The sequence below is a fragment of the Streptomyces spongiae genome (assembly GCF_009377185.1).
GTDB classification, from domain to species: Bacteria; Actinomycetota; Actinomycetes; order Streptomycetales; family Streptomycetaceae; genus Streptomyces; species Streptomyces spongiae.
In genome coordinates this window covers 1-47,066 of sequence record NZ_VJZC01000020.1, presented here as the reverse complement: position 1 = coordinate 47,066, position 47,066 = coordinate 1, and the positions used below count along the sequence as shown (strand labels likewise).

The window sequence follows — 47,066 nt, the reverse complement described above, 5'->3', positions numbered from 1 at the left end:
ACCCCAGCCAGCCCCCGCCCCGGAGCCTGGGCGTAGCCCAGGGACTCACTCTCCAGGGGCCGGTGAAAACTTTCGGACACAACCTTGACACGTGACTGAATCCAAGTCTTAGCTTGCCTCCGATTATTTAGATTCATGAAGCGAGTTCATGTACGTGAACGGAGGTACTCGCTCATGGGTGCTAGCCACCGGCGCCACCGGCGCCGACGCCTGGCCGCCGCGCTCACCACCGCAGGGCTCCTGTTCGGAACGGCCGCCTGCGGCTCCGGCTCCGACGCCGCCGACAGCGGCAACCCGAACACGCTCGAGGTCTGGACCCGAAGTGGTCCGGACTCCGCCGCCACATACGAGCGCGTGTTCGCCGCCTTCACCAAGAAGACCGGCATAAAGATCGACTATCAGCCGGTCCCCAACTTCGACCAGCAGCTCCAGAGCCGGGCGTCCACCAAGGACCTGCCCGACGTCATGATCAACGACACCGCGCTGATGGGCAGTTACCAGCGTCAGGGGCTGCTGAAGCCGATCGCCCCCGACTCGATCGCCGGTCACGGACAGATCACCGACAAGAGCTGGTCCTCCACGGTCGGCCTCGACGGCAAGCACTACGGCATCCCGTACTCCCGCCAGGCCTTCACCCTGATGGTCCGCAAGGACTGGCGCGAGAAGCTGGGCCTGCCGCAGCCGAAGACCTGGCAGGACATGCTGACCCTCGCCAAGGCCTTCGCCACCCGTGACCCGGACGGCGACGGCAAGAAGGACACGTACGGCATGGTCGTCCCCGGCAGCGCCCAGAACGGCTACGTCACCTGGTGGGGCGCCAGCTACCTGTGGCAGGGCGGCGCGCAGATCATCAAGCCCGACGGCGACGGCGGGTACAAGCCGGCCATGGACTCGGCGGCAGCCGTCCGCACCGTCACCTGGCTGAAGAAGAACCTCTTCTGCGGTGACAACGGTGTCATACAGCCCGGCGGACTCACCTCCGTCACAGCCACCGCCACCAACTTCCAGGACGGCAACGCCGGCATGTACCTCACCGGCCCCTACAACATCGTCACCTTCGACGACGCGCTCGGAAAGGACAAGTACGAGGTCCTCCCCGCCCCCGCGGGCCCGGCCGGCTCCACCGTGCTGGCCGACGGCGAGAACATCTACTTCGGCGCCCGGACGGGGAAGGCGAGGCAGGAGAAGACGCTCGCCGCGTTCCTCATATCCCCTGAAGGGCAGCGGCTCGCCATGACCGGCAAGAACCAGCCCGTCGTCCGCATCCCCGTCAACTCCACGCTCGACGCCGCGAAGGTCCGCGACGACGCCCGCTGGAGCGTGGTGCAGAAGGCGTACGAGAACGCCTCCCAGCAGTTCCCCAACGCCCCGGACTTCGCCCCGGTCAAACAGGACACGGCCGACAGCCTCAACGCGCTGTTCACGTACTGCGGCAGCGACGTCCGCTCCGGTCTGAAGGAGCTGAACGACACCCTCGCCGGTGACCTCAAGGACCAGGACCTGTTGAAATGACCGCTACCGTGACCACGCCGGGCGCCCCGACCCGGCAGCGCAGAGCGCTTTCCCAGCGGGCCTTCGGGAAGATCGCCCTCAGCAGGAAGGCCGTACTCCCCTGGCTGTTCCTCGCGCCCGGCCTGCTGCTCGCCCTCGTCTTCAAGTTCGTCCCCATGGGCAAGGGCATCTGGCTCAGTCTCTTCGAGGTGCGCCCGTTCCTCGGCGACAAGTGGGTCGGCCTCGACAACTACACCCGGGTCCTGTCCGACCACCGCTTCCAGGACGCCATCGGCCACACCCTGGTCCTCGGCATCGGCCAGTCGCTGGGCGCCATCGCCCTCGGCTTCCTCCTCGCCCTGCTGCTGGAGGGCCAGGCCCGCTCGCTGAGGATCGTCCGCACCGCTGTCTTCCTGCCCGTCGTCACCGCGACCGCGGTGGTCGGCGAGTTGTGGCGGCTGATGTACTACCCGACGTCCGACGGCCTCATCAACAGCGGCCTCGGGTTCCTGGGCCTCGGGCCCGTGCCGTTCCTCGACAACCCGGACACGGCTCTGTGGGCGACGATGGCCATGGGCATCTGGATCTGGGCGCCCTACAACATGGTGATCCTCCTCGCCGGGCTCGCCGGCGTCGACCGCCACCTCTACGAGGCCGCCGCGATGGACGGCGTCTCGCTCTGGCAGCGCCTGCGCTACGTCACGCTGCCCGCGATCCGCCCGGCCCTCGGCATCGTCCTCGTCCTCGCCGCCATCCGCGGACTACGCGTCTTCACCGAGGTGTACGTCCTCACCGGCGGCGGCCCGGCCGGCTCGACCGACGTGTGGATGACCCGCGCCTACACCCTGGGCTTCACCCGCAACGACATCGGCAGCGCCTCGGCGGCCTCCGTGGTGCTGCTCTGTGTGACGCTGCTGCTCACCGTCACGGTCAACTACTTCCGCAAGAGGGGAGACGTGCGATGAGCGCCCCCGCCATCGACCCCGTTCAGACGCCGTCCGGGAAGCCCGGGAAGTCCGCGAAGCTCTCGGTCTCCCTCACCGGACGGAGTGGCGGGCAGCGCCGTACCACCCCCGCCCGTTTCGACACCGCCCTCGGCTGGAGCGACCGTCCCGGACCTGCCTGGGCCCTGCGGATCCTGCTCTGCGCGATCGCGCTGGGAGTCTTCGCGGCACCGTTCCTGACGATCCTCTCCGGTGCCCTCAGCACCCACCCCAGCGGCTCGTCGCTGTCCTTCTTCCCGCACGACGCCACCCTGCTGAACATGCGGGTGGCGGGCGAGCGCGGCATCTGGGACTACTTCTCCAACTCCCTCGTCATCGCGGGCGGCGGACTGCTCCTCCAGCTCGTCGTCTGCACGCTCGCCGCGTACGCGCTGGCCCGGCACAGATTCCGCGGGCAGGCCCTCGTCCTGACGCTCTTCATGCTGACGATGATGCTCCCCGAGGAGGTCATCGCCATCCCCCTGTCCCTGGTCCTCGGCCATGTGCCGGTCCTCGGCCTGGACCTCAAGGGCACTGTCTGGGGCGTGATCCTGCCGCTCGGCGCCTGGGGCTTCTCGGTGATGCTGCTGACCGAGTTCATGAAGGACATCCCCGACGAGATCGAGGAGGCCGCCCGCCTCGACGGCGTAGGCGAGCTGCGGATGCTGTGGCAGGTCGTCCTGCCGCTGTGCAAGCCCGCGCTCGGCGTGGCCGGCGTGCTCGGCTTCATCATGATCTGGGACCAGTACCTGCTGCCCCTGATCGCCGCGAAGGACCCCACCGACTACACGGTCACCGTCGCCCTGGCCGTCCTGCGCACCGACCCCGAGGTCGGCTCCGGGGTGGTGCTGGCCGGTGCGGTCATCGCGCTCGTACCCAGTCTCGTCGTCTATCTGCTCCTCCAGCGCTCGCTCGTCACCGGCATCGCCGCCGGTGCCACGAAGGGCTGACCCACCCCGCCACCTTTGAGGGAGACATGAAGTTCCAAGGAGTGCTGTTCTTTCCGGTCACGCCGTTCGCCCCGGACGGCTCGCTGGACGAGGAGCGGCTCGCCCAGCACATCGAGTCCGGTGTCGCGGCCGGTGCGGGCGGCGTCTTCGTCGCCTGCGGCACCGGTGAGTTCCACGCGCTGTCGAGCGAGGAGATCGAGCGGGCCACGCGCGTCGCGGTGACCACCACCGCGGGGCGCGCGCCCGTCCTCGCCGCGGCGGGAGGCCCCGTGCCGGTCGCGCGCGACCAGGCCGCCCGGATCGAACGCGCGGGCGCCGACGGCATCCTGCTGCTGCCGCCGTACCTGGTGAGCGCACCGCAGCAGGGCCTCGTGCGGTACGTGAGAGAGGTGACGGCGGCCACCGGCCTGCCGGTGATCTTCTACCAGCGCGGCACGGCCCGGCTCACCGAGGCCACGGCCGCCGAGATCGCCGCGCTGCCGTCGGTCGTCGGCCTCAAGGACGGTCTCGGTGACATCGAGCGTATGCACCGCATCGTGCGGGCGGTGCGTGCCGTGCCGGGCACCGAGGACTTCCAGTTCTTCAACGGCCTGCCCACCGCCGAGATGACCGCGCCCGCCTACCGCGGGATCGGCGTCGAGCTGTACTCCTCGGCGGTGTTCGCGTTCGCCCCGGAGATCGCGACAGCCTTCCACCGCGCCCTGACCGAGGGCGACGAGGCGCTGGTCGCCACGCTCCTCGACGACTTCTACGAGCCGCTCGTCGAGCTGCGTGACGAGGTCCCCGGATACGCCGTCTCGCTGATCAAGGCCGGAGTGACCCTCCGCGGCCTGGACGTGGGCGGCGTACGGGCACCATTGCTGGACCCCGCGCCTGAGCACGTGGCCCGGCTGACGACACTGATCGACCGCGGACTGGAGGCGATTCACGCATGAGCAGCACCCCGGGCACCCGTATTCGCGAGCTGATCGTCACCCCGATCGCCTTCCGCGACCCGCCCCTGCTCAACTCCAACGGCGTCCACGAGCCGCTCGCGCTCCGCAACATCCTCCAACTCGTCCTGGAGGACGGCACGGTGGGCCTCGGCGAGTCGACGGGCGGCGCCGTACGCCTTGAACGGCTCATGGCCGCGGCGAAGGCGGTCGTCGGCATGGACGTCTTCGACACGACCGCCGTCTCCGCCGCGATCGACGCCGCCCTCCTCGCCACCGTGCCCAGCTCCCACGAGCGCGGCTGGACCACCTCGGCCGTCGAGGTGGCCTGCCTCGACGCGCAGGGCAAGCTGCTCGGGCGTCCGGTCAGCGACCTGCTGGGCGGCAGGGTCCGTGACGCGGTGCCGTTCGCGGCGTACCTGTTCTACAAGTGGGCCGAGCACCCGGCGCTGGACGGCCGCCCGGCCGTGGGCGACGACTGGGGCGAGGCCCTCGACCCGGCGGGCGTCGTCGAGCAGGCCCGCCTGATGCGGGAGCGGTACGGCTTCAGCTCGTTCAAGCTGAAGGGCGGGGTGTTCCCGCCGGACGAGGAGATCGCGGCCATGCGGGCCCTCGCGGAGGCGTTCCCCGGACAGCCGCTGCGTCTGGACCCGAACACGGCGTGGACGGTGGAGACGTCGAAGTACGTCGCCCGCGAACTCGCCGACGTCCTCGAGTACTTGGAGGACCCGACCGCGACGATCCCCGGTATGGCGGAGGTGGCCAAGGACTCCTCGCTCCCCCTGGCCACCAACATGTGCGTGGTCGCGTGGGAGCACCTGAAGCCCGGGATCGAGCAGAACGCGATCCAGGTGCTCCTCACCGACCACCACTACTGGGGCGGGCTGCGCCGTACCCGCGAACTGGCCGCGGTCTGCGAGGCGTTCGGCATCGCGCTGTCGATGCACTCCAACTCACACCTCGGCATCAGCCTCGCCGCCATGACGCATGTCGCCGCGGCCATCCCCAACCTCGACCACTCCTGCGACACGCACTACCCGTGGAACTCGGCCGACGACGTGATCGTCCCGGGCACCCTGGAACTGCGCGACGGAGCGGTCAGGGTCCCGACGGGCCCCGGCCTCGGTGTGGAGCTCGACCACGAGGCCCTCGACCGCCTCCACCGCGTCTACCTGGACTCCGGGAGGCGGGGCCGCGACGATACCGGCTACATGCGCCGTTTCCAGCCGGACTACGAGCTCAGGCTCCCCCGCTGGTGACCCATGGTCGTACGGCCAGCAGGTGGAACTTCGTGGTGCCGCCGTTGAAGCCGAAGTTGTCGTCGGAGACGAGGACGAGGGAGCGGGAGCCGTCGGGCAGGACGGGGCCCCAGGTGATGCCCTCGACGTTGTCGGCGTCTGTGCCGGAGGTGGTGAAGTCGAAGAGCAGCTTCTTTCGCATGGGCGTCTCGGTGCCGGACAGGGCATGCTCGCCGCTCACCTCGGTCGCGCCGCGCGTCGTGGTCCAGTAGAGGCGGATGGCGAAGCCGACACCGGAGGCGAAGGACCGTTCCACGGTGATGAAGTCGGTGCGGCTGATCGCGAGGATCTCGGAGACGCCCCGGTCGGAGGAGAAGGTGTTCACCGGCGGGGGCAGCGGGGCGGTCGCGGCGTCCGAGACCGGGTCGACCTCGTAGACGTACTGGGCCTCGGGTCGTCCCGTCCGGCGGTCCGAGACCAGCAGCCGGGAGGGGCTCCCGCTCGTCAGGCTCGCGGCGGGGCCGTCCTGGACGAGGGCGTTCTCGGTCACGGTGACGGCTTTCCTGCCGTCCGGGGTGAGGGTGAGGCCCTCCAGCGCCTGGTTGTTGCGGACGCCGGCGACGAGCTTGCCGGCGCCGTCCCGGACCGGGGCGTAGGCGTCGGGCAGGGGCAGCTCGCGGCGGTACGCGCCCTCGGGGCCGGCCTCGCGCAGGAACGCCGGCCGGCCGGAGCTGGAAGCGCCCTCGCTGGTCCACAGCAGGCTCCGGCCGCCCGGCGTCCAGCGGATCGACTCGGGGTCGACGGCCTTCGTCGCGAACGGCTCGCCGTCGGTGTCGTCGAGAACCGTCAGGCCCTCCACCACGGGCTTCGTGAACGCGCCGCCGCGCAGGGGCAGACGCAGGGTGTAGAAGCGGGCCTTGCCGTTCTCCGAGCGGTCGTCGCTGATCGCCACGTACTCGCCGGACCGCCGGTCGTAGTCGATACCGGAGAGCCCGCCGAACGGCATGCCGTCCTCGGTGGTTCCGGCCGGGACGGTGAGCGTGTCCAGGAGCCGTACGGCCGGGGGGCGTTCGTGCGGAGCCGCCATCGCGCTCGCGGGGAGGACCGCGCTGAGGAAGGTGGCCGCCGCGAGGCCGCCGAGGAGGGTGCGATGTCCGTGTCGCATGGTTCTTCTTTCCGGGAAGGGTGGGCAGGGCGGAACCACCGCGTGGCGGCACGGTGCGGGTGTGGAGTGGATGTCACATGGAGGCGGCCGTGACCTCCCCGGCGCCCCTGCGCTTACGGCGCCAGGCGTACACGGCGAGCGCCACCAGCGTCAGCGCGTAGGGGATCGTCGAGACCAGCTGCGGCGGCACGTCCAGGGTGCCGAGTTGTACGGCCAGCGCCTCCGCCGCGCCGAAGCCGAGCGCCGCCAGGAAGACACCCCAGGGCCTCAGGCCGCCGAGGAACACGGCGGCGAGGGCGATGAAGCCGCGCCCCGCGGTCATGTCCCGTACGAAGAAGGACACGTAGCCCATGCTGAGGAAGACCCCGGCGAGTCCGGCGAGGGCACCGCTCAGCGCGAGGCCCGCGTACTGGACGCGCCGTACCGCGATGCCCACGGAGGCGGCGGCCTCGGGCATCTCGCCGACGGCGCGCAGGTGGAACCCGAAGCGGGTGCGGTAGAACAGCCAGGCGACGGCCGGGGCGGCCAGGAAGGCCAGCCAGGTGACCGTGTTCTGGCCGCTCAGCACGTCCCCGAGCACGGGGATGCTCTCGATGCCCGGCAGGGCGACGGTCGGCAGGGTGCCGCTCTTCAGACCGGACGTGCCGCCCTTGTCGTCGAGGAAGGTGAAGACCGTGTAGGCGGTGGCGCCCGAGGCGAGCAGGTTGAGGCCGATGCCCGCGATGATCGCGTCGGCGCCCAGCTCCAGGCGCAGCGCGGCGAGCAGCAGACCGAGGAGCGCGGCGACCGCGATCCCGCACACCGCTCCGGCCGTCACCGAGCCGCTGTACCCGGCGACCAGCGCCCCGGTGCAGGCGGCGGAGAGCATCTGGCCCTCCAGGCCGATGTTGCTGATCCCGGCGCGCTCGGCGACGAGTCCGCCGAACGCGGCGAGCAGGTAGGGGGTGGCGACCCGCAGCACCGCCGCGAGGAAGGCGCTGCTGAGGACGACGTCGAGGACGGAACTCATCGGACACCCGCCTGTCTGCGCGCGATGCGGCGCTTGAGGAGGTCCGGCAGGGCCTGGGCGGTGACCAGCAGCACGATGACCGCCTGGATGACCACGACGATCTCGGTACCGACGTCCGTCTGCTGTTCCATGATGTCTCCGCCGGAGCGCAGGTACGAGTAGAAGAGCCCGGCGACCACGACGACCAGCGGGTTGTTGCGGGCCAGAAGGGCCACGACGATCCCCTCGAAGGCGAGGCTTCCGGCGAGGCCCGGTTCGAGGCGCCCGTACACGCCCTGCACGAGGTGCGCCCCGGCCAGACCCGCCACGGCGCCGCCGATGACGAAGCTCCACTCGATGGCGCGGGGCACGCGGATGCCGCCGTACTCGGCGAAGTCGGGGTTGGAGCCGGTCATCCGGATGCGGTAGCCGAGCGGGGTGCGGGTGATCAGCAGCCACAGCGCGACGGCCGTGAGCAGCATCAGCACGAAGCCCGTGTTGGCGCGGCCCAGGGGCACACCGAACCACTCCTGGAGCGGGGTGAGCGCGGAGTCCGGCCGGATGGGGTCCGAGTGCACGGCGGTGCTGCCGGGCTGCTTCAGCGGGCCATTGACCAGGTAGTCGTAGACGCGGACGGCGATGGCGTTGAGCATCAGCGTGGCCACGATCTCGTTGGCGCCGAGCCGTGCCTTCATCGCGCCCGGCACCAGGCCCATCCCGGCGCCCGCGGCGGCAGCGGCGACGAGCGGCACGATCACCGCGACGACGGGCGGCAGCGGCACGAAGATCGCCACCATGGCCGCCGCCAGTGCCCCGGCGTACAGCTGGCTCTCGGCACCCAGGCTGATCTGCCGGGCCCGGAACGGGATGGCCACCGACAGCCCGAGCAGCGTGAGCGTGGTCGCGTCCTCCAGCCAGCGGCCCACCCGGAAGGAGCGCTCCAGTGGCCCGGTGAGCATCGCCTCGTACGCCCGTACCGGGTCCTTGCCGGTGGCGAGCATGACGACGAAGCCGATCGCGAGGGCGGCGAGGATGGTGGCCAGGGTCATGCTGAGGTCGACGGCGAGGTCACGGCGCCGGGTGGCCCGGTAGGCGCGGCGGTCCTCGGTCTCCACGAGGGTGGCGGTCATGCCCTGGCCCCCTCGCCGGCCGAGTCCTGCCCGGCCGTCAGCCGCTCCCTGTCGTGCCGCTCCACGCCCAGCATGCAGAGCCCGACCCGCTTCTCGGTGAGCCCGGTGGTGTCGTCGAAGCGGGCGACCAGGCCGCCGTCCTTGATCACGAGCAACCGGTCGGAGAGGGCGAGCAGTTCGGTGAGGTCGGCGGAGATCAGCAGCACGGCGGCGCCCTGGTCACGGGCCTCGACGAGCCGCTCGTACATGAACCGCATGGCGCCGACGTCCACTCCGCGCGTGACCTGCGAGGCGATCAACAGGCGTGGCCCGGCGGAGAGTTCGCGGGCGACGATCACCTTCTGCATGTTGCCGCCGGACAGGGAGCGCACGGGGACCGACGGGTCGGGCGTGCGGATCGCGTAGTCGGAGATCAGCTGTTCGGCGTGGGCGCGCACGGCCTTCGGCCGCAGGATGCCCCGGCGGGCGAGGGGCGGACGGTCGTGGCGGTCCACCACGAGGTTGTCCGCGATGGACTCGTCGAGGGCGGCGCCGTCGTGCAGCCGGTCCTCGGGGACGTAGCCGACGCCCGCACCGCGGTGCCCGGCTACGTCGAGTCCGGCGGTGTCGGTGCCGTCGACGTGGACCGTGCCCGCGGTGGGGCGGCGCAACCCGGCGAGGATCTCGGCGAGTTCGGTCTGCCCGTTGCCCTCGATGCCGGCCACGCCGACGATCTCCCCGGCGGCCACGTCGAAGTCGAGGCCGTGCAGGGACTGGCCGGTCACGGCGCGGTACTCCAGGTTCCGTACGCGCAGGGTCGTTCCGGCCGGGCGGGCGGGGGCGCGCTCGACGTCGAGGGACAGGTCCCGTCCGACCATCATCGCGGCCAGTGAGCGCTCGGTGGCGTCGGCGGTCGCGACGGTCGCGACCAGGGAACCCGCCCGCATCACACTCACCTTGTCGCTGATCTCCCGTACCTCGCGCAGTTTGTGGGAGATGAACAGCACCGTCATGCCGCCGTCGCGCAGCCGGCGCACCGCGGCGAACAGGTCCTCGGTCTCCTGCGGGGTGAGCACGGCGGTCGGCTCGTCGAGGATCAGGACGCGGGCCTTGCGGTGCAGCGCCTTGAGGATCTCGGTGCGTTGCCGCATGCCCACGGACACCTCGTCGACGCGCGCCACGGGGTCGACGGCGAGGCCGGACTCCTGGGCGAGCCGCGCGGTGGTCTCGATGGCCGCCTTCACGTCGACGAGGCCGCGGCGGCCGGGTTCGACGCCGAGGACGACGTTCTGGGCGACGGTGAAGGACGGCACCAGCATGAGGTTCTGGTGGACCATGCCCACGCCGAGGGCGATGGCCGCGCCGGGGCCGCGCAGCACCCGTGGCCGGCCGCCGATCAGGATCTCGCCGGAACTGGGCTGTTCCAGGCCGTAGAACAGCTTCATCAGGGTGGACTTGCCGGCGCCGTTCTCCCCGACGACCGCGCGGATCTCGCCCGGTGGGACCTGGAGGTCCACTCCGCGTACGGCGCGCACGCCGTTGCCGTAGGTCTTGGTGACCGCGCGGGCGGCGACGGCCGCTCCGGCGTCACCCCATGACTCGTTCATCTCGCGAGGCGCTTCCGGCTAGAGGGCGCTGGGGACCGTGACGGAGCCGGACTTGACCTTGTCAGCGGCTTGCTGGAGTGCGGTGCGGGTCTTCTGCGGGACCAGCTCCTTGAAGTGGTCGTCGTTCACGTAGCCCACGGCGTCGTCGGCGAGGCCGACCGTGTCGACGGCGCCGTACTTCAGGGAGTCCTTCTTGTCGTCCTGCGCGGCCTTGTAGAGGGCGTTGCCGACGTTCTTCAGGATGGAGGTGACGACGGTGTTCTTCTGGGCCTGGTCGGTGAGGGTCTGGTACTGGTCGGAGTCCACGCCGAAGGTGTAACGCCCGGCGCTGACGGCCGACTCGAAGGTGCCGAGTCCGGAGAGCCCGGCGACCGGCCACACCAGCGCGGCGCCCTGGCCGTACATCGCGGTGGAGATCTCCTTGCCCTTGGCGGGGTCGCCGAAAGGCTTGTCGCCGCCCACGTACTGCACGAGCACGTCGGAGTTCTTTCCGCCGGCGTCCTTGAATCCGGCCTTGAAACCCACGACGAAGTCGTCGATGACGGGAATCTTCACTCCCGGCATGACGCCGACCTTCTTCAAGGATTCCGCTCCCTTGAGGGATTTCCCGGCCACCAGCTTCTCGGCGAGGAATCCGGCGAGATAGCCGCCCTCGTTCTGCTTGAAGGTCACGGAGTAGACGTTCTCGCACTTGTTGGAGCACGTACCGTTCTTGCCCGTGTAGTCGACCGGGGCGTCGAAGAGCCAGAACTTCTTGTCCGGGTATTGCGGGGCGAGTTCGCCTATGTAGTCGGTGACCTCGAAGGTGCCGGCGGCCAGGATGTCGTAGTCGTCGGCCGCGGCGGCGTCCTCGAAGCCGGGCTCCCACTTGGTGCGGTCCGAGCCCAGTTCCACCACCTTGAGCTCGTAGCCGAGGTCCTTCTCGGCCTTCTTCAGCCCCTCGTAGGCGGAGTCGAAGAACGACTTGTCGCCCAGTCCGCCATTGATCACGAGTTTGATGCGCGGCTTTCCGGACGCCGCCGCTCCGGAGTTGTCGTCGCCACCCGATCCTCCGCACGCGGTGAGGGCGAGTGCCCCCGCCACCGCGAGGGCGGCGCTTCTTCCGTGTCGCATCATCATTCTCCTGGTCGGTGAGTGGCCGATCATTGTTTCCTGCCTCGGTATGCGTTGCGTTGACAGTAGGAAGTGCAAAACGTTTTGGCTACGTCGCTGGGTTTCGGTCTGATTACCTCAAGGAGAAATTCGGACATCGCCGAGCAGGGCCGCCGCGGCGATGCGCACGGCCCGGTCGAAGCAGGTCTCGCGCTCGGCGGCGGAGAGGGCCTCCTCGGTGCGGAGGTGGTCGGAGGCCGTCAGCACGGCCAACGCCTCGCCGCCCTCGGTGGCGGCCACGGCGTACAGTCCCGCCGCCTCCATCTCCACGGCGAGCGTGCCCCTGCGCTCCAGCGCGTCGAAGAGGGCGGGACGGTCGAGGTAGAAGTGGTCGCTGGTGAACACCGGGCCGATGTGCACCGCGGCCTCGCCCTGCTGCCCCGCCGCGTTGGCGGCCGCGCGCAGCAGGCCGTAGGAGGGCGTGTGCGAGAGGCTCACGCCGTCGACGAGGACGCGGCTGATGCTGGAGTCGGTGTGCGCGGCCGAGGCGATCACCACGTCCCGCACGGCCACCGTGAGCGGCAGCGCCCCGGCGGTGCCGACCCGGACGATCCTGCGCACGCCGTAGTGCCGGAACAACTCCGTCGCGTAGATCGACACGGACGGGATGCCCATGCCGGAGGCGAGGACCGACAGGGGCTCGCCCCGGTGGGTGCCGGTGTAGCCGAGGACGCCGCGGACGTCGGTGACCAGCCGCGCGTCCGCCAGAAACGTTTCGGCGATGCGCCGGGCCCGGCGCGGGTCTCCGGGCATGAGGACGAGCGGGGCGAAGTCGCCGGGGCCGGCGGCTATGTGGGGTGTGCCGGTCACGGGGCCGTGGCCGGGCCGGGTGCCGGTGACCGGGCTCGCGCCGGATTGGTCGCCGACGGCCCGCTCGCGCTCGGCCCGGTCGGCGGGCACGGCAGCGTCGGGCACGGCAGCGTCGGGCACGGCAACGGCGCGCTCGCCTCCGTCCCGGGCGCCGGGCGCGGTGGGCGCGTCGTGCCGGTCGGCGGAGCCGCCCGACACCTGGTGTCCAGCCGTCACAGCTCCGCCCCCGCCAGCCAGCGCACCAGCCGGTCCCACAGCTCCGCGTACCCGTCCCAGGCCAGGAACGGCGGCGGCGCCCAGTGCGGTGCCACGTCGGAGGTGAACGCGGCGGACCTGCCCGCGCCATGGCTGCCGACCGCGAGCAGCGGATGCCCGGCGCACTCGGCCAGGAGTGCGGCCTCCTCGCGTACGGCGACCTCGTTGAGGCCGAGCAGCGCCGGCCAGGCCCGCTCCATGCCCCGTACGACCGCGTGCTCGCCCACCACCTCGGGCACGGCGCCCGCCGGGAGCTCCACCCGGTCGTCGCGGTCGAGCATCACCACCGGCAGCGCGGCGGCCAGTGGCGTCCGGCCCCAGCGGGCGCGGGCGTCGATGCCGCTGAAGGTGAGGTAGCCGCCGATCATCAGCACCCCGCCGCCCCGCTCCACGAAGTCCCGCACCAGCTCGGAGCGGTCCGGGGCGGGTACGGAGGCGCTGAAGGTCTGGGGCGGCAGCTGGAAACTGTTGGCGCCGACGTCGCTGATGACGACGACGTCGTACGTGTCGAAGCCGTCGGCGGAGTCCGGCACGCGCGTGGGTATCTCGTGCGAGGGCACGTACGTCACGTCGTGGCCGCGTGAGCGCAGCGCGTCGAGGAAGACGCCGCCGCCCTCGGTGTACTCCGCGGTGTGGAAGGCGTCGAAGCCCTTCTGGTGGACCGTGTACGTGAACCAGGACTCCCCGACGACGAGGACTCTGGGCATGGCGAACCGCCTTTCGGGCAGGGCAGGTTGGGGCAGCGTGGCACGGGGCGCAGCCGCGTGGAACGGTGTCTTGGGGCGCCCGGAGACAGGGGTCAGCGGTGTCGTAGGGCGGTGGCCGGGGCCGTGCTGCCCCGTACCTTCAGCTCGACGGGAAGCGTGTGCCGGGACGCGGGCGGGACCTCGCCCCGGGTGACGTACTGGAGGAGTTGCGCGGTGGCGGTGCGGCCCACGTCGTAGGCGGGCTGGTGCACGGTGGTCAGGGGCGGGTGGGCCAGTGAGGCGGCGCGGATGTCGTCGAAGCCGGCCACCGAGATGTCGTCCGGCACCGACAGTCCGGCCTCCCGCAGCGCGGTGAGGGCGCCGAACGCCATCAGGTCGTTGGCCGCGAACACGGCCGTGCAGTCGAGGCCGCCCCGGTCGAGGAGGTCGGCGACCAGGCGGTAGCCGGAGCTCTCCTTGAAGTCGCCGACGCGTTCGACGACCTCACCCCCGAAGGCCCGGACGAAGCCCTGCGCACGGGCGACACCACTCTTCAGTGCGCGCGGGCCGGTCAGCATCAGGGCCCGCCGGTGACCGAGCGCCCGCAGGTGCTCGCCGACCAGCCGCCCGCCCGCCTCGTGGTCCGCGGTCGCGATGAGCGCGCCCTGAAGCCCCTCGACCTCCTCGTCGGCGAGCGCGATGGGGAACTTGCCCATCAGGGCCTCCAGCCGCCTGCGCGACGGCGGGGAACCCGAGGCGTACACCATGCCGTCGATGAACCGGCTGCGGATCATGCCGAGGTAGCGGTCCTCGCGGTCGGCGTCGAACTCGGTGTTGCACAGGATCAGTCCGTAGCCGAGGTCGTGGGCGGCGTCCTCGGCGCCCTTGGCCAGCTCCGCGAAGAAGGTGTTGCTGATGTCGGGGATCAGCAGGCCGATCACCGAGGTGGAGCCGGCCTGGAGGCTGCGGGCGAGCGAGGCCGGGACGTAGCCGAGACGGTTGACGACGCTCCGGACGCGGGCGGCGGTGTGCTCGTTGACCGGCCGGTTGCCGCTCAGGACGTGGGAGACGGTGGTGGGGCTGACGCCCGCGGCGGCGGCCACGTCCTTGATGGAGGCGGGCCGTCGGACGGACACCTGGCGGCCCACCGTGTACGGCTCAGGGGGCATAGTGCTGGACCGCCGTCCCGTGGGAGGTGTCGAGGACGCGCGCCACCACCGCGTCGGCCTCGGCCAGCAGCTCGCTCTCGTCCATGGTCAGCAACTCGCCGTCCCGCATCAGGACCCGGCCGTCGACGATCACCGTGCGCACGTCGGCGGCTCGGGCGCTGTACACGAGCGCGGCGCGCGGGTCGTGCAGCGGACGGCAGTGCGTACCGGACAGGTCGGTGAGGACGATGTCGGCGCGCATGCCCGGCTCCAGCGCTCCGATCCGGTCCTTCAGGCCGAGGGCGCGGGCACCGCCGCGCAGGGCCAGTCGCAGGGTGTCGGAGACCGTCATCCACGTGGCGTCCCGCACGGCCTGCTTCTGGGTGAGCGCGACGAGCCGGAGCGCCTCCCACACGTCGAGGGTGTTGTGACCGGCGGCGCCGTCCGTCCCGACAGCCACGGTGACTCCGGCGGCGAGCAGGTCGCGGACCGGGGTCAGCGGGGACAACGCGTGCTTGAGGTACACCTTGGGGCAGCAGGCCACGGCGGTGGAGTCCGCGTACTCGGCCAGCAACGGGAGGTCGTCCTCGACGATGCCGCAGCCGTGCGCGATCAGGGCGCCGGCGGCCAGCACGCCGGTCTCGTGCAGTACCCGGATCGGCGTGATGCCGCGCCGCTCCAGGCTGGAGTGTGTCTGCTCCAGGTGCTCGGCGGCGTGGATGTGCATCCGCACCCCGAGCCGTCGCGCGTGCCCGGCCAGGGTCCGCAGGTCGGCGTCCTCGACGGTGTACGGCGCGTGCGGCCCGAGCGAGACGGTCACCCGTCCCCCGGCACCGCCGTGCCACTCCTCGGCGAACCGTACGGTCGACTCCAGGGCCTCCTGGCCCCTGTTGCTGAAGTGGGTGGGCGCGATGTCGGCCCGCAGCCCGCTCTCGGCGACCGCCTCGGCGATCTGTTCGGGGAAGAAGTAGTGGTCGGCGAAGGTCGTGACCCCGGATCGGATCATCTCGGCACAGGCCAGCCGGGCGCCGAGCCGTACGTCGGCGGGGGTCAGGTTGCTCTCCATCGGCCAGACCCGGTCGTTGAACCAGCCCTCGACCGTGACGTCCTCGGCGGCGCCGCGCATCAGCACCATCGGGCTGTGCGTGTGCGCGTTGACCAGACCGGGGACGGCGAGCAGCCCGCGCCCGTCGATCACGTCCGCAACCTCGTGTGCTGCCATGCCGGTCGGCCGTATCTCCTGGATGACACCGGCCGCCACCACGATGTCCCGCGCCCGCAGGACCTCGCACTCACCCGTCGGCGGGACGCGCAGCACGTCGCAGCCGCGCACCAGGAGGCGGCCCGCCGACGGGGTGGTTCTGTCACTCATGCGGCACAAGCTAGGCATCCAAAACGTTTTGCACAACCATCGCTTTTCGCGCCACGGAGGTGCAACCTCGGTGCAACGTGGCTGGTGCTTGGCTGGCACCGCCGACCCGAGGAGTGATGCCCCGTGACCGACCCGGAGACCGCCCCGGCGACCGATGTCGTCCCCCGCGTCGAGCTGACCCCCGCGGCCGCCGACCTCCTGAGGCGGCTGCGTGCCGCTCACGGGCCGCTCATGTTCCACCAGTCGGGCGGCTGCTGTGACGGCAGCGCGCCCATGTGCTACCCGGAGGGCGAGTTCCGCACGGGCGGCTCGGACATACTGCTGGCCGAGCTGGCGGTCGAGGGCATGGACGAGCCGGTGTCGTTCTGGATGTCGCGGAACCAGTACGAGGTGTGGAGCCACACGCGGCTCATCGTCGACGTCGTCGAGGGCCGGGGCAGTGGCTTCTCCCTGGAGGCACCCGAAGGAGTGCGTTTTCTGATCCGTTCCCGAGTCGTCGGCGCATAGCCACCGTCACGGCGCCCGCGGTCTGGTCCACTGCCCCTGAGTCCTGGGACAGTTGACGAGACATCAGGGGGTCGCCGTGACGCGTCGGTTCGGACGGTTCAGAACGGTACTGACGGTTCTCGCGGTCTGGAACGTACTGGCCGGTGCCGCCCTCGTGGGCGCGACGCCGGCCAGTGCTGCGCCGGACGCGACCGAGATCGCGCCCGGTGTCGAGTACACCGACTTCGACATCGCGGCGGCGAACGGTGTGGCGCACGCGCACGTGCTGAGCGTCGATCTGCGGGACAAGCACGTACAGGTGGGTCTCCTGCACCCCGGAGCGGTGGCGGCCCGGGCGACGATCTCACGGCTCGCCGACTCGGCGGGTGCCGTCGCGGGGGTCAACGGCGACTTCTTCAACATCACCGAGACCCAGCACCCGGGCGTCGAGGCCACGGGCGCCTCGGTCGGCCCGGCGGTCGCGGCCGGGCACCGCCTCAAGGCCGCGGTCCCGAACGGTCAGCGCTTCGGCCCGGCCCTGCCGCCCGGCACGAATACCGAGCAGGTGTTCGGTGTCGGGACCGACCGCACGGCCCGTCTGGACCGGCTCGTGCTCGAAGGCTCGATCGGAACGACCGAGGGGACCCTGCGGCTGCGCGGCCTCAACCAGTACGCGCTGCCGGAGGGTTCCATCGGCGCGTTCACCTCGGACTGGGGCGCGGTTTCCCGGGCGCGGGCCGTCTGCGGCACGGACACGGACCGGGCGGCTCCGTGCAGCACGGACACGTACGAGGTGATGGTCACCGGTGGCCGGGTGGTGTCGGCGGCGGATTCTCCGGGCCGTGGCCCCATCGCCTCCGGCACGACCGTCCTGGTCGGCCGGGAGGCGGGCGCCCAGCAGCTGCGCAAGCTGTCGGTGGGCGAGAAGGTCACCGTACGGCACCGACTCGTGGCCGCGAAGTCGCGCGTCCCGTACGCCTTCGCGATCGGCGGCTATCCGGTCCTCACCGGCGGACGGCCGCTGCCGGGCCTCGACGCCAGGGTCTCTGCCGTGCGCACCGCTGCCGGCATCGCGAACGGCGGGCGCCGGATGCTGCTGCTCGCCCTGGACGGGGCGGCCGAGTTCCGCACCGGACTCACCATCGCCGAAGTGGCCGACACGATGCGGGAGTTGGGCGCGACGGACGCGTTCAGTCTGGACGGCGGCGGTTCGAGCACGCTGGTCGCGCGCGCATCGGGCGCGGCCGGCGTCTCCGTATGGAACCACCCCAGTGGCAGCGCCGAACGTCCCGTCCCGAACGGCATCGGGGTGTTCTCGAACCCCTGACCGCCAAGCCCCTGACCGCCAAGCCTCTGACCGCCGACGGGCGTCACGGTTTGAGGCTGCTCACGATGTCCGCCGTGGCCGTGATCCCGTTGTGGATGGTCGGGGCCATGCTCGAACTGGCCAGGCAGAAGCCGAGCAGGATGCAGACCACGGCGTGCGACAACTTCAGTGCGCCGTTGCGCAGGAACACCACCGCCAGGACCAGCAGCAGCAAAATGACCGAGATGGACACGACCATCGTCAACCTCCTCCGCCACGTCCGCTTCGCGGCGTTCGGCCGCAAGTGTGGCGTAGCGGAGGGTTCGTCCGTGCGGCTGACGTGTCCGCCGAACGTGTGGTGTCCGCCGTCCGTTTGTCCTACTACCGCTCGTGCGCGTCCAAGAAGGCTTCGAGTCCGGCGAGATCGTCGGTGTTGAGGTGGTCGACACCAGCGGCGAGGAGTTCGCCCCACAGCGCGTCGCGGGCCGCGCCCGGCGCGTCGGGGGTCGCCCAGAAGCGCACCCGCTGCCCCCGCTTGTGCGCCGTGGAGACGATGGAGCGCAGCTTCGTCCGCTCGGCGTCCGGGAACGGACCCACGCCCAGCCAGGTGAAGTTGAGCGTCCAGTTGTCGCTGATCAGCGGGACGAACGAGGCGGGGGCGGAGGTACCGAGGTCGGTGAGGCGCCCGTCGTAGAAGGCACGGCGCACGGTCTGCGCCTCCATGGGCGTGCGGGCGGCGCGGTCGCCGGAGATGACGGCGGTGACCGGGCCCGGGTACACGCGGCCGTGCGCGTAGGTCGTGAACAGGTGCCGGTAGCGCCGCAGATGGCGGTCGAGCTCCAGGTACGTCGACGAACCCTCGGTCTTGATGTCGATGAGGAGCTGCAAGGACTTGCGGTGCCCCCGGTACACGGACCCCTTGTTGGCCTTCACGCGGGCCGCGAGCGGGTCGAGGTAGAGGGATTCGAGGGTGCGGGACGGGTCGAGGTCGACCGGGTCGTGGGCGACGAGGAGTTGTCCCTCGACGAGGTAGATGTCGGCCTCGACGCTTCCGAAGCGGTGGTCGAGGGCGTCGAAGAGGGGACGCGGGTGCTCGTAGTCGTTGTGCGCGTGGGCACGCCACAGCGGTCGCGGGCCGTGCTTCCCGTCGCCCGCCCACGCGTGGGTGGCGGGGAGGGCGACGGAGCCCGCGAGGGCGGCGCCGAGGGTGGTGAGGGCTCTGCGGCGGGTGGTGAGGGCCATGCTCTGCCTCCCTGGTAGTGCCGTACGGGACTCCAGCGAGTATGAGTTCCTGTATGGCCCGATGTGGAGGCGTGTGCGGGGAGTTGGCCGGACTGCCGCTGTGCGTTCACCTGGGTGGCGCGCGGGTCAACGACAAGACCCGCCCTGTGGAGAGGGCGGGCCTTTCGCCGAACCGGCAGGCTACGCAGGCCTATCGGGGCGCCGGGAGATCCACGAGCCCGGCCAGCGACTCACGGTGACCGCCCGCCGTGCCGTACGCGATCGCGTCGGCCTTGGCGCGCTTGAGGTACAGGTGCACGGGGTGCTCCCACGTCATACCGATGCCGCCGTGCAGCTGGAGGGCCTCCTCGGCGGCGTGGACCGCGACGGGCGCGGCGTAGGCCTGGGCCACGGCCACCGCCACATCGGTGTCGTCGCCGGTGGCGAGGGCGCCGGCGGCGTTGCGTGCCGCGGCCCGCAGGTTCGCGACCTCCAGCCACAGCTGGGCGAGCCGGTGCTTGAGCGCCTGGAAGCCGCCGACGGGCCGGTTGAACTGCTTGCGCTCCTTCAGGTAGCGGACCGTCTCGGTCAACGTCCAGTCGGCGAGGCCGAGTTGTTCGGAGGCCAGCAGTCCGGCTCCGGCGCGCAGGGCGCGTTGCACGGCGGCTTCCGCGTCGCCGAGCAGTCGTCCCGGCGCCCCGTCGAGGGCGACCTTCGCCAGCGGCCGGGTCAGGTCCAGGGACACCTGTGGCGTGACGGTCGCGGCGGAGGCGTCGACCGCGTACAGACCGCCGTCGTCGGCCGGCACCAGCAGCACATCGGCGACGGCGGCGTCGGCGATGGCGGTCAACTCCCCGTGCAGGGTGCCGTTCTCGTGCCGGACGACCTTGTAGGCCCCGCCCGGCGCGACGTTCAGCGCGACGGCCAGGGCACCGATCGTCCGTCCCGACGCGAGCTCGGCGAGCAGGTCGTCGGCCGCGCAGGCCAGCAGCGCCTCGGTGGCGACGACGGCGCTGGTGAGGTACGGCACGGGGGCGACCGCGCGGCCCAGTTCCTCCAGCACGACGGAGGTCTCGCGGTGCGTGGCACCCTGGCCGCCCTGCGCCTCCGGCACCAGGAGTCCCGCGAGGCCCATGCCGTCGGAGAGCGCCTTCCACAGCTCCAGGTCGTGGGGCGCGTCCGACTCGGTGCGCACGATCACGCTCGCCGCGTCGCAGTGGTCCGTGAGCAGGTCGCGGACGGCGGCGCGCAGCGCCTCTTCCTCCTCGGTGTACAGCAGGTCGGGCTGCGTGCTCGCAGGGCTCTCGGTGCTCATCGGGCGAGGTCCTTCCACGCGACGTCCTTGTCGGTGCGCGGCTCGGCGGGCAGGCCCAGGACGCGCTCGGCGACGATGTTCAGCAGGACCTCGCTGGTCCCGCCCTCGATGCTGTTGCCCTTGGAGCGCAGGTAGCGGTAGCCGGCGTCGCGGCCGGTGAAGTCCACGAGTTCGGGGCGCCGCATCGTCCAGTCGTCGTACGACAGGCCGTCCTCGCCGAGGAGTTCGACCTCCAGACCGCTGATCTCCTGGTTGAGTCGGGCGAACGCGAGCTTCATGCCGGCGCCCTCGGGGCCGGGCTGGCCCGCGACGAGCTGCTGGCGCAGCCGCTCTCCGGTGAGTCGGGCGACCTCGGCCTCGACCCACAGCTTCAGCAGCCGCTGGTGGAGGTCGTGGGTGCGCAGTTCGGGGCGTTCGCGCCAGGTCTTCGAGACGGGGCCGATCATGCCGCCCTCGCGGGGCAGCCGCATGCCGCCGATGGCGACGCGTTCGTTGTTCAGCGTGGTCTGGGCGACCCGCCAGCCGTCACCGATGTCGCCGAGGCGGCGGGAGTCGGGGATGCGGACGTCGGTGAGGAACACCTCGTTGAACTCGGCCTCGCCGGTGATCTGCCTGAGCGGCCGCACCTCGACGCCCGGGTCGGTCATGTCGCAGATGAAGTAGGTGATGCCTCGGTGCTTGGGCACGTCCGGGTCGGTGCGGGCGATGAGGATGGCCCAGCGGGCGATGTGGGCGCTGGACGTCCACACCTTCTGGCCGTTGACGACCCACTCGTCGCCCTCACGAACGGCACGTGTGCCGAGTGCGGCGAGGTCGGACCCGGCACCGGGCTCGCTGAAGAGCTGGCACCAGACCTCCTCACCGGTCCAAAGGGGCCGCAGATATAGCCGCTTCTGCTCCTCCGTCCCGAAGCCGAGGATCGTCGGCGCCGCCATGCCGAGGCCGATGCCGATGCGCCGTGGGTCGTTGTCGGGGGCGCCCGCCGCCTCCAACTCGGCGTCCACGACGGCCTGGAGGGAGCGCGGCACGCCGAGCCCGCCGAGGCCCTCCGGGTAGTGCACCCAGGCCAGTCCCGCGTCGAAGCGGGCCCTGAGGAAGTCCAATCGCTCGGTGGTGGCCGGAGGGTGCGCGGCCAGCAACTCCTGGGTGCGGCGGCGCAGTTCGGTCGCGTCGGTCATGCCGCCGCCCCCTCGGTCAGGCCGGGGAGCACGACGACCCGGCCGGTGGTGACGCCGTCGGCGACGCGCTGCACGGCGGCGGCCCCGCCGCCGAGCGACACGCGCTCACTGACCAGCGGCTTGATCGCACCCCGTGCGGCCAGCTCGGTGAGCTGCTCGTGGCAGTGCAGGACCAGCTTCGGGTTCTTGGTGTTGTAGAGGCCCCAGTGCAGGCCCAGGATCGAGTAGTTCTTCACCAGGGCGTGGTTGAGGGCCGGGCTGGGGATCGACCCGCTCGCGAAGCCGACGACCACGATCCGGCCCTCGAAGGCGACCACCTTGGTGGACTGGGTGTACGCCTGCCCGCCGACCGGGTCGTAGATCACGTCGGCGCCGCGTCCGCCGGTGGCCTCCTTCACGGCGGCGATGACGTCCTCGGCGCGCCGGTCGATGACGACGTCGCAGCCCAACTCCCGGGCCACGGCCGCCTTGTCGGCGCCGCCGACGACACCGATGACGGTGGCGCCGGCGGCCTTGCCGAGCTGCACGGCCGCGCTGCCGACCCCTCCTGCGGCAGCGTGGACGAGCAGCGTCTCCCCGGCCTCCAGACCGGCACGCCGGTGCAAACCGAACCAGCCCGTCTGGTAGCCGATGTGCAGTGCGGCGGCCTCGGCGTCGTCGAGCGCCTCGGGTGCCGGCAGCAGGGCCGCGGCGTCCGCGACGGCGTACTCGGCGAGTCCACCGAACGGCAGCGCGGGGTTGGCGATGACCCGGCGCCCGTCCTCGGTCTCGCCGCAGATCTCCACGCCGGGCGTGAACGGCAGCGGGGGCCTGACCTGGTACTGGCCGCGGCACAGCAGGGCGTCCGGGAAATTGATGTTCGCCGCGCGCACCTTCAGCAGGACCTGGCCGTCACCGGGGGTGGGCCGCTCGACGTCCACGAGCCGCATCACCTCGCTCGGCTCGCCGTTCTCGTGCACGTGCCATGCCTGCATGGGGGCCTCCACGGGACTGCTCTGCCTAAGGGTCCTCGCACTATGCCCGCCCGGGTCGCGCGGCCTGGCACCGCACCTCGCCGCGTTGCCGGAGCGCCTTGCGATGCACGGCACCAGACCACGCGACCTGATCGGACGCTCATAGTGCGAGGACCCCTTACCGGGGTCGCACCACATACTAAGCGGTTGCTTGCCGATCAGGGAACCGCCTCGTACGTCACGACCTCTTGGGCCGCGCCCGTACGTGCATCCGCTCCCCCTGCGGCCCGAACAGGCTGAGGAACTCCACGGGCCCCTCCCCCGTCGACCCGAAGGCATGCGGCACCCGCGTGTCGAACTCGGCGGCCTCCCCCGCCGTGAGCACCACGTCGTGCTCGCCCAGCACGAGGCGCAGCTTCCCGGACAGTACGTACAGCCACTCGTACCCCTCGTGCGTGCGCGGGTCCGGTTCGAAGGTGCGCTGTGGTTCGAGCACCTTGTACGCCTGGAGTCCGCCGGGCTGGCGGGTCAGCGGCCAGTGGGTGCGGCCGTGCATCTCGATCGGTTTCGCCCGGATCCGGGGGTCCCCCACCGGTGGGGCGCCGACCAGTTCGTCCAGCGGCACCTGATGGGCCCGGGCGATGGGCAGCAGCAGTTCCAGGCTGGGCTTGCGCAGCCCGGACTCCAGCCGCGAGAGGGTGCTCACGGAGATACCGGTGGCCTTGGACAGGCCGGCGAGCGTCGCACCGCGTTCCTTGCGGACGCGTCGCAGCCGGGGGCCGACCTCCGCGAGCACTTCGTCCGTGTCGTCACCCGTACGACTGTCGTCACTCATACGGTTATTGCAGTTTCGGCAAGCGTGTTTGTCAATGCGGCAGCGCTCGGGCGACTGTCTCCGTGGAGGTGGTCACCATGACCGGAAAGACCGACGCGTACGAAGTGATCGTCATCGGCGGTGGCGCGGCGGGACTGTCCGCCGCGCTGATCCTGGGCCGGGCCCGGCGCCGGACGCTCCTCGTCGACGCGGGCGAGCCGCGCAACGCGCCCGCCGCGCACATGCAGGGCTATCTGTCGCGGGACGGCATGCCACCGGCGGAGTTCCTCGCGGTGGGGCGCGAGGAGGTGGCGTCGTACGGCGTCGAGATGGTCCACGACATCGCGCTGGACGTGACACCTGGTGAGGGCGCGGAGGGCTTCGCTGTGCAGCTGGCGAGCGGCCGGACCGTGCGCGCCCGGCGGCTGGTCGTCGCCACGGGGCTGGCCGACGAGCTGCCGCCCGTCCCCGGTGTCGCCGAGCGCTTCGGGCGGGACGTCATCCACTGCCCGTACTGCCACGGCTGGGAGGTCCGTGACCGGCCCTTCGGCGTGCTCGCCACCTCGCCCATGAGCATCCACCAGGCACTGCTGGTCACCCAGTGGTCGAAGGACGTGACCCTGTTCCTGCACACCACCAACGAGGCGGACGTCCCGGACGAGGACCTGCGCAAGCTGGCGGCCGCCGGTGTGGACGTCGTGCCCGGCGAGGTCGCGGAGCTTGTCGTCGAGGACGACCGGGTCACCGGGGTTCGGCTCGCCGACGGCACCGTCCACGCGCGGTCGGCCGTCTTCGTCGCACCCCGCTTCGTCCCGCGCACGGCGCTGCTGGAGGGGCTGGGCGCGGAGATGAAGGAGACCCCCTTCGGCATGGCCCCGGTGGTCGACGAGACCGGGCGTACCACGGTGCCGGGCGTGTGGGCGGCGGGCAACGCGACGCTCATGACCCAGCAGGTCGTGCACGCGGCCGGGGACGGCTACAAGGCGGCGGCCACGATCAACAACGAGATGGTCATGGAGGACATCGAGGCCGCCGTCCGGGTGTAGACCGGCCGCCTCCGTTGCACCATGGAGGGCATGCTGTTCGCCCGGCTCGCCCGTGTGTCCCAGGAGATCGCCGCCACCTCGGCGCGCTCCCGGAAGACGGCTCTGCTCGCCGAGCTGTTCCGGGACGCGGAGGCGGACGACGTACCGATCGTCATCCCGTATCTGGCGGGCCGCCTTCCGCAGGGGCGGCTCGGCATCGGCTTCAAGCTCCTGAACCAGCACATCGCGCCCGCCGACGCGCCCACGCTCACCGTGCGCGACGTGGACGCCCGGCTGACGGAGATCGGTTCCGTCACCGGCACCGGGTCGCAGGCCGAACGGGGGCGCCTGGTCGGCGCGTTGCTGGCGGCGGCCACCGAGGACGAGCAGCGGTTCCTGTTCGGGCTCCTCACCGGTGAGGTCCGGCAGGGCGCCCTGGACGCGGTGGCCGTCGAAGGGCTCGCGGCGGCGACCGGGGCGCCCCCGGCCGACGTACGGCGTGCCGTGATGCTCGCGGGATCGCTGCAGGCGGTGGCCGAGGCGCTGCTGGCACAGGGCACGCCGGCTCTGGACCGGTTCCGGCTCACCGTGGGCCGTCCGGTCCTGCCGATGCTGGCGCACACCGCGTCCTCGGTGGCGGAGGGCATCGGGAAGCTCGGCTCCTGCGCGGTCGAGGAGAAGCTGGACGGCATCCGCGTCCAGGTCCACCGCGACGGCGACGCCGTACGGCTCTACACCCGCACTCTCGACGACATCACCGACCGGCTGCCGGAACTGACCTCCGCCGCCCTGGAGTTGAAGGGCGAGCGGTTCATCCTCGACGGAGAGGTCATCGCGCTGGACGAGAGGGGACGGCCGCGGTCCTTCCAGGAGACCGCCGGGCGGGTGGGTTCCCGTACGGACGTGGCGACGGCGGCCCGTGAGGTACCCGTCTCGCCGGTCTTCTTCGACGCGCTGTCCGTCGACGGCTCGGACCTGCTGGACCTGCCGTTCGCGGAGCGGCACGCGGAGCTGGCCCGGCTGGTGCCCGAGCCGATGCGGGTACGGCGCACGCTCGCGCGGGGCCCGGACGACCTGGCCTCGGCGGAGGAGTTCCTCGCCGAGACCCTGCGGCGCGGCCACGAGGGTGTCGTGCTCAAAGCCCTCGACGCCCCCTACAGCGCGGGCAGGCGCGGGGCGTCCTGGCTGAAGGTGAAGCCGGTGCACACCCTCGACCTGGTGATCCTTGCCGCCGAGTGGGGCCACGGCCGCCGCACGGGCAAGCTGTCGAACCTCCACCTGGGGGCACGCACCCCCGACGGGTCCTTCGCGATGCTGGGCAAGACGTTCAAGGGCATGACCGACGCGATGCTCACCTGGCAGACCGGGCGGCTGAGGGAGCTGGCCGTCGAGGACAACGGCTGGGTCGTCACCGTACGCCCCGAGCTCGTCGTGGAGATCGCCTACGACGGTCTCCAGCGCTCCACCCGCTACCCGGCCGGTGTCACGCTCCGCTTCGCCCGCGTCGTGCGCTACCGGGAGGACAAGTCCCCCGCCGAGGCCGACACGGTCGAGGCGCTGCTCGCCGCGCACCCGGAGGTGACCCGGTGACGACGGCCAGGCGGAGCGCGGGCCTGCTGCTGTACCGCCGCACGGCGGACGGCCTGGAGGTACTGCTCGGCCACATGGGCGGGCCCTTCTTCGCGCGGCGGCACGCCGGGGCGTGGACCGTGCCGAAGGGCGAGTACGAGCCCGACGAGCCGGCCTGGGACGCGGCGCGCCGCGAGTTCCAGGAGGAGCTGGGCCTTCCGCCGCCCGACGGGGAGGCCGTGGAACTGGGCGAGGTGCGGCAGACGGGCGGCAAGGTCGTCACCGCGTGGGCCGTCGAATCCGACCTCGATCCGGCGACGGTCGTCCCCGGGACCTTCCGGATGGAGTGGCCACCCAAGTCGGGACGGGTCCAGGAGTTCCCCGAGCTGGACCGCGTGGAGTGGTTCGGCCTCGACCGGGCGCGTGAGGTGATCGTCACGGCCCAGGCGGCGTTTCTGGACCGGCTGGCGGAGCACTCGGACAGCCCGGACTGAACCCGCGTTGCACGACGCCTCGCCGCGCGGGAAGGTCGAAGCACAGCCCGTCTTCAGGAGGCCCGCCATGCCCATCGCGACGGTGAACCCGGCGACCGGCGAGACGATCAAGACCTACGACGCCCTCGGCGAGGAGGAGATCGAGCGTCGGCTCGCGATCGCCGAGAGCACCTTCCGCACGTACCGGACCACCTCCCTCGACGAGCGGGCCCGCCTGCTGCGCCGGGCCGCCGATCTCCTCGACGAGGACGCGGAGGACGTCGCCTACGCGATGACGACGGAGATGGGCAAGCCGATCAAGCAGGCCCGCGCCGAGGCCGCCAAGTGCGCGAAGGCGATGCGCTGGTACGCCGACCACGCCGCTCAGCTGCTCGCCGACGAGGAGCCCGACGCCTCCGACGTCGAGGACTCCGGCGCCTCCCGCGTCCTGGTGCGCTACCGGCCGCTCGGCCCGGTGCTCGCGGTGATGCCGTGGAACTTCCCGCTCTGGCAGGTGGTCCGGTTCGCCGCGCCCGCGCTGATGGCGGGCAACGTGGGCCTGCTCAAGCACGCCTCGAACGTGCCGCAGACCGCGCTGTACCTGGAGGACCTGTTCCGCCGGGCGGGCTTCCCGGAGGGCTGCTTCCAGACGCTGCTGATCGGCTCGCGCGAGGTCGAGGGCATCCTGCGTGACCCGCGGATCAGGGCGGCCACCCTCACCGGCAGCGAGCCGGCGGGCCGCTCGGTGGCCTCGGTCGCCGGGGACGAGGTGAAGAAGACGGTCCTGGAGCTGGGCGGCAGCGACCCGTACGTCGTGATGCCGTCGGCGGACATCGACCGGGCCGCGAAGACCGCGGTGACCGCGCGGGTCCAGAACGCCGGGCAGTCATGCATCGCCGCCAAGCGGTTCATCGTGCACACGGACGTGTTCGACGCCTTCGCCGAGCGGTTCACCGAGGGCATGAAGGCGCTGAAGGTCGGCGACCCGCTGGAGGAGGACACCGACGTCGGGCCGCTCTCCAGCAAGCAGGGCCGCCATGACCTGGAGGAACTGGTCGTCGACGCGGTCGAGAGCGGCGCCACGGTCCTGTGCGGCGGCGTGCGCGCCGAGGGGTCCGGCTGGTACTACCCGCCGACCGTCCTCACCGACGTGACCGGCGATATGCGCATCCACCACGAGGAGGCCTTCGGTCCGGTCGCCACGCTGTACCGGGTCACCGATCTGGACGAGGCCGTCGCGGTCGCGAACGACTCGCCCTTCGGCCTGAGCTCGAACGTCTGGACCCGTGACGAGTCCGAGATCGACCGGTTCGTCCGTGACCTGGAGGCCGGCGGGGTGTACGTCAACGGGATGACGGCGTCCCACCCGGCGTTCCCGTTCGGCGGCGCCAAGCGGTCCGGCTACGGGCGTGAGCTGTCGGGTCACGGGATGCGGGAGTTCTGCAACATCACCACTGTGTGGCACGGAGCGTGAGCGTTCCGCGGTTACGATCCCCTCTGTGAACCGCGAAGTGACTCTGCCTCTGATCGTCGACGACCGCGGCACGTTGCAGGTGGCGGCCGCCGACGTCAGCAAGCTGCTGCGCACGGTGGGCGGCCGGTGGCTGCACCTGGTGGAGGACGGTGAGGCGGGGCTCGACGAGGAAACGGTGGCTACCCTCACGATCGAACTCGCCAAGCTGGCCGACCGCATCGACGTGGCGTGCATCGCGCACAGCAGCGGGGGCGCCTCCGGCTAGGGCTTCCGGGTCAACGCTGCTCCAGCTCCCAGAGTGTGTGCCAGAACATCGTCTCGTAGGCCTGGAGCAGGCGGCCGTGGCGGTGCACCAGGTCCTCGTCGATCCGTCCCGTGTCCAGTCCCGCCTGCACCGCCTCCCGCGCCCGCTGGTCCAGTTCCGGTGCGGGCTCGGCGAAGAAGTCGAAGAAGCCACAGGCTTCGTCGGTGAAACCGTAGTGGCGCCTCAGGGCTTCGGCGATCGTCGCGCAGTAGCCACCCCAGGCCGAGAAGTTGGCGCTCAGCGCGAGCACCACGTCGGCCGGGCCGCCGCCCAGCGCCAGCCAGGCCACGTACGACGGGTAGGCCTGGCAGCCCGGCAGCGGCTCGTACGCCGAGGCCCGCGCCTCGTCCACGCCGCACGCCTCGGCGAACGCCCCCAGCCGCTGAGCCGCCACTTCCTCGCCCTCGGCCAGCATCGCGAAGAAGGGCGCGCTCGCGGGCTCCTCGGCGGCCGACCGCTCGGCCAGATGGCGGAACGAGCGCAGGTCCGCGGCGATCACCTGGCGCTGTTCGAGGGCGAGCGCGGCGAGCGTGTCGCGCTCGGCCGCGCCACGGGCGATCAGCGGCAGCAGCCGGTTGGTGCCCGGGTCCGGGGCGAGTTTTCCGGTGGTGGTGTCCAGAAGTTCCCTGGCCGTCAGCGTCATCGCGCACTCCCTCGTGGCTGCCGCGGGTCCGTCTCACCGCCCTTCGACCCTGACACGGTTCCCCGGTCCACAGCAGCCGGACGAGAGTTCCTCACACGGCCGGGTGATCGTGAGCGCGAGGGCGCGCCCCCGACGGCGCTAGCGGATCGACATCCCCGACAGGGTCCGGGCGATCACCAGCCGCTGAATCTCACTCGTACCCTCGAAGATCGTGTAGATCGCCGCGTCCCGGTGCATCCGCTCCACCGGATACTCCCGCGTGTACCCGTTCCCTCCCAGGATCTGGACGGCCTGCGCGGTCACCTGCTTCGCCGTCTCGCTGGCGAACAGCTTCGACATCGACCCCTCTGCCGCGGTGAACGACTTGCCGTTGACCGCCATCCACGAGGCCCGCCACACCAGCAGCCGGGCCGCGTCGACGGACGTACGCATGTCCGCGAGCTGGAAGGCGACACCCTGGTTGTCGATGATCGGCCGCCCGAACTGCTCACGGGTCTTCGCGTAGTCGAGAGCGACCTCGTACGCGGCGCGGGCCGTACCCACGGCCATGGCGCCCACGGCGGGGCGGGACGCCTCGAACGTGGCCATCGCGGCATTCTTCACGCGCTCGCCGCCCGCCTTGGCCCTCTCCCGGGCGCGGGCGAGCCGCTCGTCGAGCTTCTCCTTGCCGCCGAGGAGGCAGGAGCCGGGCACGCGGACGTCCTCCAGGACGACCTCGGCGGTGTGCGAGGCGCGGATGCCGTGCTTCTTGAACTTCTGGCCCTGGGACAGGCCCGGCGTGTTCGGCGGGATGATGAAGGAGGCGTGCCCCTTGGAACCGAGCTCGGCGTCGACGACCGCGACGACGACGTGGACGTTGGCGATACCACCGTTGGTCGCCCAGGTCTTGGTGCCGTTGAGCACCCACTCGTCCTTGGCCTCGTCGTACACGGCACGCGTACGCATGGAGGCCACGTCGGAGCCGGCGTCCGGCTCGGAGGAGCAGAAGGCGGCGAGCTTGACATCGTTGGCGTCGCCGTACATCTGGGGGATCCAGGTGCCGATCTGCTCCTCGGTGCCGTTGGCGAGGACGCCCACGGCGGCGAGGCCGGTACCGACGATGGACAGGGCGATGCCCGCGTCACCCCAGAACAGCTCTTCCATGGCCATGGGTATGCCGAGGCCCGTGGGGTCGAAGTACTGCTGGGCGTAGAAGTCCAGGGAGTAGATACCGACCTTGGCGGCCTCCTGGATGACGGGCCACGGTGTCTCCTCGCGCTCGTCCCATTCGGCGGCCGCGGGACGGATCACATCGGCGGCGAATCCGTGGAGCCAGTCGCGGACTTCCTTCTGTTCCTCATTGAGCTCCATGGTGAACTCGGCCATGACGCCTCCAGCGCTGCACTAAAGTGTTACCTGCGGTAACCGTAGCTTGTTACTGACGGGTAGGAAAAGTCAACTCCCAGAGCGGGTTCGGCAGCCCGTTCGATGTGCACGTGCCAATGAGTGTTAGTTTGCGCAGGCGTCACCGAATCAGCACGGGGTGGGGAGAAGCACATGGAGACCACGCAGCGGACCGATCAGGAACGGGCCGCCGACCGCCGTCGGCGCGAACTCCTCGAGGCCGCCGACAGAGTGGTGCTCCGCGACGGCCCCGGGGCCTCCATGAACGCCATCGCCGCCGAGGCGGGCATCACCAAGCCGATCCTGTACCGGCACTTCGGCGACAAGGGAGGACTGTACGCGGCCCTCGCCACACGCCACACGGACGCGCTCCTCGATTCGCTGCGGGCGGCGCTGGACGCCCCGGCGGAGCGCCGTGAACGCGTCGAGGCGACACTCGACACCTACCTCGCCGCGATCGAGGCACGCCCTCAGGTGTACCGCTTCCTGATGCATCCGGCGGAGGGCGGTCAGCAGGGCGAGGGCTTCGACGTGGGCAAGCACTCCGCCCCTCTGCTGCGCCGCATGGGTGAGGAACTCGCCCAGGTCATCGAGGAACGGCTCGACCTCGGCCCCGGCGGCGAGCAGCTCGCGCGCGTATGGGGTCACGGCATCGTCGGCATGATGCACGCGGCCGGCGACTGGTGGCTGGGCGAACGCCCCTGCTCGCGCGCCGAGTTGGTACGCAGCCTGGCCGACCTCCTGTGGGGCCGCCTCGCAGCGGCGGGAGACAAGGTCGGCAGCCCGGGCTTCTGACCCGGGCCCCCTCGCCGCCGAGCACGGCACACTGCGCGTCTCCCCGAGACGCGCAGTGAACCGCGCCTGGCCAGGGGCGCGGGGTACTGCCCGTTCGCCAGGGGCGCGGGGAACTGCGCGATCTTTCAGGGCGCGGCGAAGACCGGTCACGTCAAAGGCGCGGCGAGCTGAGCGTTCTTTCAGGGGCGCGGGGCTGTGTTCAATGTGCGGCTGCCGCCACGTGGGCGCGACCAGCCACAACGAACCCGCAGACGCCACACGGTCACCGCCCCCACGGCGCCCGCGCGGTCTGGCGCAGGACCCGCCACCGACGCCACCCCGCGAGCCGGTCCACATACACCCGGCCCTCAAGGTGATCGCACTCATGCTGCAGACACCGCGCGAAGAACCCCGTGCCACGCACCCGCACCGGCTCACCGTCCGCCGTGAACCCCTCGACCACGGCCTCGTCGTACCTCTCGGTCCCCGCCTCCAACCCGGGCAGGGACAGACACCCCTCAGGCCCACGCAGCACAACCCCACCCGTCTCGACGAGCCGCGGATTGACCACGTGCCCCACATGCCGCACCTCCTCGTCGTCCGGGCAGTCGTACACGAACACCCGCAGCCGTTCGCCCACCTGATTCGCGGCGAGACCCACACCCTGCGCCGCGTACATCGTGGCGAACATGTCTTCCACGAGACTCGCCAGTTCGGGCCCGAAATCCGTGACTTCTTCACACGGTGCGTGCAGAACGGGGCCCCCGAACAGAGTCATGGGCCGCACACGCCCTCGGGCGCCGGGGATCGAGCCGTTTCGCATGGCCGCAAGGGTACGGTCCTCAACATCACGCGCGCGCCGAGGTGGTGCCGCGATTCGGGCGTGTGAGTGGATCTCGATAGGCTGAGGTCCACACCATGGTGCCGAGAGGCTCAGGCGAGGTGCGCTCGCAAGGAGGATCGAGAACTGATGGCAGGCAACTCGGACCCGCTCACCCCGCGGGCCAAGATCGCCGTGACCGCGGGCAAGGCGGTCGCGGCGGCATCGCGCGCCGCGGGGCGCGGTAGCGGTTCGGTGATCGGCGGCCGGGTGGCACTCAAACTCGACCCCGACCTCCTCGCCCGGCTCGCCCAGAACCTGGACGTGGTCCTCGTCTCGGCGACCAACGGCAAGACCACGACGACCCGTCTGATCGCGGAGGCGCTCCGCGCCGCGGGCCCCGTCGTGTCGAACGCCCTCGGCGCCAACATGCCCGCGGGCATCACCTCGGCGCTGGCCGGTAACTCGGAGGCCAGATACGGCGTCATCGAGGTGGACGAGAAGTACCTCGCGGGGGTGGCGCGCGACACGGCCCCGAAGTGCATCGCGCTGCTGAACCTCTCCCGCGACCAGCTCGACCGCGCCGCCGAGACCCGCATGCTCGCGGAGAACTGGCGTGAGGGACTGGCCGGTTCGAAGGCGGTCGTGGTCGCCAACTGCGACGACCCGCTGGTGGTGTGGGCCGCCTCCTCCTCCCCCAACGTGATCTGGGTCGCCGCCGGGCAGATGTGGAAGGACGACGCCTGGTCCTGCCCGTCCTGCGGCGGTGTGATGCAGCGCCCCGGCGACGAGTGGTTCTGCGGCGAGTGCGGCTTCCGTCGGCCCACGCCGAGCTGGGCGCTGTCCGGCGACCACGTCCTGGACCCGCACGGCTCCGCCTGGCCGATCCACCTCCAGCTGCCAGGCCGCGCCAACAAGGCCAACGCGGCCTCCTCGGCCGCCGTCGCCGCCGTGTTCGGCGTGCCGCCGCAGGTCGCCCTGGAACGCATGTACCAGGTGCAGGCGGTGGCCGGGCGGTACGACGTCGTGCAGTTCATGCAGCGCGACCTCAGGCTGCTGCTCGCCAAGAACCCGGCGGGCTGGCTGGAGACGTTCTCGCTGATCGACCCCCCGCCGGCCCCCGTGATCCTCTCCGTGAACGCGCGGGGCGCCGACGGCACCGACACCTCCTGGCTGTGGGACGTCGACTACACGCGCCTGACCGGGCACCCGATCTTCGTCGTCGGCGACCGCAAGCTGGACCTCGCGGTACGTCTGGAAGTCGCGAACCAGCACTTCCAGGTCTGCGAGAACCTCGACCAGGCCGTGCAGATGTGCCCGCCGGGCCGGATCGAGGTCATCGCGAACTACACCGCGTTCCAGGACCTGCGCCGCCGCGTGGGCAACTGACGTACCCGGACGTACGTAAGGACAGTGACTTCATGAGCGACAACAGCCTGCGGGTCGTCTGGGTCTACCCGGACCTGCTGAGCACGTACGGCGACCAGGGCAACGTCCTCGTCGTGGAGCGCCGGGCGCGCCAGCGCGGCCTCGACGTGGCCCGGCTCGACGTGCGCAGCGACCAGCCGATCCCGACCTCGGGTGACATCTACCTGATCGGCGGCGGCGAGGACCGTCCGCAGCGGCTCGCGGCCGAGCGGCTGCGGCGCGACGGCCACCTGTACCAGGCCGTGCAGAACGGGGCGATCGTCTTCTCGGTGTGCGCCGGGTACCAGATCCTCGGCCACGAGTTCATCAACGACCTCGGCCAGCGCGAGCCCGGTCTCGGCCTGCTCGACGTGACCTCGACGCGCGGCACGGGCGAGCGGTGCGTCGGTGACGTGCTCGCCGACATCGACCCGCGCCTCGGCCTGCCGCCGCTGACCGGCTTCGAGAACCACCAGGGCATCACGCACCTCGGCCCCACCGCCCGCCCGTTCGCACAGACGCGCATCGGCAAGGGCAACGGCACCGGGGACGGTACGGAGGGCGCGTACAACGACACGGTCTTCGGCACGTACATGCACGGCCCCGTGCTCGCCCGCAACCCGCAGATCGCGGACCTGCTGCTGAAGCTGGCGCTCGACGTGAACGCGCTGCCGCCGACCGACGACCGCTGGTACGAGGCGCTGCGCACCGAGCGCATCGAGGCCGCGCAGCAGCCCGCCTGACACGGTCCGGCAGGTCCGGCAGGCCCGACACGGTCACTCGTCCGAGGGGCCCGAGGAACCCGAGAAACGGTTCCTCGGGCCCCTTCGCGCAGTGTGCGGCAGCCCGTCTGACAAGTGCGCCGCTCACCTGTGCGGGGGCGTCCAGCAGGCGGACGCCCGGTACGGACCAGCCCCCTCGCGCCGGTAGGGTGTCCGCGATCCTGCCGGACAGCGCGGTCCGGTTCCCGGCCCACGTGGAGAAGGTTTTCGGGCTATGCGCATTGGTGTCCTCACGTCCGGCGGCGACTGCCCCGGGCTGAACGCCGTCATCCGGTCCGTCGTCCACCGTGCCGTCGTCGACCACGGCGACGAGGTCATCGGCTTCCGGGACGGCTGGAAGGGTCTCCTGGAGTGCGACTACCTCAAGCTCGACCTCGACGCGGTGAGCGGCATCCTCGCTCGCGGCGGCACGATCCTCGGCTCCTCCCGGGTCCGTCCCGAACACCTGCGTGACGGGGTGGCGCGGGCCAAGGGCCACGTCGAGGAGCTCGGCCTCGACGCGATCATCCCGATCGGCGGCGAGGGCACGCTCAAGGCGGCCCGCCTGCTGTCCGACAACGGCCTGCCGATCGTCGGCGTGCCGAAGACCATCGACAACGACATCGCCGTCACGGACGTCACCTTCGGCTTCGACACCGCCGTCGGCGTGGCGACCGAGGCCCTGGACCGGCTGAAGACCACCGCCGAGTCCCACCAGCGCGTGCTGATCGTGGAGGTCATGGGCCGCCACACCGGCTGGATCGCGCTCCACTCCGGCATGGCGGCCGGCGCCCACGCCATCGTCGTCCCGGAACGGCCCTTCGACATCGACGAGTTGGCCACGCGCGTCGGCGAACGCTTCGAGGCGGGGAAGCGGTTCGCGATCGTGGTGGCGGCGGAGGGGGCCAAGCCGAAGGCCGGCTCCATGGAATTCGACGAGGGCGGCAAGGACATTTACGGCCATGAGCGGTTCGCCGGGATCGCCCGGCAGCTCTCGGTCGAGCTGGAGGAGCGCCTCGGCAAGGAGGCGCGGCCGGTGATTCTCGGGCACGTCCAGCGCGGGGGTACTCCTACGGCGTACGACCGTGTGCTGGCCACCCGGTTCGGGTGGCATGCGGTGGAGGCCGTGCACCGGGGGGAGTTCGGGCGGATGACCGCGTTGCGGGGGACGGACATCGTGATGGTGTCGTTGGCGGAGGCGGTGGAGACGCTGAAGACGGTGCCGGAGGCGCGGTACGCGGAGGCGGAGTGCGTGCTGTGAGGGTGTGGGTTCGGTAGCGCCGTTGGGGTACCTGTTCGTCTTCGGGCCGCGGGTTCGTCGTGGCTTGTCGCGCAGTTCCCCGCGCCCCTGAAGGGGCACAGCCCCTCGGCCCTGAGAGCACCGCCCCCGGTGGCTGCCGCCGCCGGGGGCGGTTCTAGTCTGGTGCGGACAGACTGCGCTCAACCCCCACGAAACAGGAGCCGGCGGATGGATCACAGCGGGCACGGAACGGAGCTCTTGCCGTTCACACTGGGGCGGGGGCTCGGGTGGTCGGCGGACCCGTTCTTCCTCGTCGGCTGTCTCGTGGCGCTGGGGCTGTACGGCTGGGGAGTCGTGCGGCTGATGCGGCGCGGGGACAAGTGGCCGGTGGGGCGGACGGTCGCGTTCGCCGTCGGTGTGCTGCTCGTGATGCTGATGATGTGCACCAAGCTGAACGACTACGGGATGGTCATGTTCAGCGTGCACATGGTCCAGCACATGGTGATCAGCATGCTGGCGCCGATCGTGCTGCTGCTCGGCGCTCCGATCACGCTGGCACTGCGGGCGCTGCCGGTCGCGGGGAAGGGGCGCAAAGGGCCGCGCGAGGTGCTGCTGATGCTGTTGCACAGCCGCTATCTGCGGATCGTGACGCACCCCGCGTTCACCATCCCCCTGTTCATCGCGAGCCTCTACGCGCTGTACTTCACGCCGCTGTTCGACTTCCTCATGGGGTCCAAGCCGGGGCACATCGCGATGATGGTGCACTTCCTCGCGGTCGGCCTGGTGTTCTTCTGGCCGATCATGGGCGTCGACCCCGGCCCGCACCGCCCCGGCTATCTGATGCGGATGCTGGAGCTCTTCGCCGGTATGCCGTTCCACGCGTTCTTCGGCATCGCGCTGATGATGGGGTCGGAGCCGATGGTCGAGGCGTACCGGAACCCGCCGGCCTCGCTCGGCATCGACGCGCTCGCCGACCAGAACGCGGCGGGCGGCATCGCCTGGGCGTTCAGCGAGATCCCCTCCGTGCTCGTGCTGCTCGCGCTGCTCTTCCAGTGGCACGGCTCCGAGCAACGGCAGGCCAGGCGTCTGGACCGCGCCGCCGACCGCGACGGGGACAAGGAACTCGAGGCGTACAACGCCTATCTGGCCTCACTCAACGCACGCGGTCGCTGAGTCCCGCTTTCTGCACCGAACCTCTTTTCCCCTTTCGGCAACTCGCTCCCCTCTCATTTTTCGTCTTGACTGAAAGGCTTTTCCATTCAGTAGCATGAGTCGTGAGCCCTGCTTTCGCTCTGCGGGGTGACGGGGGAAACCACCGCCGGGGGGAGCGGTCATGACCGTGCGCGCACGCTTGCGAAGGGCCGGGAAATCAGCTGTTCGAAGGGTCGCCGTACTGCTGGCGGGAGTCCTGATCGTCAGCGGATGCGGCTCCGGGCCACCCGAGTTCGCGGTGAAGGCCGTCGCAGCCGGAATACCGTCTCTCGCACCTTTTTTCGAAGAGGACGGACAGCTGGGCGAGGACGCCACCATCGCGTCACAGCCGCCGCACAGCGGTCTGCAGCAGGGCAACGCACCAGGGCTGTACGGGGGCAGCAGGAAACCCACGATCTGTGACGTCGAGCGTCTCAAGGAATTCCTCACCGACCCCAAGAACGACCAAAAGGCCCGCGAATGGGCGCGTGTCATCGGCATCAAGCCGGTGACCGCCGACCGGATCGAAAACTATCTCGACGATCTCACACCCGTTTTCCTGCGTCACGACACCCTTGCGGTGAACCACGATTACAAGAAAGGCAAAGCCGTCGCCTTCGAGGCGTTACTGGAGGCGGGGATCGCGGTTCTGGTGGACGACAAGGGCATGCCCGCCGTGAAGTGCTCATGCGGAAACCCCTTGCGGCCCTTCGACAAGGACCCCGAGCGCATCGACGTCGAGTTCGAGAACGGCAACAAGAAGTGGAACGGATACGACGAGTCCGACGTGGTCGTCGTCCGACCTGCGCCCCAGACGCTGGACCGGGTCGTCCTCGTCGACGTCCAGAACCCGGACCGGGGCATCGCCCGGCCCGTCGGCAGCGACGGTGAGCAGGACAGGCCCTTCGACGCGACGAAGGAACACGAGGTGCCGAGCGTGTCCGGGATGTCGTTCGGCGCAGCCAGCCAAAAGCTCGCGGCGCTCGGCCTCGCGGTGGCGTACGCCGGGGACGAGCTGCCCTCCGCCGACGCACGGGTGACCGGCTCCGAGCCCGGCCCCGGCACCGAGCTGCGGTTCGGGGAGGCCGTGGCGCTGGAGGTGGAGCCGGAGGAGGACGGGAAATCGAGCGGGGGTTCGAGGCCGGAAACGCCGTCCTCCGAGGGCAGCCCGACCGAGAGCCCGACTACGGATGAACCGACGACCCGCGAACCGACCACGGACGAACCCACGTCCCGCGAACCCACCACAGACGAACCCACGACCAGCGAACCCACCACAGACGAACCCACCACGGACGAACCCACCACGCTGAAACCCACCCGCAACGAGCCCACCACCAGTGAGCCGACCTCCAGCGAACCCACCACGGCAGAGCCCACCACGGCAGAGCCCACCACCCGGCCCACCACGAGCGAGCCTGTCACCAACGAGCCCGTCACCAACGAGCCCGTCACCAGTGAACCGGCGTCGAGCGCACCGGCGTCCAGCGCACCCGCGTCGAGCGCACCCGTCTCGTCCGGTGACCCACCCCCCGAGGAAGCCACCGAGGAAGTCCCCGAGGAAGTCCCCGAGGAAGCCACCGAAAGCCCGGCCTGACCCACGGACCGCACCCCGGAGAGTGACCGGATGGAAGAAGGAGCACCCGACGCCGGAGTCGGACGGACCATCGCCGGCCGTTACCTCCTGCTGAAGCGGCTGGGCAGTGGCGGCATGGGCCACGTCTGGCTCGCCCACGACCAGCAGCTGGCCTGCGAGGTCGCCCTCAAGGAGATCGTGTTCCGTGACCCGGGCGAGGCGGACCGTGACCGCTCGGCCCGGATCGCCCGCGCCCGCGCGGAGGCCCGGCACGCGGCCTGGCTGCGCGACCACCAGAACGTGGTGACCGTGCACGACGTCCTGGAGCACGACGGTCTGCCCTGGATCGTGATGGAGTACGTGCCGGGCGCGATCGACCTGCGCGTCCTGATCGCCCGGCGCGGCCCCCTGGCACCCGCGGAGTGCGCGCGCATCGGCCTGGCCGTGCTGGACGCGCTGACCGCCGGACACGAGCGGGGCATCATGCACCGGGATGTGAAACCGGCCAACATCCTGCTGGCACCGGACCGCACCGGCTCGCCCTACGCACGTGTCCTGCTCACCGACTACGGCATCTCCGTGCGGCCCGACGGCGGCGACACCCGGCTCACGGGCACGAACATCCTCGTCGGCACCGCCGGGTACCTGGCTCCCGAACGGGCCGACGGCGGGCAGCCCACTCCGGCGGCCGACCTGTTCTCGCTCGGCTGCACGCTCTACTACGGCGTCGAGGGGTACGGCCCGTTCGAGCGGGACTCGGACCTCGCGGCGGTCGCCGCCGCCGTACTGGAGGAACCGCGTCCGCCCCTGCGCGCGGGGGCACTGGAACCGGTGCTGGCCGCCATGCTCGCCAAGAACCCCGCGCACCGGAGCACCGTCCCGGAGGCCGAGGCGGGGCTCTCCGCGATCGTCACGCCCCAGTCCCCCGCACGGACCCAGCCGGCCCCGGGCTCGGAGCCGCCCTGGTCGAGCGGGGCGACCGACACGGCGGTTTCCCGGGCCGCGCGGGTCCAGGGGCTCGGTACACCGTGGTACGCCCCGACGGCCGTTCCGGAGTCCTCCACCGCGTCGGGCGGCCAGGAGACGCCACTCGCCCGGCCCGCCGTCCAGGAGCGCTTCGCGCAGGGCGAGGTCCCGCAGCAGCGGCTCGCGCCGCCGGTTTCCGGTCCCTGGGCCGCGGACGGCTTCGGTGTTCCCCCCGTACGCACAGGTCAGCAGCCTGGCAAGCGCCACGGCATCCTCCTGGCACTCCTGGGCGGTCTCCTCGGTCTCGCCCTCGTCGGCAGTGGGGCCTGGTTCTACATGGCGATCCTGGAGAGGGCCGGTGACAAGAAGCCGTACGGTGACGTCATCGGTCTGAGCAGGCCGCTGAAGGACGGCGACTGTGTGAGCGCCGTCTGGCCGGACGTTCCCTTCACGGGAAGGCCGCGCCTCAGCGTCGTGGAGTGCGGCGGCAGCACCACGGACGGACAGGTGATGGCTCTGTACGAGGCGAGGTCCGCGGACGAGGCCCGTGGGTCCGGCACCTCCCAGTGCGAGCTGCGCACCGAGGAGACCCGTGAGAAGCTCGCGGCCGTCCGCACGTACGCCGTCGTCCCGGACAGCGACGGCTTCGAGACGGCCGGGCGCCGCGTCGCCTGTCTGCTGCTGGGCACCACCGGGCCGGTGTACGGCCCGCTGGGGCACCACCGCGAGATGGGTGCGAAGATCCCCGACACGGCCGCCCTGCAGAAACAGGACTGCCTCCACAAGGTCTCCAAGACCGCGACGGAGCTTGTCCCGTGTGACGGCCCCCATGACCAGCGGGTTCTCGGATTCGCCTCGCTGGAGCCGGAAACGACGCACCAGGAGGCAACCGTGGACGGCAAGGGGCGGGAGGCCTGCCAGGACAACCTGCCTCCCGAGGACTACGGATACGACCCGAACAGCTACAAGTCCGACGCCTGGGTGAGCGAAAGTGCCTGGAATACGTCCTCGCATTACGTCGTCTGCACCGTTCTGTTGCAAAACGGGGGCACCATGGAGGGGGATCAAGTCTGAGGAGGGTGTTGCGATGCCCGGTTCGACGAAGGCGATGGGGGTGCTCACCATGGGTGGGCTCGTTGTGGTGACGGCCTACACGGTGGCCCTCGGCTCCAATGGCTGGCTCTGGTTCGGATGGGTCGTCCTCGGCCTGATCACGCTCGGCATGGTGGTCTCGCGCAACACCTGACGCGCGGCGCCTGTCCGCGCACATGACGCTCACTCGCGGGGAAGCCGTCCCCCGGAGTGCACGCCCGGCTGGTACTTCGGCAGCCGGGCGGTGATCTTCATGCCCGCGCCCACCGCGGTCTCGATGACGAGGCCGTGGTCGTCGCCGTACACCTGGCGGAGCCGCTCGTCGACGTTGCACAGGCCGATGCCGCCCGATGGGCTGACCTCTCCGGAGAGGATGCGGCGCAGGAGCCCGGGGTCCATGCCGACGCCGTCGTCCTCGATGACCACCAGCGCCTCGGCGCCCGCGTCCTGGGCGGTGATGCTGATGTGGCTCCTGCCTCCGGCGGGCACGGCCTTGCCCTCCAGACCGTGCTTGACGGCGTTCTCCACGAGGGGTTGCAGACACAGGAACGGCAGCGCGACCGGGAGGACCTCGGGGGCGATCTGGAGGGTGACCGAGAGGCGGTCGCCGAAGCGGGCCCGGACCAGCGCCAAGTAGTGGTCGATGGCGTGGAGTTCATCGGCGAGGGTAGTGAAGTCACCGTGCCTGCGGAACGAGTAGCGGGTGAAGTCGGCGAATTCCAGGAGGAGTTCACGGGCGCGCTCGGGGTCGGTGCGGACGAACGAGGCGATCACCGCGAGCGAGTTGAAGATGAAGTGCGGGGAGATCTGGGCGCGCAGGGCCCTGACCTCGGCCTCGATCAGCCGGGTGCGGGACTGGTCCAGGTCGGCCAGTTCGAGTTGGACGGAGACCCAGCGGGCGACCTCGCCCGCAGCGCGCACGAGGACGGCGGACTCTCCGGGCGCGCAGGCGACGAGAGCCCCGTGGACGCGGTCGTCGACGGTGAGGGGGGCGACGACGGCCCAGCGCAGCGGGCAGTCGGGCTCCTCGCACTTCAGGCGGAACGCCTCGCCCCGGCCGGTCTCCAGGGGGCCGGCGAGCCGTTCCATGATCTCGGTGCGGTGGTGCTCCCCCACGCCGTCCCAGGCGAGGACGGCCTCGTGGTCGGTGAGGCAGAGCGCGTCCGTGCCGAGCAGGGTGCGCAGCCGCCGGGCGGACTTGCGGGCCGTCTCCTCGGTCAGCCCGGCGCGCAGCGGGGGCGCCGCGAGCGAGGCGGTGTGCAGGGTCTCGAAGGTGGCGTGCTCGACGGGTGTGCCGAGCCCGCCGAGGCTGCGCTGCCGGGCGGTGCGGCGGCCGAGCCAGAATCCGGCGGCCAGCATCGGGAGCACCGCCACGCACAGCCCGGCCAGGAATCCGGTGACCTCACCCGTTCCCACGTGTTCTCACCCTCCTCCACGAGTCGGTGCTCGCCTCGCTCTCCCTGGCCGGGCCGTGCGCCTGGCCGCGGGCGAGCGCCTCCGGCAGGTGGAATCGCGCCAGGATCGCCGATGTGCCGGCCGGGACCCGCCCGGGCGTCGCCAGCGACACCAGCACCATCGTCAGGAACCCGAGCGGCACGGACCAGAGCGCGGGCCAGGCAAGGAGCGCGTGCAGGGGCCCGCCGCCGGGGTAGCCCGCCATGGTCACCGCGACCGCGACGAGCGCCGATCCCCCGCCGACCAGCATCCCGGCCGCGGCGCCCGGCGGGGTGAGCCGCCGCCACCAGATGCCGAGCACCAGCAACGGGCAGAAGGACGAGGCGGACACCGCGAAGGCGAGGCCCACCGCGTCGGCCACCGGCAGTCCGCCCACCAGAGAGCCGGCCGCGAGCGGCACGGCCATCGCGAGTCCCGTGGCGAGCCGGAAGTGCCGTACCCCGCGTGAGGGCAGTACGTCCTGGGTGAGCACGCCCGCCACGGCTATGGTCAGCCCCGACGCGGTGGACAGGAAGGCGGCGAACGCCCCGCCCGCGACCAGTGCGCCCAGCAGGTCCCCGCCCAGCCCGCCGATCATGCGGTCGGGCAGCAGGAGTACGGCCGCGTCGGCGTCGCCGGTGAGGGTGAGGTCGGGGGCGTACAGGCGGCCCAGCGCGCCGTAGAGGGGCGGGAGGAGGTAGAAGGCGCCGATCAGACCGAGGACGACGACCGTCGTGCGACGGGCGGCGACGCCGTGCGGGCTGGTGTAGAAGCGGACGACGACGTGCGGCAGGCCCATGGTGCCGAGGAAGGTGGCGAGGATCAGTCCGTACGTGGCGTACAGCGGGCGTTCCTCGCGGCCCGCGGCGAGCGAGGTCGACATGCCGCCGTTGGTGCCGCGGTCGGCCACGGGGACGGGGTCGCCCTCGGTGAAGGTCAGCCGGGTGCCGGCGTCGATGCGGTGGGTGCCCGCGGGGAGGCCGACCCGCTCGTCCTCGTAGCTGCGGCCGTCGATCGTGCCGGAGGCGGTGACGTCGAGCGGGCGGTCGAGCTTGAGGTCCAGGCCGGCGTCGACACGGACGACCCGCTGCTCGCGGAACTCCGCGGGTTCGTCGAAGGCGTGGCGCGGGGCCCCGTCGCCCTGCCAGGCGAGGACGAGGAAGAGGGCCGGGACGAGCAGCGCGGTGAGCTTGAGCCAGTACTGGAAGGCCTGCACGAAGGTGATGCTGCGCATGCCCCCGGCGGCGACGGTCGCGACGACGACGGCCGCGACGATCACTCCGCCGAGCCAGTCGGGCGCCCCGGTGAGCACGGTCAACGTCAGTCCGGCGCCCTGGAGTTGAGGCAGCAGGTACAGCCAGCCGACGCCGACGACGAAGGCCCCCGCCAGCCGCCGTACGGCCTGTGAGGCGAGCCGGGCCTCGGCGAAGTCCGGCAGGGTGTACGCCCCGGAGCGGCGCAGCGGGGCCGCGACGAACAGCAGCAGCACGAGGTAGCCCGCGGTGTAGCCGACCGGGTACCAGAGCATGTCGGGGCCCTGGACCAGGACGAGGCCCGCGATGCCGAGGAAGGAGGCGGCGGACAGGTACTCGCCGCTGATCGCGGCCGCGTTGAGGCGGGGACCTACGGTGCGGGAGGCGACGTAGAAGTCGGAGGTCGTCCGTGAGATGCGCAGGCCGAAGGCGCCGACGAGGACGGTCGCGACGACGACGAGGGCGACCGCGGGGACGGCGTAGTTCTCGTTCACAGTGCTGTACCCCTTGTGCCCGGACCTCAGCGGTCCTCGACGAGCCGTGCGAAGTCCCGCTCGTTGCGCTCGGCGCGGCGTACGTGCCAGCGGGCGAGGAGGACGAGCGGCGGGTAGATGCCGAAGCCGAGGACGGCCCATTCGAGGCCGGCGCTGTCGGGCATCGCCGCGAACACCAGCGGCAGCGGTCCGACGAGCAGCACCAGCACCGCGAACACCGTCAGCGCGGCGCGGAGTTGGCTGCGCATGAGCGAGCGGACGTAGGTGTGGCCGAGGGTGGTCTGTTCGTCGATCTCGGTGCGGGGGCGGTAGTAGCCGGAGGTGCGGCGCGTGCGCCGGGGCACTCCGGTGACGACGACGCGGCGTTCGGTCGGGTCCTGAGGCATCTGTGGTGCCCCCTCAGCCCGTGGTCCGGCGCATCAGCAGGTCGCGCAGTTCGCGGGCGTGGCGGCGGCTGACCTGGAGCTCGACCTCGCCGACGAGGACGCTCACGGTGCCCGCGTCGAGGCGGAGTTCGGCGACGTGGCGGAGGGCGACGAGGTGGCGGCGGTGGATGCGGACGAAGCCGCGGGCGCGCCAGCGCTCCTCCAGGGTGGAGAGCGGGATGCGGACGAGGTGGCTGGCCCGGTCGGTGTGCAGCCGGGCGTAGTCGCCCTGGGCCTCGACGTGGGTGATGTCGTCGACGGCCACGAAGCGGGTCACGCCGCCGAGCTCGACGGGTATGTGGTCCGGGTCGGGTTCGTGCACGGGTATCGGCGGGGCGGTGTCGAGGAGCTCGGCCGCCCGGCGGACGGCTTCGGCGAGCCGTTCCCGGCGTACGGGCTTGAGCACGTAGTCGACGGCCTTGAGGTCGAAGGCCTGGACGGCGAAGCCCTCGTGGGCGGTGACGAAGACGACGAGCGGCGGGCGGGCGAAGCCGGTGAGCAGGCGGGCCATGTCGAGGCCGTCGAGGCCGGGCATGTGGATGTCGAGGAAGACGACGTCGATCGCCTCGGGGCCGCCGGGGCCGGACTCCAGCGCCCGGTTGATGCGGCGCAACGCCTCGGTGGCGTCGCTCGCGCCTTCGGCGCTGCTGACCCGGGGGTCGGCCCTGAGCAGGTAGAGCAGTTCCTCGAGGGACGGGTTCTCGTCATCGACGGCGAGCGCGCGCAGCATGACCCCGGAGTCTAGGAGTAATTCGTACGCGTGCACACGTGCCCGGCGAGGACGTACCCGCTGGATATGAGCCGGATACAGTGCCGACCATGAGCAGCAGGCCGGCGCCGTTCGACGAGCTCGACCGGAAGATCATCACCGCGCTGATGGCGAACGCCAGGACCAGCTTCGCCGAGATCGGCGCGGCGATCGGTCTGTCGGCGACAGCGGTCAAGCGGCGCGTGGACCGGTTGCGGGACACGGGGGTGATCACCGGGTTCTCGGCCACCGTGGAGCCGTCGGCGCTCGGGTGGCGCACGGAGGCGTACGTGGAGGTGTACTGCGAGGGGGCGGCGCCGCCCCGGCGGCTGGCGGAGGTGGTGCGCAACCATCCGGAGATCGTGGCCGCCATGACGGTGACGGGTGGCGCGGACGCGCTGCTGCACGTGCGGGCGCGGGACGTGGAGCACTTCGAGGAGGTGCTGGAACGGATCCGGATCGAGCCGTTCATCCGGAAGACGATCAGCTACATGGTGCTGTCCCACCTCCTCCCGGAAAGCCCGGAAGCGGGCGCCAGCCAGCCCGCGCCGGAAGGTATGTGAGTAAACGCACCAGACCTGCGTCATTCCCTTCCAGAACGCAGCATTCCTGCGCCGACACGCAATCTTTAGCTCTTGTCGCTCGCCGTAGCCACTTCCTACCTTGGTGTTACCCCTCATCAGCACCGCAGGAAGCGGAGGAACCCCTCTGTGCCCGAAAGCCGTGTGCCGCGTCGGCGGCGCTTCCTCGTCTGTGAACCCAGACACTTCGCCGTGCAGTATGCGATCAACCCGTGGATGCACCCGGACAAACCCGTCGACGTCGATCTGGCCCGCGGCCAGTGGGCGGACCTGATCCGCGCCTACCGCGACCACGGCCACACCGTGGACACCGTGGAGCCCGTCGTGGACCTCCCCGACATGGTGTTCGCGGCGAACTCCGCACTCGTCCTCCAGGGCCGTGTCTTCGGCTCCATGTTCCACGCGCCCGAGCGGCGCCCCGAGTCCATCGCCTACGAGACCTGGTTCCGGACCGCCGGCTACGACGTGTACCGGTCCGACTCGGTGTGCGAGGGCGAGGGCGACCTGGTTCCGGCAGGCCGCTGGGTCCTGGCCGGCACCGGCTTCCGTACGACCCGTGAGGCGCATCATGAGGTGCAGGAGTTCTTCGGGATCCCCGTGATCAGCCTCCAGCTGGTGGACCCGTACTTCTACCACCTGGACACCGCGCTGTTCGTCCTCGACGACGGAGACGAGGGGAACGCCGGGAACATCGTCTACTATCCGGAGGCGTTCTCACCGGGCAGCCGCAAGGTGCTCGCCCGGCTCTACCCGGACGCGGTGCTCGCCACCCGCCAGGACGCGATGGCCTTCGGGCTGAACTCCGTGTCCGACGGCCGCCACGTCTTCATCGCGCCGCGCGCCAAGGAACTCGCCGACCAGTTGGCGCGCCAGGGCTACGTTCCCGTCCCCGTCGACCTGTCGGAGTTCCACAAGGCCGGCGGCGGCATCAAGTGCTGCACTCAGGAGATCCGCTCATGACCGCTCCCGTCCGTACGCAGTCCTCCGCCGACGTGCCTGAGCAGTCCTCCGCTCCCCGCTCGTCCGCCGAGCTGATCCGCGCCGAGGAGCCGGTCCTCGCGCACAACTACCACCCGCTGCCCGTGGTCGTCGCCCGCGCCGAGGGCACCTGGGTCGAGGACGTCGAGGGCCGCCGCTACCTGGACATGCTGGCGGGCTACTCGGCGCTCAACTTCGGCCACCGCCACCCCGCGCTGATCGAGGCCGCCCACCGCCAGCTCGACCGGCTGACCCTCACCTCGCGCGCCTTCCACAACGACCGGCTCGCCGAGTTCGCCGAGGGCGTGGCCGCGCTGACCGGCCTGGACATGGTGCTGCCCATGAACACGGGCGCCGAGGCCGTGGAGAGCGCCGTGAAGGTGGCCCGGAAGTGGGCGTACGAGGTGAAGGGCGTCCCGGCCGACCGGGCGACGATCGTCGTGGCCGCCGACAACTTCCACGGCCGTACGACCACGATCGTCAGCTTCTCGACGGACCCGGCGGCCCGCACCGGCTTCGGTCCGTTCACCCCGGGCTTCCGCGTGGTCCCGTACAACGACCTCGCCGCGCTGGAGGCGGCCGTGGACGAGACGACGGCCGCCGTGCTGATCGAGCCCATCCAGGGCGAGGCGGGCGTGATCATCCCGGACGAGGGCTACCTGGCCGGCGTCCGCGAGCTGACGTCCCGCACCGGCTGCCTGTTCATCGCCGACGAGATCCAGTCGGGCCTGGGGCGCACCGGCCGCACGCTCGCCGTCGAGCACGAGGGGGTCCTGCCCGACCTCGTGCTGCTCGGCAAGGCGCTGGGCGGCGGCATCGTGCCCGTGTCGGCCGTGGTCGGGCGCCGGGAGGTTCTCGGGGTGCTGCGCCCGGGGGAGCACGGCTCGACGTTCGGCGGCAACCCGCTCGCCGCGGCGGTCGGTTCCGCGGTCGTGGAGCTGCTGCGGTCGGGTGAGTTCCAGCGCCGGGCGGCCGAGCTGGGCACGGCCCTGACCGACGGACTGTCGGCGCTGCTGGGCAGGGGTGTCGTCGGGTTCCGGGCGCGCGGGCTGTGGGCGGGCGTGGACATCGACCCGGTGTTCGGCACGGGCCGCGAGATCAGCGAGCGCCTCATGTCCGAGGGAATCCTGGTCAAGGACACCCACGGCTCGACGATCCGCCTCGCTCCCCCACTCACGATCACGGCCGAGGAGCTCCGCTCGGCGCTGGGTGCTCTGGAGGACGTACTGGGGCGGCCGTGACCGACCTGCGCCCCTGAAGCGGAGCAACCCTCGGGCGGGGCCGGGACCGTGGTCC

Annotated in this window: 45 protein-coding genes; 23 read left to right on the top strand and 22 right to left on the bottom strand. The window is 71.2% G+C overall.

Going from position 1 to position 47,066, the window contains the following annotated elements:
- The first annotated feature begins 174 nt into the window (after nucleotides 1–174).
- The 5 genes from FNH08_RS05540 to FNH08_RS05520 are packed head-to-tail and all read left to right on the top strand — an operon-like array spanning nucleotide 175 to nucleotide 5,615.
- A complete protein-coding gene (locus FNH08_RS05540; protein WP_152770114.1) occupies nucleotides 175–1,512 on the top strand; it encodes a sugar ABC transporter substrate-binding protein in 1,338 nt (445 codons plus the stop codon).
- Entirely contained in the window at nucleotides 1,509–2,456 is a 948-nt protein-coding gene (locus tag FNH08_RS05535) for a carbohydrate ABC transporter permease (protein WP_152770113.1), read from the top strand. Before FNH08_RS05540 ends, FNH08_RS05535 begins: the two co-directional genes overlap by 4 nt.
- Nucleotides 2,453–3,424 (top strand): carbohydrate ABC transporter permease, encoded by a 972-nt coding sequence (locus FNH08_RS05530; protein WP_152770112.1) that lies wholly within the window; start codon nucleotides 2,453–2,455, stop codon nucleotides 3,422–3,424. The genes FNH08_RS05535 and FNH08_RS05530 overlap by 4 nt, the downstream gene beginning before the upstream one ends.
- 26 nt (nucleotides 3,425–3,450) lie before the next feature.
- Entirely contained in the window at nucleotides 3,451–4,359 is a 909-nt protein-coding gene (locus FNH08_RS05525; protein WP_152770111.1) for a 5-dehydro-4-deoxyglucarate dehydratase, read from the top strand.
- Nucleotides 4,356–5,615 (top strand): glucarate dehydratase family protein, encoded by a 1,260-nt coding sequence (locus FNH08_RS05520; protein ID WP_152770110.1) that lies wholly within the window; start codon nucleotides 4,356–4,358, stop codon nucleotides 5,613–5,615. The genes FNH08_RS05525 and FNH08_RS05520 overlap by 4 nt, the downstream gene beginning before the upstream one ends.
- On the opposite strand, the gene FNH08_RS05515 is transcribed toward FNH08_RS05520, so the two are convergent.
- The 9 genes from FNH08_RS05515 to FNH08_RS05475 form a co-directional block, all read right to left on the bottom strand.
- Complete coding sequence (locus FNH08_RS05515; RefSeq protein ID WP_152770109.1) at nucleotides 5,596–6,759, bottom strand: esterase-like activity of phytase family protein; 1,164 nt, start codon at nucleotides 6,757–6,759, stop codon at nucleotides 5,596–5,598. The genes FNH08_RS05520 and FNH08_RS05515 overlap by 20 nt on opposite strands.
- 73 nt (nucleotides 6,760–6,832) lie before the next feature.
- Nucleotides 6,833–7,768 carry an ABC transporter permease gene (locus tag FNH08_RS05510; protein ID WP_152770108.1) on the bottom strand — a complete coding sequence of 312 codons (936 nt, stop codon included), beginning with the start codon at nucleotides 7,766–7,768 and terminating at the stop codon, nucleotides 6,833–6,835.
- The gene (locus FNH08_RS05505; RefSeq protein ID WP_152770107.1) at nucleotides 7,765–8,877 is read right to left on the bottom strand and encodes an ABC transporter permease; all 1,113 of its coding nucleotides are present in this window, start codon (nucleotides 8,875–8,877) and stop codon (nucleotides 7,765–7,767) included. Before FNH08_RS05505 ends, FNH08_RS05510 begins: the two co-directional genes overlap by 4 nt.
- Nucleotides 8,874–10,463, bottom strand: coding sequence for an ABC transporter ATP-binding protein (locus FNH08_RS05500; protein ID WP_152770106.1), 1,590 nt, complete (start codon nucleotides 10,461–10,463; stop codon nucleotides 8,874–8,876). Before FNH08_RS05500 ends, FNH08_RS05505 begins: the two co-directional genes overlap by 4 nt.
- An 18-nt stretch (nucleotides 10,464–10,481) precedes the next feature.
- Nucleotides 10,482–11,576, bottom strand: coding sequence for a BMP family lipoprotein (locus FNH08_RS05495; protein ID WP_152770105.1), 1,095 nt, complete (start codon nucleotides 11,574–11,576; stop codon nucleotides 10,482–10,484).
- 117 nt (nucleotides 11,577–11,693) lie between these two features.
- Nucleotides 11,694–12,641: a purine-nucleoside phosphorylase gene (gene deoD / locus FNH08_RS05490; protein ID WP_322723762.1), complete on the bottom strand. Its 948-nt coding sequence runs from the start codon at nucleotides 12,639–12,641 to the stop codon at nucleotides 11,694–11,696.
- Entirely contained in the window at nucleotides 12,638–13,387 is a 750-nt protein-coding gene (locus FNH08_RS05485) for a glutamine amidotransferase (RefSeq protein WP_152770104.1), read from the bottom strand. Before FNH08_RS05485 ends, deoD begins: the two co-directional genes overlap by 4 nt.
- Nucleotides 13,388–13,479: 92 nt before the next feature.
- The gene (locus FNH08_RS05480) at nucleotides 13,480–14,535 is read right to left on the bottom strand and encodes a LacI family DNA-binding transcriptional regulator (protein WP_152770103.1); all 1,056 of its coding nucleotides are present in this window, start codon (nucleotides 14,533–14,535) and stop codon (nucleotides 13,480–13,482) included.
- Entirely contained in the window at nucleotides 14,525–15,886 is a 1,362-nt protein-coding gene (locus FNH08_RS05475; protein WP_152770102.1) for an amidohydrolase, read from the bottom strand. The genes FNH08_RS05480 and FNH08_RS05475 overlap by 11 nt, the downstream gene beginning before the upstream one ends.
- 123 nt (nucleotides 15,887–16,009) lie before the next feature.
- On the opposite strand from FNH08_RS05475, the gene FNH08_RS05470 reads away from it, so the two are divergent.
- Nucleotides 16,010–16,393 carry a DUF779 domain-containing protein gene (locus FNH08_RS05470; RefSeq protein WP_322723760.1) on the top strand — a complete coding sequence of 128 codons (384 nt, stop codon included), beginning with the start codon at nucleotides 16,010–16,012 and terminating at the stop codon, nucleotides 16,391–16,393.
- A 76-nt stretch (nucleotides 16,394–16,469) separates the two neighbouring features.
- On the top strand, nucleotides 16,470–17,699 hold the full coding sequence (locus FNH08_RS05465) for a phosphodiester glycosidase family protein (protein WP_322723758.1): 1,230 nt from the start codon (nucleotides 16,470–16,472) through the stop codon (nucleotides 17,697–17,699).
- Between the two features lie 43 nt (nucleotides 17,700–17,742).
- Here the strand turns inward: FNH08_RS05465 and FNH08_RS05460 are convergent, their stop codons facing one another.
- The 6 genes from FNH08_RS05460 to FNH08_RS05435 all read right to left on the bottom strand — a co-directional run bounded on the left by FNH08_RS05460 (nucleotide 17,743) and on the right by FNH08_RS05435 (nucleotide 23,180).
- Nucleotides 17,743–17,937, bottom strand: a complete 195-nt coding sequence (locus FNH08_RS05460; protein ID WP_152770100.1) for a hypothetical protein — start codon at nucleotides 17,935–17,937, stop codon at nucleotides 17,743–17,745.
- Nucleotides 17,938–18,059: 122 nt separating this feature from the next.
- Nucleotides 18,060–18,920, bottom strand: a complete 861-nt coding sequence (locus FNH08_RS05455) for a phosphatidylinositol-specific phospholipase C/glycerophosphodiester phosphodiesterase family protein (protein ID WP_152770099.1) — start codon at nucleotides 18,918–18,920, stop codon at nucleotides 18,060–18,062.
- A 190-nt stretch (nucleotides 18,921–19,110) separates the two neighbouring features.
- The gene (locus FNH08_RS05450) at nucleotides 19,111–20,214 is read right to left on the bottom strand and encodes an acyl-CoA dehydrogenase family protein (RefSeq protein WP_152770098.1); all 1,104 of its coding nucleotides are present in this window, start codon (nucleotides 20,212–20,214) and stop codon (nucleotides 19,111–19,113) included.
- Entirely contained in the window at nucleotides 20,211–21,392 is a 1,182-nt protein-coding gene (locus FNH08_RS05445; RefSeq protein ID WP_152770097.1) for an acyl-CoA dehydrogenase family protein, read from the bottom strand. Before FNH08_RS05445 ends, FNH08_RS05450 begins: the two co-directional genes overlap by 4 nt.
- Nucleotides 21,389–22,366 carry an NADPH:quinone oxidoreductase family protein gene (locus FNH08_RS05440; RefSeq protein WP_152770096.1) on the bottom strand — a complete coding sequence of 326 codons (978 nt, stop codon included), beginning with the start codon at nucleotides 22,364–22,366 and terminating at the stop codon, nucleotides 21,389–21,391. Before FNH08_RS05440 ends, FNH08_RS05445 begins: the two co-directional genes overlap by 4 nt.
- Before the next feature lie 217 nt (nucleotides 22,367–22,583).
- The gene (locus tag FNH08_RS05435; RefSeq protein WP_152770095.1) at nucleotides 22,584–23,180 is read right to left on the bottom strand and encodes a helix-turn-helix domain-containing protein; all 597 of its coding nucleotides are present in this window, start codon (nucleotides 23,178–23,180) and stop codon (nucleotides 22,584–22,586) included.
- Between the two features lie 77 nt (nucleotides 23,181–23,257).
- Between FNH08_RS05435 and FNH08_RS05430 the strand changes: the two genes are divergently transcribed.
- From FNH08_RS05430 to FNH08_RS05410, 5 genes are all read left to right on the top strand, one after another.
- Nucleotides 23,258–24,205, top strand: coding sequence for an NAD(P)/FAD-dependent oxidoreductase (locus tag FNH08_RS05430; protein WP_152770094.1), 948 nt, complete (start codon nucleotides 23,258–23,260; stop codon nucleotides 24,203–24,205).
- Nucleotides 24,206–24,235: 30 nt separating this feature from the next.
- Complete coding sequence (locus FNH08_RS05425) at nucleotides 24,236–25,774, top strand: ATP-dependent DNA ligase (RefSeq protein ID WP_152770093.1); 1,539 nt, start codon at nucleotides 24,236–24,238, stop codon at nucleotides 25,772–25,774.
- Nucleotides 25,771–26,247: an NUDIX domain-containing protein gene (locus tag FNH08_RS05420; protein ID WP_322723756.1), complete on the top strand. Its 477-nt coding sequence runs from the start codon at nucleotides 25,771–25,773 to the stop codon at nucleotides 26,245–26,247. Before FNH08_RS05425 ends, FNH08_RS05420 begins: the two co-directional genes overlap by 4 nt.
- A 67-nt stretch (nucleotides 26,248–26,314) precedes the next feature.
- Nucleotides 26,315–27,700 (top strand): NADP-dependent succinic semialdehyde dehydrogenase, encoded by a 1,386-nt coding sequence (locus FNH08_RS05415; RefSeq protein WP_152770092.1) that lies wholly within the window; start codon nucleotides 26,315–26,317, stop codon nucleotides 27,698–27,700.
- Between the two features lie 25 nt (nucleotides 27,701–27,725).
- A complete protein-coding gene (locus FNH08_RS05410; RefSeq protein ID WP_322723755.1) occupies nucleotides 27,726–27,965 on the top strand; it encodes a DUF6213 family protein in 240 nt (79 codons plus the stop codon).
- Nucleotides 27,966–27,975: 10 nt separating this feature from the next.
- On the opposite strand, the gene FNH08_RS05405 is transcribed toward FNH08_RS05410, so the two are convergent.
- Both FNH08_RS05405 and FNH08_RS05400 read right to left on the bottom strand, forming a co-directional pair.
- Nucleotides 27,976–28,647 (bottom strand): thiaminase II/PqqC family protein, encoded by a 672-nt coding sequence (locus tag FNH08_RS05405; RefSeq protein WP_152770091.1) that lies wholly within the window; start codon nucleotides 28,645–28,647, stop codon nucleotides 27,976–27,978.
- 138 nt (nucleotides 28,648–28,785) lie between these two features.
- A complete protein-coding gene (locus tag FNH08_RS05400; RefSeq protein ID WP_152770090.1) occupies nucleotides 28,786–30,012 on the bottom strand; it encodes an acyl-CoA dehydrogenase family protein in 1,227 nt (408 codons plus the stop codon).
- A 171-nt stretch (nucleotides 30,013–30,183) separates the two neighbouring features.
- On the opposite strand from FNH08_RS05400, the gene FNH08_RS05395 reads away from it, so the two are divergent.
- Nucleotides 30,184–30,825 carry a TetR family transcriptional regulator gene (locus FNH08_RS05395; RefSeq protein ID WP_152770089.1) on the top strand — a complete coding sequence of 214 codons (642 nt, stop codon included), beginning with the start codon at nucleotides 30,184–30,186 and terminating at the stop codon, nucleotides 30,823–30,825.
- 262 nt (nucleotides 30,826–31,087) lie between these two features.
- Here the strand turns inward: FNH08_RS05395 and def are convergent, their stop codons facing one another.
- Nucleotides 31,088–31,627: a peptide deformylase gene (gene def, locus FNH08_RS05390; RefSeq protein ID WP_152770088.1), complete on the bottom strand. Its 540-nt coding sequence runs from the start codon at nucleotides 31,625–31,627 to the stop codon at nucleotides 31,088–31,090.
- 147 nt (nucleotides 31,628–31,774) lie between these two features.
- Between def and FNH08_RS05385 the strand changes: the two genes are divergently transcribed.
- The 7 genes from FNH08_RS05385 to FNH08_RS05355 all read left to right on the top strand — a co-directional run bounded on the left by FNH08_RS05385 (nucleotide 31,775) and on the right by FNH08_RS05355 (nucleotide 40,011).
- Nucleotides 31,775–33,013, top strand: coding sequence for a MurT ligase domain-containing protein (locus tag FNH08_RS05385; protein WP_152770087.1), 1,239 nt, complete (start codon nucleotides 31,775–31,777; stop codon nucleotides 33,011–33,013).
- Nucleotides 33,014–33,045: 32 nt separating this feature from the next.
- Nucleotides 33,046–33,774 carry a type 1 glutamine amidotransferase gene (locus FNH08_RS05380; RefSeq protein WP_152770086.1) on the top strand — a complete coding sequence of 243 codons (729 nt, stop codon included), beginning with the start codon at nucleotides 33,046–33,048 and terminating at the stop codon, nucleotides 33,772–33,774.
- 253 nt (nucleotides 33,775–34,027) lie between these two features.
- The gene (locus FNH08_RS05375) at nucleotides 34,028–35,053 is read left to right on the top strand and encodes a 6-phosphofructokinase (RefSeq protein ID WP_152770085.1); all 1,026 of its coding nucleotides are present in this window, start codon (nucleotides 34,028–34,030) and stop codon (nucleotides 35,051–35,053) included.
- 207 nt (nucleotides 35,054–35,260) lie between these two features.
- Complete coding sequence (locus FNH08_RS05370) at nucleotides 35,261–36,205, top strand: cytochrome c oxidase assembly protein (RefSeq protein ID WP_152770084.1); 945 nt, start codon at nucleotides 35,261–35,263, stop codon at nucleotides 36,203–36,205.
- 160 nt (nucleotides 36,206–36,365) lie between these two features.
- Nucleotides 36,366–37,820, top strand: coding sequence for a PASTA domain-containing protein (locus FNH08_RS05365; protein ID WP_152770083.1), 1,455 nt, complete (start codon nucleotides 36,366–36,368; stop codon nucleotides 37,818–37,820).
- Nucleotides 37,821–37,850: 30 nt separating this feature from the next.
- Nucleotides 37,851–39,839, top strand: a complete 1,989-nt coding sequence (locus FNH08_RS05360; RefSeq protein ID WP_152770082.1) for a serine/threonine-protein kinase — start codon at nucleotides 37,851–37,853, stop codon at nucleotides 39,837–39,839.
- A gap of 13 nt (nucleotides 39,840–39,852) precedes the next feature.
- A complete protein-coding gene (locus FNH08_RS05355) occupies nucleotides 39,853–40,011 on the top strand; it encodes a hypothetical protein (RefSeq protein ID WP_152770081.1) in 159 nt (52 codons plus the stop codon).
- A 29-nt stretch (nucleotides 40,012–40,040) separates the two neighbouring features.
- Here the strand turns inward: FNH08_RS05355 and FNH08_RS05350 are convergent, their stop codons facing one another.
- Genes FNH08_RS05350 through FNH08_RS05335 form a run of 4 tightly spaced genes read right to left on the bottom strand, consistent with a single transcriptional unit; the run spans nucleotide 40,041 to nucleotide 44,193 of the window.
- A complete protein-coding gene (locus FNH08_RS05350) occupies nucleotides 40,041–41,216 on the bottom strand; it encodes a sensor histidine kinase (RefSeq protein WP_152770117.1) in 1,176 nt (391 codons plus the stop codon).
- A 43-nt stretch (nucleotides 41,217–41,259) separates the two neighbouring features.
- Complete coding sequence (locus tag FNH08_RS05345; protein ID WP_322723751.1) at nucleotides 41,260–43,038, bottom strand: sodium/solute symporter; 1,779 nt, start codon at nucleotides 43,036–43,038, stop codon at nucleotides 41,260–41,262.
- Between the two features lie 26 nt (nucleotides 43,039–43,064).
- Nucleotides 43,065–43,424 carry a hypothetical protein gene (locus tag FNH08_RS05340; RefSeq protein WP_152770080.1) on the bottom strand — a complete coding sequence of 120 codons (360 nt, stop codon included), beginning with the start codon at nucleotides 43,422–43,424 and terminating at the stop codon, nucleotides 43,065–43,067.
- Between the two features lie 13 nt (nucleotides 43,425–43,437).
- Entirely contained in the window at nucleotides 43,438–44,193 is a 756-nt protein-coding gene (locus FNH08_RS05335; RefSeq protein WP_152770079.1) for a LytR/AlgR family response regulator transcription factor, read from the bottom strand.
- A gap of 89 nt (nucleotides 44,194–44,282) precedes the next feature.
- On the opposite strand from FNH08_RS05335, the gene FNH08_RS05330 reads away from it, so the two are divergent.
- The 3 genes from FNH08_RS05330 to rocD all read left to right on the top strand — a co-directional run bounded on the left by FNH08_RS05330 (nucleotide 44,283) and on the right by rocD (nucleotide 47,011).
- On the top strand, nucleotides 44,283–44,774 hold the full coding sequence (locus FNH08_RS05330; RefSeq protein ID WP_152770078.1) for an Lrp/AsnC family transcriptional regulator: 492 nt from the start codon (nucleotides 44,283–44,285) through the stop codon (nucleotides 44,772–44,774).
- A gap of 147 nt (nucleotides 44,775–44,921) precedes the next feature.
- Nucleotides 44,922–45,752 (top strand): dimethylargininase, encoded by an 831-nt coding sequence (ddaH, locus tag FNH08_RS05325; protein ID WP_322723750.1) that lies wholly within the window; start codon nucleotides 44,922–44,924, stop codon nucleotides 45,750–45,752.
- Nucleotides 45,749–47,011, top strand: a complete 1,263-nt coding sequence (rocD, locus tag FNH08_RS05320; protein ID WP_228033919.1) for an ornithine--oxo-acid transaminase — start codon at nucleotides 45,749–45,751, stop codon at nucleotides 47,009–47,011. Before ddaH ends, rocD begins: the two co-directional genes overlap by 4 nt.
- Nucleotides 47,012–47,066 lie beyond the last annotated feature (55 nt).

Coding starts and splice junctions, on each gene's coding strand:
- FNH08_RS05540 (WP_152770114.1), top strand. CDS start 175: ATGGGTGCTAGCCACCGGCGCCACCGGCGCCGACGCCTGGCCGCCGCG.
- FNH08_RS05535 (WP_152770113.1), top strand. CDS start 1,509: ATGACCGCTACCGTGACCACGCCGGGCGCCCCGACCCGGCAGCGCAGA.
- FNH08_RS05530 (WP_152770112.1), top strand. CDS start 2,453: ATGAGCGCCCCCGCCATCGACCCCGTTCAGACGCCGTCCGGGAAGCCC.
- FNH08_RS05525 (WP_152770111.1), top strand. CDS start 3,451: ATGAAGTTCCAAGGAGTGCTGTTCTTTCCGGTCACGCCGTTCGCCCCG.
- FNH08_RS05520 (WP_152770110.1), top strand. CDS start 4,356: ATGAGCAGCACCCCGGGCACCCGTATTCGCGAGCTGATCGTCACCCCG.
- FNH08_RS05515 (WP_152770109.1), bottom strand. CDS start 6,759: ATGCGACACGGACATCGCACCCTCCTCGGCGGCCTCGCGGCGGCCACC.
- FNH08_RS05510 (WP_152770108.1), bottom strand. CDS start 7,768: ATGAGTTCCGTCCTCGACGTCGTCCTCAGCAGCGCCTTCCTCGCGGCG.
- FNH08_RS05505 (WP_152770107.1), bottom strand. CDS start 8,877: ATGACCGCCACCCTCGTGGAGACCGAGGACCGCCGCGCCTACCGGGCC.
- FNH08_RS05500 (WP_152770106.1), bottom strand. CDS start 10,463: ATGAACGAGTCATGGGGTGACGCCGGAGCGGCCGTCGCCGCCCGCGCG.
- FNH08_RS05495 (WP_152770105.1), bottom strand. CDS start 11,576: ATGCGACACGGAAGAAGCGCCGCCCTCGCGGTGGCGGGGGCACTCGCC.
- FNH08_RS05485 (WP_152770104.1), bottom strand. CDS start 13,387: ATGCCCAGAGTCCTCGTCGTCGGGGAGTCCTGGTTCACGTACACGGTC.
- FNH08_RS05480 (WP_152770103.1), bottom strand. CDS start 14,535: ATGCCCCCTGAGCCGTACACGGTGGGCCGCCAGGTGTCCGTCCGACGG.
- FNH08_RS05475 (WP_152770102.1), bottom strand. CDS start 15,886: ATGAGTGACAGAACCACCCCGTCGGCGGGCCGCCTCCTGGTGCGCGGC.
- FNH08_RS05460 (WP_152770100.1), bottom strand. CDS start 17,937: ATGGTCGTGTCCATCTCGGTCATTTTGCTGCTGCTGGTCCTGGCGGTG.
- FNH08_RS05455 (WP_152770099.1), bottom strand. CDS start 18,920: ATGGCCCTCACCACCCGCCGCAGAGCCCTCACCACCCTCGGCGCCGCC.
- FNH08_RS05450 (WP_152770098.1), bottom strand. CDS start 20,214: ATGAGCACCGAGAGCCCTGCGAGCACGCAGCCCGACCTGCTGTACACC.
- FNH08_RS05445 (WP_152770097.1), bottom strand. CDS start 21,392: ATGACCGACGCGACCGAACTGCGCCGCCGCACCCAGGAGTTGCTGGCC.
- FNH08_RS05440 (WP_152770096.1), bottom strand. CDS start 22,366: ATGCAGGCATGGCACGTGCACGAGAACGGCGAGCCGAGCGAGGTGATG.
- FNH08_RS05435 (WP_152770095.1), bottom strand. CDS start 23,180: ATGAGTGACGACAGTCGTACGGGTGACGACACGGACGAAGTGCTCGCG.
- FNH08_RS05430 (WP_152770094.1), top strand. CDS start 23,258: ATGACCGGAAAGACCGACGCGTACGAAGTGATCGTCATCGGCGGTGGC.
- FNH08_RS05425 (WP_152770093.1), top strand. CDS start 24,236: ATGCTGTTCGCCCGGCTCGCCCGTGTGTCCCAGGAGATCGCCGCCACC.
- FNH08_RS05415 (WP_152770092.1), top strand. CDS start 26,315: ATGCCCATCGCGACGGTGAACCCGGCGACCGGCGAGACGATCAAGACC.
- FNH08_RS05405 (WP_152770091.1), bottom strand. CDS start 28,647: ATGACGCTGACGGCCAGGGAACTTCTGGACACCACCACCGGAAAACTC.
- FNH08_RS05400 (WP_152770090.1), bottom strand. CDS start 30,012: ATGGCCGAGTTCACCATGGAGCTCAATGAGGAACAGAAGGAAGTCCGC.
- FNH08_RS05395 (WP_152770089.1), top strand. CDS start 30,184: ATGGAGACCACGCAGCGGACCGATCAGGAACGGGCCGCCGACCGCCGT.
- def (WP_152770088.1), bottom strand. CDS start 31,627: ATGCGAAACGGCTCGATCCCCGGCGCCCGAGGGCGTGTGCGGCCCATG.
- FNH08_RS05385 (WP_152770087.1), top strand. CDS start 31,775: ATGGCAGGCAACTCGGACCCGCTCACCCCGCGGGCCAAGATCGCCGTG.
- FNH08_RS05380 (WP_152770086.1), top strand. CDS start 33,046: ATGAGCGACAACAGCCTGCGGGTCGTCTGGGTCTACCCGGACCTGCTG.
- FNH08_RS05375 (WP_152770085.1), top strand. CDS start 34,028: ATGCGCATTGGTGTCCTCACGTCCGGCGGCGACTGCCCCGGGCTGAAC.
- FNH08_RS05370 (WP_152770084.1), top strand. CDS start 35,261: ATGGATCACAGCGGGCACGGAACGGAGCTCTTGCCGTTCACACTGGGG.
- FNH08_RS05365 (WP_152770083.1), top strand. CDS start 36,366: ATGACCGTGCGCGCACGCTTGCGAAGGGCCGGGAAATCAGCTGTTCGA.
- FNH08_RS05360 (WP_152770082.1), top strand. CDS start 37,851: ATGGAAGAAGGAGCACCCGACGCCGGAGTCGGACGGACCATCGCCGGC.
- FNH08_RS05355 (WP_152770081.1), top strand. CDS start 39,853: ATGCCCGGTTCGACGAAGGCGATGGGGGTGCTCACCATGGGTGGGCTC.
- FNH08_RS05350 (WP_152770117.1), bottom strand. CDS start 41,216: ATGCTGGCCGCCGGATTCTGGCTCGGCCGCCGCACCGCCCGGCAGCGC.
- FNH08_RS05340 (WP_152770080.1), bottom strand. CDS start 43,424: ATGCCTCAGGACCCGACCGAACGCCGCGTCGTCGTCACCGGAGTGCCC.
- FNH08_RS05335 (WP_152770079.1), bottom strand. CDS start 44,193: ATGCTGCGCGCGCTCGCCGTCGATGACGAGAACCCGTCCCTCGAGGAA.
- FNH08_RS05330 (WP_152770078.1), top strand. CDS start 44,283: ATGAGCAGCAGGCCGGCGCCGTTCGACGAGCTCGACCGGAAGATCATC.
- rocD (WP_228033919.1), top strand. CDS start 45,749: ATGACCGCTCCCGTCCGTACGCAGTCCTCCGCCGACGTGCCTGAGCAG.